Source organism: Streptomyces sp. NPDC046727 (genome assembly GCF_040645635.1).
Classification (GTDB): Bacteria; Actinomycetota; Actinomycetes; order Streptomycetales; family Streptomycetaceae; genus Streptomyces.
In genome coordinates, this window is the sequence record NZ_JBEYYR010000017.1 from 111847 (window position 1) to 167928 (window position 56082).

The 56082-nt window shown below is 71.2% G+C and carries 49 protein-coding genes, 1 tRNA gene and 5 pseudogenes; 22 read left to right on the forward strand and 33 right to left on the reverse strand.

Annotation, left to right across the window (positions count from 1 at the left end; genetic code table 11):
• Window positions 1-323 precede the first annotated feature (323 nt).
• The 5 genes from ABZ937_RS22220 to bldG form a co-directional block, all read right to left on the reverse strand.
• Window positions 324-1844 carry a class I SAM-dependent methyltransferase gene (locus ABZ937_RS22220; protein WP_361694393.1) on the reverse strand — a complete coding sequence of 507 codons (1521 nt, stop codon included), beginning with the start codon at window positions 1842-1844 and terminating at the stop codon, window positions 324-326.
• A 197-nt stretch (window positions 1845-2041) separates the two neighbouring features.
• Entirely contained in the window at window positions 2042-2656 is a 615-nt protein-coding gene (locus ABZ937_RS22225) for a small secreted protein (RefSeq protein WP_361694395.1), read from the reverse strand.
• A 211-nt stretch (window positions 2657-2867) separates the two neighbouring features.
• Window positions 2868-5273, reverse strand: a complete 2406-nt coding sequence (locus ABZ937_RS22230; protein WP_361694397.1) for a sodium-translocating pyrophosphatase — start codon at window positions 5271-5273, stop codon at window positions 2868-2870.
• Between the two features lie 351 nt (window positions 5274-5624).
• Complete coding sequence (locus ABZ937_RS22235) at window positions 5625-6056, reverse strand: ATP-binding protein (protein WP_361694399.1); 432 nt, start codon at window positions 6054-6056, stop codon at window positions 5625-5627.
• 233 nt (window positions 6057-6289) lie between these two features.
• Window positions 6290-6631: an anti-sigma factor antagonist BldG gene (gene bldG, locus ABZ937_RS22240; RefSeq protein WP_361694401.1), complete on the reverse strand. Its 342-nt coding sequence runs from the start codon at window positions 6629-6631 to the stop codon at window positions 6290-6292.
• Window positions 6632-6712: 81 nt separating this feature from the next.
• On the opposite strand from bldG, the gene ABZ937_RS22245 reads away from it, so the two are divergent.
• The gene (locus ABZ937_RS22245) at window positions 6713-9253 is read left to right on the forward strand and encodes a DEAD/DEAH box helicase (RefSeq protein WP_361694403.1); all 2541 of its coding nucleotides are present in this window, start codon (window positions 6713-6715) and stop codon (window positions 9251-9253) included.
• Between the two features lie 40 nt (window positions 9254-9293).
• Here ABZ937_RS22245 and ABZ937_RS22250 read toward each other — a convergent pair.
• The 7 genes and pseudogenes from ABZ937_RS22250 to ssd all read right to left on the reverse strand — a co-directional run.
• Window positions 9294-9671, reverse strand: a pseudogene (locus ABZ937_RS22250) (Rv3654c family TadE-like protein); the annotation flags it as partial.
• Window positions 9668-10018 (reverse strand): TadE family type IV pilus minor pilin, encoded by a 351-nt coding sequence (locus ABZ937_RS22255; RefSeq protein WP_361694405.1) that lies wholly within the window; start codon window positions 10016-10018, stop codon window positions 9668-9670. The pseudogene ABZ937_RS22250 and the gene ABZ937_RS22255, both read right to left, overlap by 4 nt.
• 22 nt (window positions 10019-10040) lie before the next feature.
• Entirely contained in the window at window positions 10041-10241 is a 201-nt protein-coding gene (locus tag ABZ937_RS22260) for a DUF4244 domain-containing protein (RefSeq protein ID WP_361694407.1), read from the reverse strand.
• A 79-nt stretch (window positions 10242-10320) separates the two neighbouring features.
• Window positions 10321-11100, reverse strand: coding sequence for a type II secretion system F family protein (locus ABZ937_RS22265; protein ID WP_361694409.1), 780 nt, complete (start codon window positions 11098-11100; stop codon window positions 10321-10323).
• A 193-nt stretch (window positions 11101-11293) separates the two neighbouring features.
• A complete protein-coding gene (locus tag ABZ937_RS22270) occupies window positions 11294-12157 on the reverse strand; it encodes a type II secretion system F family protein (RefSeq protein ID WP_361694411.1) in 864 nt (287 codons plus the stop codon).
• 5 nt (window positions 12158-12162) lie between these two features.
• Window positions 12163-13362, reverse strand: coding sequence for a TadA family conjugal transfer-associated ATPase (locus tag ABZ937_RS22275; RefSeq protein ID WP_361694413.1), 1200 nt, complete (start codon window positions 13360-13362; stop codon window positions 12163-12165).
• Window positions 13359-14465 carry a septum site-determining protein Ssd gene (gene ssd, locus ABZ937_RS22280; RefSeq protein ID WP_361694415.1) on the reverse strand — a complete coding sequence of 369 codons (1107 nt, stop codon included), beginning with the start codon at window positions 14463-14465 and terminating at the stop codon, window positions 13359-13361. Before ssd ends, ABZ937_RS22275 begins: the two co-directional genes overlap by 4 nt.
• Before the next feature lie 593 nt (window positions 14466-15058).
• Here ssd and ABZ937_RS22285 point away from each other — a divergent pair.
• Window positions 15059-15889, forward strand: a complete 831-nt coding sequence (locus tag ABZ937_RS22285) for an HAD-IB family hydrolase (RefSeq protein ID WP_361694417.1) — start codon at window positions 15059-15061, stop codon at window positions 15887-15889.
• A gap of 341 nt (window positions 15890-16230) precedes the next feature.
• On the opposite strand, the gene ABZ937_RS22290 is transcribed toward ABZ937_RS22285, so the two are convergent.
• Window positions 16231-17055 carry an oxidoreductase gene (locus ABZ937_RS22290; RefSeq protein WP_361694419.1) on the reverse strand — a complete coding sequence of 275 codons (825 nt, stop codon included), beginning with the start codon at window positions 17053-17055 and terminating at the stop codon, window positions 16231-16233.
• A gap of 100 nt (window positions 17056-17155) precedes the next feature.
• On the opposite strand from ABZ937_RS22290, the gene ABZ937_RS22295 reads away from it, so the two are divergent.
• Complete coding sequence (locus ABZ937_RS22295) at window positions 17156-18136, forward strand: ATP-binding protein (RefSeq protein ID WP_361694421.1); 981 nt, start codon at window positions 17156-17158, stop codon at window positions 18134-18136.
• Window positions 18137-18139: 3 nt separating this feature from the next.
• Here ABZ937_RS22295 and ABZ937_RS22300 read toward each other — a convergent pair whose 3' ends face one another.
• Window positions 18140-19405 (reverse strand): hypothetical protein, encoded by a 1266-nt coding sequence (locus ABZ937_RS22300; RefSeq protein WP_361694423.1) that lies wholly within the window; start codon window positions 19403-19405, stop codon window positions 18140-18142.
• 336 nt (window positions 19406-19741) lie between these two features.
• Between ABZ937_RS22300 and ABZ937_RS22305 the strand changes: the two genes are divergently transcribed.
• The 6 genes from ABZ937_RS22305 to ABZ937_RS22330 all read left to right on the forward strand — a co-directional run bounded on the left by ABZ937_RS22305 (window position 19742) and on the right by ABZ937_RS22330 (window position 27655).
• Window positions 19742-22093 carry a SulP family inorganic anion transporter gene (locus ABZ937_RS22305; RefSeq protein WP_361694425.1) on the forward strand — a complete coding sequence of 784 codons (2352 nt, stop codon included), beginning with the start codon at window positions 19742-19744 and terminating at the stop codon, window positions 22091-22093.
• A gap of 92 nt (window positions 22094-22185) precedes the next feature.
• Window positions 22186-24141 (forward strand): acetate--CoA ligase, encoded by a 1956-nt coding sequence (gene acs / locus ABZ937_RS22310; RefSeq protein ID WP_361694427.1) that lies wholly within the window; start codon window positions 22186-22188, stop codon window positions 24139-24141.
• 205 nt (window positions 24142-24346) lie between these two features.
• Window positions 24347-25792 (forward strand): Na+/H+ antiporter NhaA, encoded by a 1446-nt coding sequence (gene nhaA / locus ABZ937_RS22315; protein ID WP_361694429.1) that lies wholly within the window; start codon window positions 24347-24349, stop codon window positions 25790-25792.
• Window positions 25793-25915: 123 nt separating this feature from the next.
• Entirely contained in the window at window positions 25916-26404 is a 489-nt protein-coding gene (locus tag ABZ937_RS22320; RefSeq protein WP_361694431.1) for a phage holin family protein, read from the forward strand.
• A complete protein-coding gene (locus ABZ937_RS22325) occupies window positions 26401-27336 on the forward strand; it encodes an alpha/beta hydrolase (protein WP_361694433.1) in 936 nt (311 codons plus the stop codon). The genes ABZ937_RS22320 and ABZ937_RS22325 overlap by 4 nt, the downstream gene beginning before the upstream one ends.
• 139 nt (window positions 27337-27475) lie before the next feature.
• Window positions 27476-27655 carry a hypothetical protein gene (locus ABZ937_RS22330; RefSeq protein WP_361694435.1) on the forward strand — a complete coding sequence of 60 codons (180 nt, stop codon included), beginning with the start codon at window positions 27476-27478 and terminating at the stop codon, window positions 27653-27655.
• Between the two features lie 16 nt (window positions 27656-27671).
• Here ABZ937_RS22330 and ABZ937_RS22335 read toward each other — a convergent pair whose 3' ends face one another.
• From ABZ937_RS22335 to nth, 3 genes are all read right to left on the reverse strand, one after another.
• Complete coding sequence (locus ABZ937_RS22335; protein WP_361694437.1) at window positions 27672-28871, reverse strand: MarP family serine protease; 1200 nt, start codon at window positions 28869-28871, stop codon at window positions 27672-27674.
• A 116-nt stretch (window positions 28872-28987) separates the two neighbouring features.
• On the reverse strand, window positions 28988-29683 hold the full coding sequence (locus ABZ937_RS22340) for a CoA pyrophosphatase (protein WP_361694439.1): 696 nt from the start codon (window positions 29681-29683) through the stop codon (window positions 28988-28990).
• A gap of 55 nt (window positions 29684-29738) precedes the next feature.
• On the reverse strand, window positions 29739-30785 hold the full coding sequence (nth, locus tag ABZ937_RS22345; protein WP_361694498.1) for an endonuclease III: 1047 nt from the start codon (window positions 30783-30785) through the stop codon (window positions 29739-29741).
• A 345-nt stretch (window positions 30786-31130) separates the two neighbouring features.
• Here nth and ABZ937_RS22350 point away from each other — a divergent pair, with 345 nt between their 5' ends.
• Both ABZ937_RS22350 and ABZ937_RS22355 read left to right on the forward strand, forming a co-directional pair.
• Window positions 31131-31805, forward strand: a complete 675-nt coding sequence (locus ABZ937_RS22350; RefSeq protein WP_018547939.1) for a Crp/Fnr family transcriptional regulator — start codon at window positions 31131-31133, stop codon at window positions 31803-31805.
• 89 nt (window positions 31806-31894) lie between these two features.
• On the forward strand, window positions 31895-32716 hold the full coding sequence (locus tag ABZ937_RS22355; RefSeq protein WP_361694441.1) for a nucleotidyltransferase domain-containing protein: 822 nt from the start codon (window positions 31895-31897) through the stop codon (window positions 32714-32716).
• On the opposite strand, the gene ABZ937_RS22360 is transcribed toward ABZ937_RS22355, so the two are convergent.
• The 4 genes from ABZ937_RS22360 to ABZ937_RS22375 form a co-directional block, all read right to left on the reverse strand.
• Window positions 32713-33543, reverse strand: coding sequence for an MBL fold metallo-hydrolase (locus ABZ937_RS22360; RefSeq protein ID WP_361694443.1), 831 nt, complete (start codon window positions 33541-33543; stop codon window positions 32713-32715). The two genes, ABZ937_RS22355 and ABZ937_RS22360, sit on opposite strands and share 4 nt — an antisense overlap.
• Window positions 33540-34433, reverse strand: coding sequence for an NUDIX hydrolase (locus ABZ937_RS22365; RefSeq protein WP_361694445.1), 894 nt, complete (start codon window positions 34431-34433; stop codon window positions 33540-33542). Before ABZ937_RS22365 ends, ABZ937_RS22360 begins: the two co-directional genes overlap by 4 nt.
• A gap of 67 nt (window positions 34434-34500) precedes the next feature.
• Window positions 34501-34965, reverse strand: coding sequence for a RidA family protein (locus ABZ937_RS22370; protein ID WP_361694447.1), 465 nt, complete (start codon window positions 34963-34965; stop codon window positions 34501-34503).
• Window positions 34962-35132: a hypothetical protein gene (locus ABZ937_RS22375; protein WP_361694449.1), complete on the reverse strand. Its 171-nt coding sequence runs from the start codon at window positions 35130-35132 to the stop codon at window positions 34962-34964. Before ABZ937_RS22375 ends, ABZ937_RS22370 begins: the two co-directional genes overlap by 4 nt.
• A 106-nt stretch (window positions 35133-35238) precedes the next feature.
• Between ABZ937_RS22375 and ABZ937_RS22380 the strand changes: the two genes are divergently transcribed.
• Together ABZ937_RS22380 and ABZ937_RS22385 are read left to right on the forward strand one after the other, a co-directional pair.
• Entirely contained in the window at window positions 35239-36216 is a 978-nt protein-coding gene (locus tag ABZ937_RS22380) for an ArsA-related P-loop ATPase (protein ID WP_361694451.1), read from the forward strand.
• Window positions 36213-37613, forward strand: coding sequence for an ArsA-related P-loop ATPase (locus ABZ937_RS22385; protein ID WP_361694453.1), 1401 nt, complete (start codon window positions 36213-36215; stop codon window positions 37611-37613). The genes ABZ937_RS22380 and ABZ937_RS22385 overlap by 4 nt, the downstream gene beginning before the upstream one ends.
• A gap of 167 nt (window positions 37614-37780) precedes the next feature.
• Here the strand turns inward: ABZ937_RS22385 and wblA are convergent, their stop codons facing one another.
• On the reverse strand, window positions 37781-38119 hold the full coding sequence (gene wblA / locus ABZ937_RS22390; RefSeq protein ID WP_067116510.1) for a transcriptional regulator WblA: 339 nt from the start codon (window positions 38117-38119) through the stop codon (window positions 37781-37783).
• Window positions 38120-38690: 571 nt separating this feature from the next.
• Between wblA and ABZ937_RS22395 the strand changes: the two genes are divergently transcribed.
• Complete coding sequence (locus tag ABZ937_RS22395) at window positions 38691-41036, forward strand: transglycosylase domain-containing protein (RefSeq protein ID WP_361694455.1); 2346 nt, start codon at window positions 38691-38693, stop codon at window positions 41034-41036.
• A 151-nt stretch (window positions 41037-41187) separates the two neighbouring features.
• On the opposite strand, the gene ABZ937_RS22400 is transcribed toward ABZ937_RS22395, so the two are convergent.
• A complete protein-coding gene (locus ABZ937_RS22400) occupies window positions 41188-41655 on the reverse strand; it encodes a GatB/YqeY domain-containing protein (protein WP_361694457.1) in 468 nt (155 codons plus the stop codon).
• A 94-nt stretch (window positions 41656-41749) separates the two neighbouring features.
• Between ABZ937_RS22400 and ABZ937_RS22405 the strand changes: the two genes are divergently transcribed.
• The 6 genes from ABZ937_RS22405 (at window position 41750) to ABZ937_RS22430 (ending at window position 45763) form a co-directional block, all read left to right on the forward strand.
• A complete protein-coding gene (locus ABZ937_RS22405; RefSeq protein WP_361694459.1) occupies window positions 41750-42676 on the forward strand; it encodes a metallophosphoesterase in 927 nt (308 codons plus the stop codon).
• Between the two features lie 113 nt (window positions 42677-42789).
• Window positions 42790-43548 (forward strand): Pr6Pr family membrane protein, encoded by a 759-nt coding sequence (locus ABZ937_RS22410; RefSeq protein WP_361694461.1) that lies wholly within the window; start codon window positions 42790-42792, stop codon window positions 43546-43548.
• A gap of 66 nt (window positions 43549-43614) precedes the next feature.
• Window positions 43615-43688 (forward strand) — tRNA-Pro (locus ABZ937_RS22415).
• A gap of 629 nt (window positions 43689-44317) precedes the next feature.
• Window positions 44318-44680: an RNHCP domain-containing protein gene (locus tag ABZ937_RS22420; protein ID WP_361694463.1), complete on the forward strand. Its 363-nt coding sequence runs from the start codon at window positions 44318-44320 to the stop codon at window positions 44678-44680.
• Between the two features lie 27 nt (window positions 44681-44707).
• On the forward strand, window positions 44708-45136 hold the full coding sequence (locus tag ABZ937_RS22425) for an RNHCP domain-containing protein (protein ID WP_361694465.1): 429 nt from the start codon (window positions 44708-44710) through the stop codon (window positions 45134-45136).
• A 105-nt stretch (window positions 45137-45241) separates the two neighbouring features.
• Entirely contained in the window at window positions 45242-45763 is a 522-nt protein-coding gene (locus ABZ937_RS22430) for an N-acetyltransferase (protein WP_361694467.1), read from the forward strand.
• 128 nt (window positions 45764-45891) lie between these two features.
• On the opposite strand, the pseudogene ABZ937_RS22435 reads toward ABZ937_RS22430, so the two are convergent.
• From ABZ937_RS22435 to ABZ937_RS22445, 3 pseudogenes are all read right to left on the reverse strand, one after another.
• A pseudogene (locus tag ABZ937_RS22435) lies at window positions 45892-46346 on the reverse strand (IS5 family transposase); the annotation flags it as partial.
• A gap of 32 nt (window positions 46347-46378) precedes the next feature.
• Window positions 46379-46522 (reverse strand): annotated as a pseudogene (locus tag ABZ937_RS22440) (DDE endonuclease); the annotation flags it as partial.
• Window positions 46519-46770: pseudogene (locus tag ABZ937_RS22445) on the reverse strand (winged helix-turn-helix domain-containing protein); the annotation flags it as partial. The pseudogenes ABZ937_RS22440 and ABZ937_RS22445, both read right to left, overlap by 4 nt.
• A 383-nt stretch (window positions 46771-47153) precedes the next feature.
• Between ABZ937_RS22445 and ABZ937_RS22450 the strand changes: the two are divergent.
• Window positions 47154-47528 (forward strand): hypothetical protein, encoded by a 375-nt coding sequence (locus ABZ937_RS22450; protein ID WP_361694500.1) that lies wholly within the window; start codon window positions 47154-47156, stop codon window positions 47526-47528.
• Between the two features lie 270 nt (window positions 47529-47798).
• Here ABZ937_RS22450 and ABZ937_RS22455 read toward each other — a convergent pair.
• Window positions 47799-48001 (reverse strand): annotated as a pseudogene (locus tag ABZ937_RS22455) (IS5/IS1182 family transposase); the annotation flags it as partial.
• 146 nt (window positions 48002-48147) lie between these two features.
• On the opposite strand from ABZ937_RS22455, the gene ABZ937_RS22460 reads away from it, so the two are divergent.
• Window positions 48148-48441, forward strand: a complete 294-nt coding sequence (locus ABZ937_RS22460; RefSeq protein WP_361694469.1) for a hypothetical protein — start codon at window positions 48148-48150, stop codon at window positions 48439-48441.
• A 61-nt stretch (window positions 48442-48502) separates the two neighbouring features.
• Here the strand turns inward: ABZ937_RS22460 and ABZ937_RS22465 are convergent, their stop codons facing one another.
• From ABZ937_RS22465 to ABZ937_RS22490, 6 genes are all read right to left on the reverse strand, one after another.
• On the reverse strand, window positions 48503-49186 hold the full coding sequence (locus ABZ937_RS22465) for a response regulator transcription factor (RefSeq protein WP_361694471.1): 684 nt from the start codon (window positions 49184-49186) through the stop codon (window positions 48503-48505).
• 134 nt (window positions 49187-49320) lie between these two features.
• Entirely contained in the window at window positions 49321-49989 is a 669-nt protein-coding gene (locus ABZ937_RS22470; RefSeq protein WP_361694473.1) for a potassium-transporting ATPase subunit C, read from the reverse strand.
• Between the two features lie 5 nt (window positions 49990-49994).
• On the reverse strand, window positions 49995-52124 hold the full coding sequence (gene kdpB, locus ABZ937_RS22475; RefSeq protein ID WP_361694475.1) for a potassium-transporting ATPase subunit KdpB: 2130 nt from the start codon (window positions 52122-52124) through the stop codon (window positions 49995-49997).
• The gene (gene kdpA, locus ABZ937_RS22480; protein ID WP_361694477.1) at window positions 52124-53785 is read right to left on the reverse strand and encodes a potassium-transporting ATPase subunit KdpA; all 1662 of its coding nucleotides are present in this window, start codon (window positions 53783-53785) and stop codon (window positions 52124-52126) included. The genes kdpB and kdpA overlap by 1 nt, the downstream gene beginning before the upstream one ends.
• An 8-nt stretch (window positions 53786-53793) precedes the next feature.
• Entirely contained in the window at window positions 53794-53883 is a 90-nt protein-coding gene (kdpF, locus tag ABZ937_RS22485) for a K(+)-transporting ATPase subunit F (RefSeq protein ID WP_037672136.1), read from the reverse strand.
• Window positions 53884-54128: 245 nt separating this feature from the next.
• A complete protein-coding gene (locus tag ABZ937_RS22490) occupies window positions 54129-55970 on the reverse strand; it encodes an APC family permease (RefSeq protein WP_361694479.1) in 1842 nt (613 codons plus the stop codon).
• Window positions 55971-56082: the final 112 nt, after the last annotated feature.

Below are 56082 nucleotides of genomic sequence, written 5' to 3' on the forward strand. Positions count from 1 at the left end.
GCCGCGCATATTTTCCGGCCGTTTTCCGAAAACGGGTCCGCGCCCCGCCCCCACGGCATGCTCTTCCGGCCAGTGCCCCCGGCATACGACGATGCCCCGCGCCGGGGTCGGAGGATGATCCGACCGCGGCTACGACGGCACGGGCGCCGGGGCGGCGCCTGCCCGGCACCGCCCCTCCGCCCCGGGATTCCCGCCCGGGCGCGCGCCAGCGCATCCCGCGCCCCGGCAGGCACTTTCGCGCTACGTGCGCCGGCGCGTTCCCCGCCCCCTGGCGCTCCCCAGCGTGCGCCAGGTCGGTCCCCCGGCGCGGGCGTGCGCCCGCCTCAGCCGGCCGGCTCCAGGAAGCCCTGCTCCACCAGCAGCCGGATCTGCGCGGGGGTGCGGTCGCGGAGCAGCACCGGGTCCTCGCCGACGAGCTGCGCGATGGCGTCCAGGATGCGGCCCGCGCTCAGCGTGCCGTCGCACACGCCGGCGAACCCCGCGCCGACCGTGTCCACCTTCGTCGCCCGGCGCATCCCGCGGTGCTGACGCAGCACCACATGCTCCGGGTCCTCGGCGCCGGGCAGCCCGACCTGCTCCTGGACCACTTCGGCGGCGAGCTTGAAGTGGCTGTCCAGCAGCGCCGCGTCGTCGTGCTCGCGGAGGTAGTCGATGCGGTCGAAGTGCGCCCGGATCGTCTCCCCGAGCGGCTGCTCGACCGGGTGCGCCCACTCCTCCACGGTGACGACGGGCTCGGCGGACCCGGTCCTGCGCAGGGTGATCCAGCCGAAGCCGATCGACTTGACCTTGCGCGCCTCGAACTCGTCGAGCCAGGCGTCGTACCGCGCCTGGTACTCCGCCGGGTCCCCGCGGTGGTCGCCGGCGTCCCTCAGCCACAGCTCGACGTACTGCGTGATGTCCTGCACCTCGCGCTGCACGATCCAGGCATCGCACCCGCGCGGCACCCATGACCTGAGTCTGTCCTGCCAGTCCTCCCCCGCCACGTGCTGCCAGTTCGCGAGGAACTGCGCGAACCCGCCCTCGTTCAGCCGTTCCCCCGCCTGCTGAACGATCGAGCGGCACAGATCGTCCCCGCCCATGCCACCGTCCCGGTACGTCAGCCGGGCGCGCGGGGAGATCACGAACGGGGGGTTGGACACGATCAGGTCGAACGTCTCGTCGTCCCGGACCGGCTCGAACAGGGAGCCCTCGCGCAGCTCGGCGGCGGGCGCCCCGGAGAGTGCCAGCGTGAGCGCCGTGATGTGCAGCGCGCGCGGGTTGAGATCGGTCGCCGTCACGCGCGTGGTGTGCTGGGCGGCGTGCAGCGCCTGGATACCGGAGCCGGTGCCGACGTCCAGGGCGGAGGCGACGGGGGTGCGGACGGTGATGCCGGCGAGGGTCGTGGAGGCCCCGCCGACGCCCAGGACGACACCTTGGTCGCGCTGCCCGATGCCCCCCGCGCCGCCGACCGCGCAGCCCAGGTCCGAGACGATGTACCAGTCCTCGCCGCCGGGACCGCCGTACGGCCGCACGTCCACGGTCGCGGCCACCTCGCCGTCGCCCACGCGCGTGAGCCACCCGGCCTCCAGCGCCTCCTCGACCGGCAGAACGGCCGCCACGCGCGCGCGGGACACCGGTTGCTGGAGCAGGAAGAGCCGTACGAGCGTCTCCAGCGGCGTGTCGCCGCGGGTCGCCCGCAGCGCGGGCACCGTCTCGCTGCGGGCCAGCGCCGCGTACGCGGCGGCGCCGAGCAGTTCGAGCAGCCCGTCGGCGGTGAAGGAGGCGGCCAGCAGCGCGTCCCTCAGGCGCGCGGCGATGTCGGGCCGGTCGGAAACGGGCAGGGGAGCGAGTCCGGAGTCAGTCACGCCCCCATTGTGGCCCGCGACGGCTGCCCGGGGCCGACCACGCGCGGACCGCGACGGCCACCTGGGCCCCACTCCACGCGGACCGAGACGGCCACCTGGGCCCCACTCCACGCGGACCGCGACGGCCACCTGGCCCCGGCTCCGCGCGGACGCGACGGCCGCCCGGGGCCGGCCTCCTCGCGGACCGCCCGCCGGTGTCAGCCGGCCGTCGCCGACCCCGCCGGCTGGGCCGTCGCGGACGCGGCGACCTTGCAGCTGGGCTGCTTGGCCATCGCCTTCTTGACGTCGTCCTGCTCCAGCCGCTTCAGCGCCTGCGTGCCGCTCTCGCCCTGCTTGCCGACCTCCTTCGACTGGCTGGCGACCTCCTTGAGACCCCGAGCGAACTTGCCCTGGTCCTTGGTGTCGAGCCCGTCGACCTTCTTCTTCAGCTCGGCGTACGACGTGGAGAGGCCGGCGAGGTTCTTGGAGGCGTCCTGCTGGAGCTTGGCGCCACCGTCGATGCCGGGGGGCGCTCCGGCGCCGTCGAGGGCGTCCGCGAGCGCCTTGTAGCCGTCGGCCATGTCCTGGAAGGCCTGCGCGTACGTCTTCTGTGCGCTCTTGGGCGGGAGGTTGGTGTCCGTGGCTATCGCCGCGATCGAGGCGTTCGCCGACCTGATCTTCGCGTCCTGCGGGGGCACCGCGTCGCACACCGACTTGGCCCAGGACACCAGCTTGGGGTCGGGCTCCTTCTCACCGCTTCCGCTGGTGCACCCGGACATCGCCACCACCAGTACCGCACCGCCGGACAGTGCGGCCGCGAGCTTCTTGTTCACCGGATCGGTCCCTTCCATGGCTCTCGGCCCCCGGAATCTACACGGCGGACGCACCACCACCCCTAACCGAACGGCCTATAAGTCAGCTTTTGTGAGCATTCGCACCATGGGAGAGAAGGCTCACCACGTGGGCGAGCACACACGGAAGCGGGCGGCCGGCGCGTCAGCACGCGCCGGCCGCCCGCCCGTTGACCAGGCCTGACGACCTTTCCTACGAAACCACCGCGGCGTCGGGCGAGTTGGCGACCCGCTCGGCACCCTCGTCGTCCCCCACGGCGATCCCGCGCCGCTTGGAGACGTACACGGCGACGACGATCACCAGCAGCGCGAGGATCGCGATCCCGATCCGCACACCGAGGTTCTTGTCCTCACCGTAGGAGAACTTGATCACCGCGGGCGCGATGAGCAGCGAGACCAGGTTCATGACCTTCAGCAGCGGGTTGATCGCCGGTCCGGCGGTGTCCTTGAAGGGGTCGCCGACCGTGTCACCGATCACCGTGGCGGCGTGGGCCTCGCTGCCCTTGCCGCCGTGGTGGCCGTCCTCCACCAGCTTCTTGGCGTTGTCCCAGGCGCCACCGGAGTTGGCGAGGAACACCGCCATCAGCGTGCCCGCGCCGATGGCGCCGGCGAGGTAGGAGCCGAGCGCGCCGACGCCGAGGGTGAAGCCGATGAAGATCGGCGCCATCACCGCGAGCAGACCGGGCGTGGCCAGCTCCCGCAGGGCGTCCTTGGTGCAGATGTCGACGACCTTGCCGTACTCGGGCTTCTCGCTGAAGTCCATGATCCCGGGCTTCTCGCGGAACTGCCGCCGCACCTCGAACACCACCGAACCCGCCGACCGCGACACCGCGTTGATGGCCAGTCCGGAGAAGAGGAACACGACCGCGGCGCCCGCGATGAGGCCGACGAGGTTGTTGGGCTGCGAGATGTCCAGGGACAGGCTGAGCGGCGAGCCCGGCCCGGTCAGCTTCGCTCCGACGTCGTGCACGTTGGTGGTGATCGCGTCGCGGTACGACCCGAACAGCGCCGACGCGGCGAGGACGGCGGTGGCGATGGCGATGCCCTTGGTGATGGCCTTGGTGGTGTTGCCGACCGCGTCCAGGTTGGTGAGCACCTGGGCGCCCGCGCCCTCGACGTCGCCGGACATCTCGGCGATGCCCTGCGCGTTGTCGGAGACGGGACCGAAGGTGTCCATGGCGACGATCACGCCGACCGTGGTGAGCAGACCGGTGCCGGCCAGCGCGACCGCGAACAGCGCCAGCATGATCGACGTACCGCCGAGCAGGAACGCGCCGTACACGCCGAGCCCGATCAGCAGCGCGGTGTAGACGGCCGACTCCAGGCCCACCGAGATGCCGGAGAGGACGACGGTGGCCGGGCCCGTGAGGGAGGTCTTGCCGATGTCCCGGACCGGGCGGCGGTTGGTCTCGGTGAAGTAGCCGGTCAGCTGCTGGATCACGGCGGCGAGCAGGATGCCGATGGCCACCGCGACCAGCGCGAGGAGGCGCGGGTCGCCGTCCTTGCCCCTGATCGCCGCGTCGGTGACGCCGTCGAGGTCGGCGTACTTCGACGGCAGGTAGACGAAGACCGCGACCGCGACCAGCGCCAGCGAGATCACCGCGGAGATGAAGAAGCCGCGGTTGATCGCGGTCATGCCGCTGCGGTCGGCGCGCCGCGGGGCCACCGCGAAGATGCCGATCATCGCCGTGAGCACGCCGATGGCGGGCACCAGCAGCGGGAAGGCCAGTCCGGAGTCGCCGAAGGCGGCCTTGCCGAGGATCAGCGCGGCCACGAGGGTGACGGCGTACGACTCGAAGAGGTCGGCCGCCATGCCCGCACAGTCGCCGACGTTGTCGCCCACGTTGTCGGCGATGGTCGCGGCATTGCGCGGGTCGTCCTCCGGAATGCCCTGTTCGACCTTGCCGACCAGGTCGGCGCCGACGTCGGCGGCCTTGGTGAAGATGCCGCCGCCCACGCGCATGAACATGGCGATCAGGGCGGCGCCGAGGCCGAAGCCCTCCAGCACCTTCGGCGCATCGGCCGCGTACACCAGCACCACACAGGAAGCGCCCAGCAGGCCGAGGCCCACCGTGAACATGCCGACGACGCCGCCCGTGCGAAATGCGATCTTCATCGCGGTGTGTGAGACGGTAGTGAGATCTTTTGCCGGTTCACCCGGACCGGGAGTGGCTTCACGGGCCGCCGCGGCGACCCGCACGTTGCTGCGTACGGCGAGCCACATGCCGATATAGCCGGTGGCCGCCGAGAATGCCGCTCCGATCAGGAAGAACACCGAGCGGCCGGCCCGCTGATTCCAGTCGTCCGCCGGCAGCAGCATGAGCAGGAAGAAGACGACGACGGCGAATACGCCGAGCGTGCGCAACTGCCGGGCGAGATACGCCTTGGCACCTTCCTGGACCGCCTCGGCGATCTCTTTCATGCTGTCGGTACCCTCGCCCGCCGCCAGCACCTGACGCACCAGGATCCCCGCGACCACCAGCGCGGCCAGGGCGACCGCCGCGATGACGGCCACGATGATCCGGTTGTCGTCTGTCAGGACCGCGGCTGCGAGGGATGTGGGGTGACCCAACTGCTGTGGGGTAGAAAGCCCCGCCATTCGTCCTCCTTGACGCTTGGGCTGAGCTCAAGATGTGGACGGATTGTAGGTACCCGCGAGTGATCTAAACAGGGGACGGTAAACGGAATCAGCCTTCTCGTGCTCTTCAGCAAATGATCGAGACAGCACCATGGAACCCGAAAGAGGTAATGCCCCAAAGGCATTGACGGCCGCATTGGCTCTTGATCGAATTATCGGGCTATCGATCGTGAATTCTTTCACGAATTCCGGGATGTGCCGGAGGCATGTCGAAGATGTGACCGGGGCCTGCCGGAAAATACGAAAAAGGCCCTGCTGAGCAGGGCCCTCGGGGGTGTGTACGACGGCTCGACGGCGGGTCGGCCGGACGGGTCAGGGAAGCACCGTGGCCGGCGGTGTGGTCGGCCAGGTCATGCGGATCAGGCCGCCGTTCTGCCCGGTGGTGACCTCCACGTCGTCGACGAGGCCGCTGATGACCGCGAGGCCCATCTCGTCCTCCTCGACCTCCGCGTCTCCGTCCTGCCCGCCGCCGGGCGTGTCGCCGGGGGTGGCATGCGGGGCCTCGTCGCCGACCTCGATGGAGAACTGTTTCTCCTCCTCGATCAGCGCCACCTTCACCGGCGCCGTGACACCGCTGCTCTGGTGCAGTCCGACGGCACGGGAGCAGGCCTCGCCCACGGCGAGCCGGACCTCGTCCAGGACGGCCTCGTCCACTCCGGCCCTGCGCGCCACCGCTGCCGCCACCAGCCGGGCGGTCCGGACGTGCTCGGGCAGCGCGCTGAAGCGGAGTTCGACGGTGGCCATGCATCCCCCTCGCGACTACGGGCGTGCGGTCGGGAACGGGGCCGCCGAGCGCCCGCACCCCTGGTGTACTTCTGCGCTCCGGACCGCTACGGCAGCCCGGAGCCGGACCGTTCACCGGCCCGGCACGGGACGGTGAACGGCCCGGACAGGACCGGCCGGCGGCCGGGCCCCGACAGGTGCCCGACGCCGGTGACCGGTCCAGGGTCGGTCGGTGATCAGCGGGTGGCCGCTGATCAGTCGTTGGCCGCCACCGCTTCCTCGACCGAGGTGTGGATCGGGAACACCTTGGTGAGGCCGGTGATGCGGAAGATCTTGAGAATGCGCTCCTGGTTGCAGACCAGGCGCAGCGAGCCCTCGTGGGCACGCACCCGCTTCAGGCCGCCGACCAGCACGCCGAGCCCGGTGGAGTCGAGGAAGTCCACGCCCTCCATGTCGACGACGAGGTGGAAATTCCCGTCGTTCACCAGCTCGACCAGCTGCTCGCGCAGCTTGGGCGCGGTATATACGTCGATTTCGCCACCGACCCTGACGATCGTGCGATCGCCCATGGTCTCGGTCGACAGGGACAGGTCCACGGATCCTCCAGCACCTTGCTATCGAGCGGTCGCCCCTCGGACACCTCGGCTTGAAGCCCCCGGGACGCATCGCCAGCCGCGATGGCATTCAATCACTTACCGGCAGGCGTGCACGACGCCTTGACTCCATTGTCCGTCACGCCAGTGACACACTCGGTGCCGATGGCCAAGAATCACCGATCCGATCGAACCCCGGCGGACCCGGCGTCCCGCCCGTCTCCGGGCGTGGTCCTGGGCCGGCTCGCCTCCGGGCCGAGCCGGGCTGCGCGCATCACTCATACGGAGCACTTGCCCCCGCGCGCGGGCCGCCATGCCGTCTGGCCTGACCGGATTCGGTCCGAGGTGATCGCGGCCGTGCAGGCGTGCGGCATCGAGCACCCCTGGGCGCACCAGGCGCTGGCCGCCGAGCACGCTCTGGACGGCGACTCGGTGGTCGTCGCCACCGGCACCGCCTCCGGCAAGTCCCTCGCGTACCTGGTGCCCGTCCTGTCCACCCTCCTGGGTGGCGCCGAGGCCCCGAACGGCCGCGGCGCCACGGCCCTCTACCTGGCCCCCACCAAGGCCCTCGCGGCGGACCAGTGCAGGTCGGTGAAAGAACTTTCACATCCTCTCGGCACGTCGGTGCGCCCGGCCGTGTACGACGGCGACACCCCGTTCGAGGAGCGCGAGTGGATCCGCCAGTACGCCAACTACGTCCTCACGAACCCGGACATGCTGCACCGCGGGATACTTCCCTCACACCCGCGCTGGTCCTCCTTCCTGAAGTCGCTCAGATACGTCGTCATCGACGAGTGCCACACCTACCGGGGCGTCTTCGGCTCGCACGTCGCCCAGGTGCTGCGCAGGCTGCGCCGCCTGTGCGCCCGCTACGGCTCCTCCCCCGTGTTCCTGCTGGCCTCGGCGACCGCCGCCGAGCCCGCGGTCGCCGCCCGCCGGCTGACCGGCCTGCCGGTCGTGGAGGTCGCCGACGACGCCTCCCCGCGCGGCGAGCTGGTCTTCGCCCTCTGGGAGCCCCCGCTCACCGACCTGCAGGGTGAGAAGGGCGCACCCGTACGGCGTACCGCCACCGCCGAGACCGCCGACCTGCTGACCGACCTCACCGTGCAGGGCGTACGTTCGGTCGCCTTCGTACGTTCCCGGCGCGGCGCCGAGCTGATCTCGGTGATCGCCCAGGAGCGGCTCGCCGAGGTCGACCGCTCCCTGGTCCGGCGTGTCGCGGCCTACCGCGGCGGCTACCTCCCCGAGGAGCGCCGCGCCCTGGAACGCGCTCTGCACTCCGGCGAACTCCTCGGCCTCGCCGCCACGACGGCCCTGGAGCTGGGCGTGGACGTCTCGGGGCTGGACGCGGTGGTGATCGCCGGCTACCCGGGCACGCGCGCGTCCCTGTGGCAGCAGGCGGGCCGGGCGGGCCGCTCCGGCCAGGGCGCCCTCGCGGTCCTCGTCGCCCGCGACGACCCGCTGGACACCTTCCTCGTCCACCATCCCGAGGCCCTGTTCGACCAACCGGTGGAATCGACGGTCCTCGACCCCGACAACCCCTACGTCCTCGCCCCGCACCTGTGCGCCGCCGCCGCGGAACTGCCGCTGACCGAGGAGGACCTGGAGCTCTTCGGCCCCGCCTGCGCGGACGTGCTGCCGCAGCTGGAGGCCGCGAAGCTGCTCCGCCGCCGCACGAAGGCCTGGCACTGGACGCGCCGGGAGCGGGCCGCCGACCTCACCGACATCCGCGGCGCGGGCGGCCGTCCGGTGCAGGTCGTCGAGTCCGGCACGGGCCGGCTGCTCGGCACGGTCGACGCGGGCGCCGCGCACTCCACGGTCCACGACGGCGCGGTCCACCTGCACCAGGGCCGCACCTACCTGGTGCGCTCCCTGGACCTGGAGGACTCGGTCGCCCTGGTCGAGCAGGCCGACCCGCCGTACTCGACCGTCGCCCGCGACACCACGTCGATCTCCATCCTGGAGACGGACACCGAGATCCCGTGGGGCGCCGGCCGGCTGTGCTACGGCTCCGTCGAGGTCACCAACCAGGTGGTCTCCTTCCTGCGCCGGCGTCTCATCACCGGCGAAGTGCTGGGCGAGACGAAACTCGACCTCCCTCCCCGTACGCTGCGCACGCGCGCGGTGTGGTGGACGGTCACCGAGGACCAGCTGGACGAGGCCCGGATCATCCCGGAGATCCTCGGCGGCTCCCTGCACGCCGCCGAGCACGCCTCCATCGGCATGCTGCCCCTCTTCGCGACCTGCGACCGCTGGGACATCGGCGGCGTCTCGGTCCCGCTGCACCCCGACACGCTGCTCCCGACGGTCTTCGTGTACGACGGCCACCCCGGCGGCGCGGGCTTCGCGGAGCGCGCCTTCCACACCGCCCGCGCCTGGCTCGCCGCCACCCGCGAGGCCATCGCCTCCTGCGAGTGCGAGGCCGGCTGCCCGTCCTGCATCCAGTCCCCCAAGTGCGGCAACGGCAACGACCCACTGCACAAGCGGGGGGCGGTACGGCTCCTCACGGTGCTGTTGCGGGGAGCGCCGGAGGAGAAGCCCGCGGAGGGGCGGGAGGCCGAGCAGGGGACGCCCTGCCCGGGACGTCGGGCGGCACCGGGCCCGCCGGGCCCGCTCTCGCCCTGACCTCCGCCGCGAACGGCTCTCTCCCCGAGGCCGCCGTCACGTCCGAGGTGTCGCCCACGATCGCGCACCGCACCAGTCGCACGCCCTGGGCCTCCGCCAGCCGCTCGGCCCGGGCGCAGGCCGCCGCGCCGCCCTCGGCCCAGTGGTCCGCCGCCGCGAGCGCGGCGAGGTCCGCGCCGCCCGCCGCCCGGTGCCGTACGACGACCGCCTGCCCGAGGGCGAGCACGGCGCCGAACACCAGGCACAGCACGGCGATCGCCCCCAGACTCCAGACGGTGGCCGACCCGCGGTCGGAGTCCCGCGACCGGCCGAGGCACCGGCTCCCCCGTCCCCAGGCCCTCACACGCTTCTCCCGGCCGGCCCGCCGCCCGCCGTCGGCACGCCCCCGCTCGCTGTCCGGCTCACCCCCTCGCTTCACGGCCCCGCCTCCCCCGCTGCCGCCGGCGCCCCCACGGTGTCCTCCGCGAGGGCCACGGCCTCCTCCCGTACCTCGAACGGCAGCCCGCTCAGTACCGGTGGCTCGGCCACGACCGTCACCCGGACCCGGTCGCCCTCGCGGGCGACGGTCACCCGCGCTCCGCGCGGGGCCGCCTCCCGGGTCACCGACACCACCGCGTCGGCCGGGTCCTGCCGGGCGGCGGCCCGGGCGCCCGCGCGGGCCGCGTCCACGCACTCGATCTGCGCCGCCACCATGAGCAGCGCCCAGACCAGCGCCATCGTGAACGCCACCAGCACGGACAGCACCACGGCCGCCTCCGCGGTCACGAACCCGCGGTCCCCGCCTCGCTCACATCCGCGCACTGAGGGCCTTCTTCACGATGGCCTGCAGCTCCGCTTGTACCTGGCCGCTGGTGACGACCTCGTAGAGCAGCACCGCGAACCCGACGGCCGCGATGATCCCCATGGCGTACTCGGACGTCACCATTCCGGCGTCCTGACGGCACGCCCCACGCAACCGGACCGCCACTTTCCTGATCTTTCCGAACATCTCAACCCCCGTAAGGTTCTGTCTGTTGTCGTTCTCCGCGCGTACCTGACGTCTGTGCGCGCGTCCGCTCCCGTGCGCCTCACCCCCCTCCCATCACCCCGCCCGCCAGTCCGATCACGACGGGCAGCACCCCGACCGCGATGAACGCGGGCAGGAAGCACAGGCCGACCGGCGCGGAGATCAGTACGGCCGCCCGGCGTGCCCGGGCCGTCGCCGTGCGGGCCCAGTCCGCGCGCGCGTCCGACGCGAGCCGGGCGACCGGGCCGGCCGCGGGGAGCCCGGACTCGTCGGCCCGCTCCAGCAACCGGGCCAGGACACCGGCGCCGGGCAGCAGGGCCAGGTTCCGCCAGGCGTCCGCCGGTGCGCCGCCGAGCCGCACCTCCGCCGCGCCCCGCGCCAGCGCCTGCCCGACGGGCCCGCCGAGGGCCTCCCCCACCGCCTGGGCGGCGATCACCGGACCGGCACCGGCCGCGATGCAGGCGGCCAGCAGGTCGGCCGCGAGCGGAAGTTGGCGTGCGGCCCCGGCGGTGTCGGTCACCGCCTCCTGGCCGGCCGCGGTCTGCCGGTCCCGCCACCGCAGGAGCGCAACGCCGGCCCCCAGCCCCAGCACGACACCCACGGCCCCGCCGACCAGCACCCACGCGCCGCACGCCGCGCCGGCCGGCGGCAGCCACCGCCGTACGGCGCCCGGGATCACGAACGGCTCTCTGGTCAAGGGCACTTCGAGGCCCAGCAGCTCCGCCACCCGGCGCCGCGCCCGACGCCGTCGCCGCGCCAGCTCCAGCCGCCGGGCACCCCAGCCGAGGACCAGCACCACGACCCCGGCCGTCCCCAGCCTGTGGACGACTTCCCCGCTCATACCGCCTGCCCTCCCCGCACATTCCGGACCGCCCGGCGCGCCCGCGCATCCCGGCCCCGTCGCCTTTCCCGCACACGCGGGGCCGCTCGCCCCGTCTCGACCACCTCGAACGCCATGACGAGCGCGGCCCCCTCACGCCACCTCCACCTCTCGCGACCGGCACCCCGCGCCCCGGACGCCACACCGAGCCCCCTCACACCGCCTCCGCTCTCCGCACGATCCGCATGGCCCACCACGTCCCGGCGGCCTCGAACACCGCCCCGGCCGTCAGACAGCCGAGGCCGGCTCCGCTGTGGAGCAGTACGCGCAGCGGGTCCGCGCCCATGGCCGCGCCGAGGAGCAGGCCCAGGGCGGGCAGTGCGGCGAGCAGCACGGCGGTGGCCCGGGCGCCCGCCAACTGGGCGCGCAGGTCGGCTCGCTGGTCCCGCTCGGCGCGCAGGGCTCCGTCCAGCCGGTCCAGGCCGGCGGCGAGTCCGGCGCCCTGGTCCACGGCGACCCGCCAGCACGCGGCGAGTCCGAGCAGGCCCTCGGCGCCCGGCTGCCGTGCCGCCACGGCGAGCGCTCCGGGCACGTCCCCGCCGAACCGTGCCGCCGCCACCACGGCGGCCTGTGCGTCGCCGAGTCCGCCGGAGTCCCGCGCGGCCCGCAGCAGCGCCTCTCCCGGCTGCCGTCCGGCCCGCACCTCCCCGGCGAGCGCCCCGCACAGGGCGATCACCGCGTCGGCCCGCCGCTCCCGGATGCGCCGGGCCTGCCGGGCCAGCCGCACCCTGCGCAGCACCGGCACCCCGGCCGCCCCCGCGACGACCGGAATCACCGAGGCGCCCAGCAGGGAGAGCACGAGACCGGCCACGAGCGCCCAGCACTCGGCACCCCACCGGCCGTGCAGCCGCCGCAGTTCCGCGAGGGCCTGCTCCCGGACGGGCGGCCCGGCCGCCACCACTCCGCCGCCGGCCAGCAGCAGCCGGGCCCGGCGCATCCCGTAGTGCCGCCCGCCCAGCAGCCAGACCAACGCGCCGAGACAGACCAGCGCGGCCTCCATCGGCATCTGACCGGCCATGTCGGTCACCTCTCCCCCTCGTCTGCGAGCTCACCCGACGCCCCCAGCAGGTGCCGCAGGCGCTCCCACCCCCGCTCCCGCGCGAACGCCCGCTCGCCCCAGCGCAGCGCCGGTACCGTCCGCACCAGCCCCGTGGCGTCCCGCTCCAGCACATGCACCTCGGCGATCCGACGCCGCCCGGACCGGTCCCGTACGAGGTGCACCACCACCGAGAGGGCCGCCGCCAACTGGCTGTGCAGCGCGGCCCGGTCCAGCCCGGCGGCCGTGGCCAGCGCCTCCAGCCGAGCCGGCACATCCGCCGCAGCATTAGCATGGACCGTGCAACAGCCGCCTTCATGGCCGGTGTTGAGGGCCGCGAGCAGATGCACCACCTCAGGCCCGCGCACCTCGCCGACGACCAGCCGGTCCGGCCGCATCCGCAGCGCCTGCCGCACGAGGTCCTCCAGGGTGACCAGGCCGGCGCCCTCCTGGTTGGCGGGCCGGGTCTCCAGCCGGACGACGTGCGGGTGGTCCGGCCGCAGCTCGGCCGAGTCCTCGGCGAGCACGATCCGTTCACCCGGTCCGACGAGCCCGAGCAGGGTGCTCAGCAGGGTTGTCTTGCCGCATCCGGTTCCGCCGCTCACGAGGAAGCTCAGCCGGGCCGCGAGCAGTGCTCTCAGGATCCGGTCGCCGCCGGGCGGCACCGTGCCGGCCGCGACGAGTTCCTCGACGGTGAAGGCCCGGGGCCGTACCACCCGCAGGGCCAGGCAGGTGCAGCCGACGGCGACCGGGGGCAGCACCGCGTGGAGCCGGGTGCCGTCGGGCAGCCGGGCGTCCGCCCAGGGCCGGGCGTCGTCCAGCCGGCGTCCGGCCACGGCGGCCAGCCGCTGCGCGAGGCGTCGTACGGCCGCCGCGTCGGGGAAGGCGACCGGGGTCAGCTCCAGGCCCCGGCCGCGGTCCACCCACACCCGGTCCGGGGCGGAGACCAGGACGTCGGTGACGTCCGGGTCGGCGAGCAGCGGTTCCAGGGGGCCGGTGCCGACGAGTTCGGACCGGAGGTGTTCGGCCGCGCCGAGGACCTCGGCGTCGCCGAGCACCCGGCCCTGTTCGCGCAGGGCCTGGGCGACGCGCGCGGGGGTGGGTTCGGCGCCGCTCTCCGCGAGCCAGCGGCGGACGCCGTCGAGCAGGGCCGCGCCGTCGGCCCGGTCCAGTCCGGGCAGGGTCATCGGGTGCCTCCCGCCTCGACCAGCGCGCGCTCCCAGAAGTGCGTGCAGAACCGGGCGAGAGGGCCGCGTCCGGTCGCGCCGGGGGGCTTCGCGCCGCCCTGCGGGCGAAGCAGCGCCGGTTCGACGGGCACTTCGCCTGCCAGCCGAAGGCCGAGCAGCTGGGCCACCTCCTGGTCGTCCAGGCCGGGTGCGTACGGTCCGCGGACCGCCACGCGCAGATCGCGCACGACCATGCCGACGGCGGAGGCGACCCGGCCGGCGGCTGCGACCGCCCGCAGTTCGGCCGGGACGACGAGCAGGGCGAGGTCGAGCTGGGCGAGGGCCTCGGCGACCCCGTCGTCGAGACGGCGGGGCAGGTCGACCACGACGGTGCCGCCGCGCCGCCGGGCGGCGGCCAGCACCGCGCGCACCGCGGGAGGCGGGACGGCGACGCAGTCACCGCGGTCCCAGCTGAGGACGCGCAAGGAGTGCAGTTCGGGCAGCGACTCCTCCAGGGCGCCGCCGCCGACCCGGCCGCGGGAGGCGGCGAAGGCGGGCCAGCGCAGCCCTTCGGCGCTCTCGCCGCCGAGGAGTACGTCGAGTCCGCCGCCGAGCGGATCGGCGTCCACCAGGAGGGTGCGGAGTCCCTCGCGCGCGGAGGTGACGGCGAGCGCGCACGCGAGCGTGGACGCCCCGGCCCCGCCCCGGCCGCCGATCACCCCGACGGTGAGGGCCGGACGGCCGATGCCCTCGGCGACGTCGGCGATGCGGTCGACCAGCCACGGCTCGCCGTCGGGGAGCATCAGGACGTGGTCGGCACCGATCAGGACGGCTCGTTTCCACACCCCCGGGTCGTCCTGGTCACGGCCGACCAGCACCACTCCGGGCCGGCGCGCGGCCCCGCTCACCCGGCCGGCGGCATCGTCGCCGACGAGCACGAGCGGGGCCGTCGCCCAGCCGTCGCCGGATTCCGGTACGCCGTGGTGGACCTCGGGTGTGGCGCCCGCCGCCGCGCACAGGCGCAGCAGATCGTCCAGGAGAGCGGCGTCCTCGGTGACGATGAGCGGCCGTCCGGGCCGGTCTGCGGAGCCGGGCGGCGGGTCGTGGGTGACGGTTCCGGTCACGGGTGTTCCCCCTTCGCTGCACGGGCCGCGCAGCCCCTGCGGCCACGCGATTCCCAAAGGTGTGAAGAACCGGCAAGCGGCCTCCATATGAACGGCCGATAGGAACCGGCCATACGCGCTCCGACAATCGGAACCGGCCATGAACTCGCCGCGGCCGGAGTGCGCTGGAATCACGGTGCAGCGATCCGCGAAATGATGTGGATCATGGTCGAAAACTGTGGACAACCGCGATCCTGTGAATATCTCCGTCACCCATACCGGTGACCCCTGTACTCACCGGTGTGCGACTTCCACAGAGCAGCGTGACGATTACCCTCGGTGACCGATCATGGGCATGCCGAAGGACGCCGCCGGGGCGACGCAGGGCAGACCGTACGGCCGTGTGATGAAAGGGAAGAAGGGAGAAAACCCGCCCGGACATGCGACGACCCCCGCCGGGGGGGAGAGCGGGGGTCGTCCCCACGGCCGACTCGGGGGGGGAGGAGTCGGGCCGGGTTAGCACGGTCGCGAACGATCCGTGACTTCCATGGTGTACCCGAGAGCCCTCTCAGGCAAACCCACACGCCCCACCTTACGCCGAATGGTGGGCGCCTATGCTCATGGGCGTGGAAAACCACTCCTTGCCTCGCGCGGCGGCCTTCTTTGATCTGGACAAGACGGTCATTGCGAAGTCGAGCACGCTCACCTTCAGCAAGTCCTTCTACCAAGGCGGGCTGATCAACCGCAGGGCCGCGCTGCGTACCGCATACGCCCAGTTCGTCTTCCTGGCCGGCGGCCTGGACCACGACCAGATGGAGCGCATGCGCGAGTACATGGCCGCGCTGTGCCGCGGCTGGAACGTCCAGCAGGTGAAGGAGATCGTCGCCGAGACCCTGCACGACCTGATCGACCCGATCATCTACGACGAGGCCGCCTCGCTCATCGAGGAGCACCACACGGCCGGCCGGGACGTGGTGATCGTGTCCACCTCGGGCGCCGAGGTGGTGGAGCCGATCGGCGAGCTGCTGGGCGCGGATCGGGTGGTCGCCACCCGCATGGTCGTCGGCGAGGACGGCTGTTTCACCGGAGAGGTGGAGTACTACGCCTACGGCCCGACCAAGGCCGAGGCCATCAGGGAGCTGGCCGCGTCCGAGGGCTACGACCTCGACCGCTGCTACGCCTACAGCGACTCGGCGACCGACCTGCCCATGCTCCAGACCGTCGGGCATCCGCACGCCGTGAACCCGGACCGCACGCTGCGCCGCGAGGCACTCGCGCGCGGGTGGCCCGTTCTGGCGTTCCGCCGGCCGGTCCCGCTGAAGAAGCGGCTGCCCACGTTCTCCGTCCCGCCCCGCCCGGCGCTGGTCGCGGCGGCGGCCATAGGCGCGGCGGCGGCGACCGCCGGCCTCGTCTGGTACACCAGCCGGCGCCGCAGCACCGCCTGACGGCGCCCGCTTCACCCCTTTTGGACCTGAAAGTAAAGAAGTGCAGGTAGGGGTTCCGCTTCACCTCGGCTCGCGGTACAAAGAACGTAGGCCCGCGAGACCAAAGGACATCCGAGAGGATCCCCTACCACTACGCAGTTGGCCCACGGACCCAGCATGAACATCGGGCACCCACGCGACGTCGACCCGTCGATTACGGGCCAGCCGCACCAGGTCACGGGCAAAGCATCCCGACCTGATGGGCAATACATCGAGGACGCTTGGTAACCCGGTGAACATGCCAGCGGCGGTACGAGAACTCGTACCGCCGCAACTATGCCCGGGGAGCTTCCCGGGTTCCCTCAGGCCGCGCCGCGCTGCAGCGCCTCGCACACCGCGGTCGACTCCCGTACGCCCAGCTCGATCGCCCGGCCGCAGTGGGCGATCCAGGCCGCCATGCCCTCGGGGGTGCCGGAGACATACCCGTCCAGGGCGGCCAGATAGGCGGCGCGGCCCAGTTCGGCGTGGCCGACCTCGGCCGGGCAGATCGCCTTCGGGTCCAGGCCGCTGCCGATCAGCACGATCCGCTCGGCCGCGCGCGCGACCAGGCCGTTGTGGGACACGAAGGGACGCAGCGCGAGCAGCTCGCCATGCACCACGGCGGCCGTGACCAGCGCGGGCGCGGAGGTGCCGGCGATGATCAGGTCCGACAGCCCCTCCAGCCGGCCCGAGACCTCCTCGGCGTCCGGCAGGGGCAGCTCGACCAGCGGCTCGTCCACCTGCTCGCCGGCCTGGCGCGGCCTGCCGACCCGGTCGTCACCGCTCGCCGCGGCCACCAGATGCAGCCGGGCCAGCACCCGCAGGGGCGACTGACGCCAGATGGACAGCAGCTGTCCCGCCTCGGCGGTGAGCCGCAGGGCCGCCCCCATGACGCGCGCCTCGGGGTCGACACCGAAGTCGGTGCGCCGTCGCACCTCCTCCAGGGCCCAGTCCGCGCCGGACAGCGCCGCCGAGCCACGGGCGGCGCGCAGGGCCGCCTCGGAGGTGATCTCGTTGCTGCGGCGCCGCATGACCCGGTGCCCGTAGACCCGGTCCACGGCCTTGCGCACGGACTCCACGGAATCGGCCACACCGGGCAGCGAGCCCAGGGCCGCGAGCGGATCGGCGGTCGCGCCTGTCGTACTCATGAGTACGACACTACGCACCTCACCGCCCCACCCCACGAAGGAGTGGTCTTCTTCACTTCACGTGACACCTACAGCTATCGCCCGACTACGCTTGGTGAACATGAAAATTGCTTTCGTCGGGAAGGGCGGCAGCGGCAAGACCACGCTCTCCTCCCTCTTCATCCGCCATCTCGTCGCCTCCGGGGCCCCGGTGGTCGCCATCGACGCGGACATCAACCAGCACCTCGGCCCCGCGCTCGGCCTCGGCGAGGAGGAGGCGGCGGCGCTGCCCGCCATGGGCGAGCGGCTGTCGCTGATCAAGGACTACCTGCGCGGCAACAACCCGCGCATCGCCTCGGCCGCGACGATGATCAAGACGACCCCGCCCGGTGAGGGCTCACGGCTGGTCCGGGTGCGGGAGCCCAACCCGGTCTACGACGCCTGCGCGCGCCCGGTGGAACTCGACGGCGGCGCCGTCCGTTTGATGGTCACGGGCCCCTTCACGGACGCCGACCTGGGGGTCGCCTGCTACCACTCCAAGACGGGAGCGGTGGAGCTGTTCCTGAACCACCTCGTCGACGGCCCCGACGAGTACGTCGTGGTCGACATGACGGCCGGTTCGGACTCCTTCGCCTCCGGCATGTTCACCCGCTTCGACATGACGTTCCTCATCGCCGAGCCGACCCGGAAGGGGGTCTCCGTCTACCGCCAGTACAAGGAGTACGCCCGTGACTTCGGGGTCGCTCTGAAGGTCGTCGGCAACAAGATCCAGGAGCCGGACGACATCGACTTCCTGCGCGCGGAGGTCGGGGACGACCTGCTCGTGACCGTCGGGCGCTCGGACTGGGTGCGCGCCATGGAGAAGGGCCGTCCGCCCCGGTTCGATCTCCTGGAGGAGGCCAACGCCCGCGCCCTGGACACGCTTCGGGCCACCGTCGACGCCGCCTACGAGCGGCGCGACTGGGAGCGCTACACCCGTCAGATGGTGCACTTCCACCTGAAGAACGCCGAGTCCTGGGGCAACGAGCGCACCGGGGCCGACCTGGCGGCGCAGGTCGACCCCCATTTCGTGCTCGGCGAGAGCGTGGCGGCGCCGGTCTGACGCCTAGCCCTTGACCGCCGGCGCCCCGGGCACGCCCTTGGGCGCCGGGGCCGGGCGGCCGGACAGGAAGGACGCCCAGCCCTGCCGGGGCGCCTCACCCACCTCCAGGGTGCGCAGCCTCGCCAGGGTCTTCGGGTCCTGGGCGTCCAGCCAGTCGACCAGCTGATGGAAGGAGACACAGCGCACCTCGGGCTTGGTGCACACCTCCTTGACCACCTCTTCGACGGCACGCATGTAGGTGCCGCCGTTCCAGGACTCGAAGTGGTTGCCGATGATCAGGGGCGCGCGGTTGCCGTCGTAGGCGCGGTAGAAGCCCTTGAGGAGGCCGTCGCGCATCTGGTCGCCCCAGTAGTCGAACTTGTCGGGGTCGCCCTGGGTCTCGGTGCCGGACTGGTTGACCATGAAGTTGTAGTCCATGGTCAGCTGCTCGTAGGTGTGGCCCGGGAAGGGCACCAGCTGCATCGACAGGTCCCACAGGCCCTGCTTCCTCTTGGGCCACACCTGGTCGTTGACTCCGCTGGAGTCATAGCGGAAGCCCAGCTGGCGGGCGGCCTTCATGAAGTTCTGCTGCCCTTCCAGGCAGGGGGTGCGGGCGCCGATCAGCTCCTTGTCGTAGTCGAAGGGCAGCGGATCCGCCCGGTTCATGCCGGTGTTGGTCCTCCAGGACTTCACGAACTTCTTGGCCTGGGCGATCTCGCTCTTCCACTCCTCCACCGACCAGGTGCCGACCCCGCCGTCGGGCCCGCAGAAGTGGCCGTTGAAATGGGTGCCGATCTCATTGCCCTCCAGCCAGGCCAGTCGTACCTGCTCCAGGGTGTCGGCGATGCCCTGCTCGTCGTTGAAGCCGATGTCGGAGCTGCCCGGCGGGTGCTGCGGCGGCTCGTAGAGGTCACGCTTCTCCTCGGGCAGCATGTACACACCGCTGAGGAAGTACGTCATGGTCGCGTTGTTCTCCTTGGAGACCTTGCGGAAGTGCGAGAACAGCTTCTGGCTGTCCTCGCCCGCGCCGTCCCAGGAGAACACCACGAACTGCGGGGGCTTCTGACCGGGGCGCAGCCGCTCGGGTCTGGGCAGATGCGGCTGGGATCCGGTGTACGCGGTGGATCCGTCGCCGATGAGCCGGAGCATGCTGTTCGGTGCCGGCGCCCCCTGCTCCGGGCCTGACGCGCCTTCCTTCTTGCCGTCGGAGTCGTGCGCACAACCGGCGAGCGACGCCGCACAGGCCGCGGCGACCATGGCGCCGACAGCGATCCTCTGGGTGGCGGTCATGATCCGTCCACCTTCTTCCTTCTCTCAGGCAAACGCTGATGTGGGCCATTTCTGGTGATGTGCCGGGCTTGCCCCGACAGCGCGGCCAAGGTCTCACGGGACCGAGAAGGAATTAGTACGACAAGCCGATCAAATGATTAGTTCACTCTGGCGAGCGATCTTCTGCACCATTTGCCCCGAAAAAGTATGCTTCGCCTTTACCTGGCATTACGGTTCTTTTACTGCGAGTTACTCCATCCCGCCGCTGTACGCCGTGACTCACGGCCGCGACCGAGCCCGCCCATCGCCGCGGGTCCCACCCAGTCCGCGACCGCGCCACCCCGGAGGAGACGGGACATGTCAGCCTGCGCACCGCCTCACGCCCAGCATCGCCAACCACCACACGGCCGCGCACCGTTGCGCCGCCGGCTCCCCGTCGCGGGCGCCGATCTGTCCGCGGCCGTAGCGGTCTTCCTGATCGCCCTGCCGCTCTCTCTCGGCATCGCCCTGGCCACCGGCGCCCCGCTCCAGGCCGGCCTCGTCGCCGCCGCGGTCGGCGGAGTCGTCGCCGGCCGGCTGGGCGGCTGCCCCCTCCAGGTCAGCGGGCCCGCCGCCGGACTCACCGTGGTCACCGCCGACCTGATCGACCGTTACGGCTGGCGGATGACCTGCGGCATCACCGTCCTGGCCGGCCTCGCCCAGCTCGGCCTCGGCTGTCTGCGGGTGGCGCGCGGTGCGCTCGCGGTCAGCCCGGCCGTGGTGCACGGCATGCTCGCCGGCATCGGCATCACCATCGCCGTCGCCCAGCTGCACATCGTCCTCGGCGGCAGCCCGGACAGCTCCGTCCTCGCCAACCTGCGGGATCTGCCCGCCCAGTTGGCCGACCTGCACCCGGGCGCGGTGTCGATGAGCGCGCTGACCCTGGCCCTGCTGTTCGCCTGGCCGCGCCTGCCCGGCCGCGCCGGACGGCTGCTGCGCAGGGTGCCGGCCGCCCTCGTCGCCGTCACCGGAGCCACCGCGACCGCCGCCCTCGCCGGCCTGGCCCTGCCCCGGGTCGATCTGCCGTCCTGGCACAGCCACGCCCTGGCCGGACTGCCCGAGGGACCGGCGCTCGGTCTCGCGGCCGCGGTGCTCACCACCACCCTGGTGTGCAGCGTGCAGTCGCTGCTCGGTGCGGTGGCCGTGGACAAGCTGGTCGCCGCCCGCACCGGCCCGCAGTCCCGGGTCGGCCGCTCCGATCTGGACCGGGAGCTGCTGGGCCAGGGCGCCGCCAACATCGTCTCGGGGGCGCTCGGCGGGCTGCCGATCGCGGGCGTGGCGGTGCGCAGTACGGCGAATGTGAACTCAGGTGCGGTCAGCCGGAACTCCGCGATGCTGCACGGCGTTCTCGTAGTAGTCGCCGCGCTGCTGATGGTCCCGATCCTGGAGGAGATCCCGCTCGCCTCCCTCGCCGCCCTGGTGATGGCCGTCGGCATCCAGATGGTGTCCCTGCACCACATCCGCACGGTGACGCGCCACCGCGAAGTGCCGGTCTACGCCGTGACCGCGCTCGGTGTGGTCCTCCTCGGCGTCCTGCAGGGCGTGTTCCTCGGGATCGCCGTGGCGGTCGCCGTCGCCCTGCGCCGCCTCGCCCGCACCCGCATCACCCACGAAGAGCAGAAAGGAGTCCATCACGTACGTGTCCGAGGCCAGCTGACCTTCCTCGCGGTGCCCCGGCTCAGCAGAGCCCTGCATCTCGTACCCCATGGCGCCCACGCCGTAGTGGAGTTGGACGGTTCGTTCATGGACCACGCGGCGTACGAGTCGCTGCAGGACTGGCGCAGTGCCCACACCGCGCGGGGAGGGACGGCCGAGTTGTCGGGCCGGCGCGGCGGAATCCGGACCGCCGAGCGGGCCCCGGCCGCCGAGTGCCGGTGCCGCCCCTGGACCCCCTGGCGCAACCATCAGTCCTGCTTCGCCTTCGCCGGAGCCCCCGCCGCCCCGGCAGGGCAGGAGGCCGGCCGGGAACTGGCCCGTGGCATCAGCTCGTTCCAGCGGAACACCGCACCGCTGGTGCGCGAGGAGCTGGCGCGGCTCGCCCGGGAGGGCCAGCGTCCCGCGCAGCTCTTCCTCACCTGCGCCGACTCCCGGCTCGTCACGTCGATGATCACCGCCAGTGGTCCCGGCGATCTGTTCGTCGTCCGCAACGTCGGCAACCTGGTGCCGCCGCCGGGCGAGGAGCGCGGCGACGACTCGGTGGCCGCCGCCATCGAGTACGCGGTGGAGGTGCTCGGGGTGCGCTCCATCACGGTGTGCGGGCACTCCGGGTGCGGGGCGATGCAGGCGCTGCTGACCGCCGGGGCCGGTCAGGGGGACACCCCGCTGGGGCGGTGGCTGCGGCACGGGCTGCCGAGTCTGGCGCGGATGGCCGGCGACCGGCGCGGCCGGCCCCGGCTGGCCGGGCGGGCGCCCGCGGACGCGGTGGAGCTGCTGTGCCTGAGCAATGTGGTCCAGCAGCTGGCGCACCTGCAGGCGCACCCGCCGGTCGCCCGGGCGCTGGACCGGGGCGAACTGGAACTGCACGGCATGTATTTCCACGTGGGCGAGGCACAGGCGTACCTGCTCGCGGGGACGGAAGGAGGAAGCGTGTTCGAGGACGTCACGGAAGGCGTCGCGGGAGGTGGGGAGACAGGCGGGCCGGTGCGGTCGACGAGCTTCAGACAGGTCTAAACCAATTTTCCGGTCGACCCTTGTCATCGGACCCCCGCGTCTGATGAGCTGTGGCCTGGGACACAACGGACACCCTTGGAAAGGGAGATGTCGTGAGCAACGAGAGCCTGGCCAACCTGCTCAAGGAAGAACGCAGGTTCGCGCCGCCCGCCGACCTGGCCGCGCACGCCAACGTCACCGCGGAGGCGTATGAACAGGCCAAGGCTGACAGGCTCGGCTTCTGGGCCGAGCAGGCCCGCCGGCTGACCTGGGCCAAGGAACCGACCGAGACGCTGGACTGGTCGAACCCGCCGTTCGCGAAGTGGTTCAAGGACGGCGAGCTGAACGTCGCGTACAACTGCGTGGACCGGCATGTGGAGGCCGGGCACGGGGACCGTGTCGCCATCCACTTCGAGGGTGAGCCCGGCGACAGCCGCGCGATCACCTACGCGGAGCTGAAGGACGAGGTCTCCAAGGCCGCCAACGCCCTGCTGGAGCTGGGCGTGCAGAAGGGCGACCGGGTCGCCATCTACATGCCGATGATCCCGGAGACCGCGATCGCGATGCTGGCCTCGGCCCGGATCGGCGCGGCGCACTCGGTCGTCTTCGGCGGCTTCTCGGCGGACGCGCTCGCGACCCGGATCCAGGACGCGGACGCCAAGGTCGTCATCACCTCCGACGGCGGCTACCGACGCGGCAAGCCGTCGGCGCTCAAGCCGGCGGTGGACGAGGCGATCGGCAAGGTCGACAACGTCGAGCACGTGCTCGTGGTGCGCCGTACCGGCCAGGACGTGGCCTGGACCGAGGGCCGGGACGTGTGGTGGGACGACATCGTCGCCCGTCAGTCGACCGAGCACACCCCGGAGGCGTTCGAGGCGGAGCACCCGCTGTTCATCCTCTACACCTCCGGTACGACGGGTAAGCCCAAGGGCATCCTGCACACCGCCGGTGGCTACCTCACGCAGGCGGCCTACACCCACTGGGCGGTCTTCGACCTCAAGCCGGAGACGGACGTGTACTGGTGCACGGCCGACGTCGGCTGGGTGACCGGGCACTCGTACATCGTGTACGGCCCGCTGGCCAACGGCGCGACGCAGGTGATGTACGAGGGCACGCCGGACACCCCGCACCAGGGCCGGTTCTGGGAGATCGTGCAGAAGTACAAGGTCACGATCCTCTACACCGCGCCGACCGCGATCCGGACGTTCATGAAGTGGGGCGACGACATCCCCGCCAAGTTCGATCTGAGCAGCCTGCGCGTCCTGGGCTCGGTCGGCGAGCCCATCAACCCCGAGGCCTGGGTCTGGTACCGCAAGCACATCGGCGCCGACCGGACGCCCATCGTGGACACCTGGTGGCAGACCGAGACCGGCGCCATGATGATCTCGCCACTGCCCGGCGTCACCGAGACCAAGCCCGGTTCCGCGCAGCGCCCGCTGCCCGGCATCAGCGCGACCGTCGTCGACGACGAGGCGAACGAGGTGCCCAACGGCGGCGGTGGCTACCTGGTGCTGACCGAGCCGTGGCCGTCGATGCTGCGCACCATCTGGGGCGACGACCAGCGGTTCATCGACACCTACTGGTCCCGCTTCGAGGGCAGGTACTTCGCCGGCGACGGGGCGAAGAGGGACGACGACGGTGACATCTGGCTGCTGGGCCGGGTGGACGACGTGATGCTCGTCTCCGGGCACAACATCTCCACCACCGAGGTGGAGTCGGCGCTGGTCTCGCACCCGTCGGTCGCCGAGGCCGCCGTCGTGGGCGCCGCGGACGAGACCACCGGCCAGGCCATCGTCGCGTTCGTCATCCTGCGCGGCACGGCCTCGGAGGACGAGGCGCTCGTCGACGAGCTGCGGGGCCACGTCGGCGCCACGCTCGGCCCGATCGCCAAGCCCAAGCGGATCCTGCCGGTGGCGGAACTGCCCAAGACCCGCTCCGGCAAGATCATGCGCCGCCTGCTGCGGGACGTCGCCGAGAACCGTCAGCTCGGGGATGTCACCACGCTGACCGACTCCACGGTCATGGACTTCATCCAGGCCAAGCTGCCCGCGGCGCCCAGCGAGGACTGAGCGAGGCGAGGGGACTGAGCGCAGCCCCACGGGGCACCCGGCCGGTGAACGTGCCGGGTGCCCGTGAGGCGTCTACGGTGAAGATCACCGGACCCGGCACGCGCCACCTTAGGTAAACTAAGCAAAGTGTCGTACGACGCGACACGTCAGGTGCGCCGGGAAGTCTGGTCGGCATGTGAGTTCCGCCTTCCTCCGGAGGTCTCCCGTGACCGCGCCCACCCGTACCCGCACCACCGCCCGCAAGGCCCTCGGCCGTCTGTCCCTGCCGGAGCGGACCTTCATCACGGACGCGCTGCGCACCGAGACCGTCGGCGGCGTCCTGCTGCTCCTCGCCGCCGTGGCCGCGCTGATCTGGGCGAACGTCCCCGCCCTGGGTCACAGCTACGCGAGCGTCAGCCACTTCCACCTCGGCCCCGACGCCCTCGGCCTGCATCTCTCCGTCGCCCACTGGGCCGCCGACGGCCTGCTCGCCGTGTTCTTCTTCGTCGCCGGCATCGAACTCAAGCGCGAGCTGGTGGCGGGCGACCTGCGCGACCCGAAGGCGGCCGTGCTGCCGGTGGTGGCGGCGCTGTGCGGAATGGCCGTACCGGCGCTCGTCTATACGCTCACCAACCTCACGGGGGGCGGCTCCACGCAGGGCTGGGCGGTACCCACCGCCACCGACATCGCCTTCGCACTCGCCGTCCTCGCAGTCATCGGCACCTCGCTGCCCAGCGGCCTGCGCGCCTTCCTGCTCACCCTCGCGGTCGTCGACGACCTGTTCGCGATCCTGATCATCGCGATCTTCTTCACCGACCGGCTGAACTTCGCCGCCCTCGGCGGGGCCGTCGCCGGCCTCGCCGTCTTCTGGCTGCTGCTGCGCCGGGGCGTGCGCGGCTGGTATGTGTACGTGCCGCTGGCGGTCGCCGTCTGGGCGCTGATGTACAACAGCGGCGTACATGCCACCATCGCCGGCGTGGCGATGGGCCTGATGCTGCGCTGCACCACCCGGGAGGGTGAGGAGCACGCGCCGGGCGAGCACATCGAGCATCTGCTGCGGCCCCTGTCGGCCGGGCTGGCCGTACCGCTGTTCGCGCTGTTCAGCGCCGGTGTGTCGGTATCCGGCGGGGTGATCGGGGACGTGTTCACCAAGCCCGAGACGCTCGGTGTCGTGCTCGGCCTGGTCGTGGGCAAGACGGTCGGCATATTCGGCGGCACCTGGCTGACCGTCCGCTTCACCCGCGCCCGGCTCAGCGAGGAGCTGGCGTGGGCCGACGTCTTCGCGGTGGCGTCGCTCGCCGGGATCGGCTTCACCGTCTCGCTGCTCATCGGCGAGCTGGCCTTCGACGGCGACGCCGTGCTCACGGACGAGGTGAAGGCGGCCGTCCTCGCCGGATCGCTGATCGCGGCGGTGTGCGCGACGGTCCTCCTGAAGCTGCGCAACGCCCGGTACCGCAGGCTGTGCGCGGACGAGGAGCGCGACGAGGACCTCGACGGCATCCCGGACATCTACGAGCAGGACGACCCGGCGTACCACCTCCGCATGGCCGAGATCCACGAGCGGAAGGCCGCCGAACACCGGCGGCTGGCCGCCGAGCGGGCGGCCGAAGCGCGCGACGGGCTTGCGGAAGTGCCGGGCGGGGCAGGCGAGGAGAGCGACCGTCCGGCATGATCTGACGAGACGGTACAAACAAGACGGCCGCACGCGCACGGCGGCCACCCCGGACGGCCGTACGAGCGACGGTCGTCCGACACGGCACACGTGCGGCACAAGAGAACTCTGAGGGAGAACGCGATGAGCGCACCCGACGGCAGCCCGGTCGGCGCCGAACGCAGCATCGGCCAGCTGTTCGCCTCGGCGACGACCGAATTGTCGGCGCTGGTGCACGACGAGATCGCACTGGCCAAGGCCCAGCTGAAGCAGGACGTGAAGCGCGGCGCGGCGAGCGGCGGCGCCTTCTCGCTGGCAGGTGCGGTACTGGTGTTCTCCCTGCCGATGCTCAACTTCGCCCTGGCGTACGGCATCCGCACCTGGAGCCACTGGAACCTGGCGATCTGCTTCGTGCTCTCCTTCGCGGCCAATGTGCTGGTCGCCGGCCTCCTCGCGCTCATCGGGGTGATGTTCGCGAAGAAGGCCAAGAAGGGCCAGGGCCCGCAGAAGGTGGCCGCCTCGATGAAGCAGACGGCGGGCGTCCTGCAGAACGCCAAGCCGCACCCGCGCCCGGAGCTGCCCGAGGACCGGGCTGCCGAGGCCATCGAGGCTGTGGCACGCTCGTCGTCATGACGGACCCTGCCGCCTCCTCGCCCGTGCGGATCGACCTCCCGGACGGGAGGCAGGTCACGCACCGGGATGTCGCCGCCAACGGCGCCCGCTTCCACATCGCCGAGCTGGGCGACGGGCCCCTGGTGCTGCTCCTGCACGGCTTCCCGCAGTTCTGGTGGACGTGGCGGCACCAGCTGGCCGCGCTCGCGGACGCGGGCTACCGGGCGGTGGCGATGGACCTGCGGGGCGTCGGCGGCAGCGACCGCACGCCCCGCGGGTACGACCCCGCCAACCTGGCCCTGGACGTCACCGGCGTCATCCGCTCGCTCGGCGAGCCGGACGCCGCGCTGGTCGGCCACGACCTCGGCGGCTATCTGGCGTGGACGGCGGCGGCCATGCGGCCCAAACTCGTCCGGCGCCTCGCCGTGGTGTCCATGCCGCACCCGCGGCGCTGGCGCGCGGCGATGCTCCGGGACGCCCGGCAGACGGCCGCCAACTCCTACATCTGGGGGTTCCAGCGGCCGTGGCTGCCGGAGCGTCAACTGACCGCCGACGACGGCGAGCTGGTGGGCCGGCTGATCCGGGACTGGTCCGGGCCGCAGCTGCCGGAGGACGCGGCCGTGGAGACGTACCGGCGGGCCATGTGCATCCCCTCCACCGCGCACTGCTCGATCGAGCCGTACCGCTGGCTGGTGCGTTCGCTGGCCCGCCCGGACGGCGTGCAGTTCTACCGGCGGATGAAGCGGCCGGTACGGGTGCCGACGCTGCATCTGCACGGCTCGCTGGACCCGGTCACCCGGACGCGCAGCGCGGCCGGTTCGGGCGAGTACGTCGAAGCGCCGTACCGCTGGCGGCTGTTCGACGGTCTGGGGCACTTCCCGCACGAGGAGGACCCGGCGGCGTTCTCCACGGAACTGATCAGCTGGCTCAAGGACCCGGAGCCCGACCGGTGACCGTTCTGTGAGCATTGGGGTGCACGGAGTATCCGAATCGTGAACAGTTGTCCCTCGAACGGCCACATGCCTGCCGCATAGGCCAATTGGGGGGCGCGCGGGCGGTTATCGACCTTGGGGCGGGGGCACACGTCGGGGTATGGGCTGGACGCACGACTACAGTGACGCACCCCGCAACCGCCGCTCGGCCACGGGCCTGAGCACGCCTCAGCGAGGCGCCCCGCAACTGGGGGAGGGAGATCTGCGGGTGGGGATTCCGCACATCCTGCGCCGCCGGGCCCGCTGGGTCTCGGTGCGCCTGCGTCACCCGCGGGGCTGACCGCCGCCGCGCCGTCCTACAGGGCGCAGCTGTCCGTGCCCACCTGCTCGTTCGCCGTACGGCCCCGCTCGATGTCGGGCTGGATCTCGTCCGCCGTCAGGGCGTAGCCGGTGTCCGCGTCGTCGAGGGACTTGGCGAACACCACGCCGTAGACCTTGCCGTCCGGGGTGAGCAGCGGGCCGCCGGAGTTGCCCTGGCGGACGGTGGCGTACAGGGAGTAGACGTCGCGGCGGACCGTGCCGCGGTGGTAGATGTCCGGGCCGTTGGCCGTGATGCGCCCGCGCACGCGCGCGGCGCGCACGTCGTACGAGCCGTTCTCCGGGAAGCCCGCGACGATCGCGCCGTCTCCGCCGTCCGCGTCCTGCGGGGTGAACCGCAGCGCGGTCGCCTTCAGGTCGGGTACGTCGAGCACGGCGATGTCGCGCTTCCAGTCGTACAGCACGACCTTCGCGTCGTGCTTGCGCCCCTCTCCGCCTATCTGCACCCGCGGCGCGTCGACCCCGCCGACCACGTGGGCGTTGGTCATCACGCGGCGGTCGGCGAAGACGAAGCCGGTGCCCTCCAGGACCTTGCCGCAGCTCTGGGCGGTGCCGGTGACCTTGACGATGGAACGCTGGGCGCGCACGGCTGCGGGGCTCTTCGCGAGGGCCGGGTCGGGCGGCCGGACGTCCTTGATCGGCTCGTTCGCGAAGGGGCTGAAGACCTGCGGGAAGCCGTTCTGCGCGAGCACGGAGGAGAAGTCCGCGAACCAGGTGTCGGCCTGCGCGGGCAGCGCCCGGGAGACGCCGAGGAGCACCTTGGAGCCGCGGACCTCCTTGCCGAGCGTCGGCAGGGTCGTCCCGGCGAGGGCGGAGCCGATCAGCCAGGCGACCAGGAGCATCGCGACGACGTTGACCAGCGCACCCCCGGTGGCGTCCAGGGCGCGGGCCGGGGACCAGGTGATGTGCCGGCGGAGCTTGTTGCCCAGGTGGGTGGTCAGGGCCTGGCCCACCGAGGCGCAGACGATGACGACGACCACGGCCACGACGGCGGCAGTGGTGCCGACCTCCGCGTTGTCGGTCACGGCGTCCCAGATGACGGGCAGCGTGTACACGGCGACGAGGCCGCCGCCGAGGAACCCGATCACCGACAGGATGCCGACGACGAAGCCCTGGCGGTACCCCACCACCGCGAACCAGACGGCCGCGACGAGCAACAGGATGTCCAGCACGTTCACTGCTTCAGGCCTCGCCTACTCACTCCGGTCCCCGCGGCCCGGCCGGGGGTCCGGGGGCCCACGGCGCAGCCGCCGACGTCACAGCCCCCGGAAAACACAGCACGGGGATCACCCTGTCATGCGTGCCAGTCGAGCGGGACCCGCTTCTGCCGGTCCCAGGGGCGCTCCCAACCCGCGTAGTGCAGCAGGCGGTCGATCACTCCGGCCGTGAATCCCCACACCAGGGCCGATTCGACCAGGAATGCCGGACCTGTGTGGCCTCGGGGGTGGACGGCGGTGGCACGGTTGTCGGGGTCCGTGAGATCCGCCACGGGCACGGTGAAGACCCGCGCGGTCTCGTTCGCGTCGACGACGCCCACCGGGCTCGGCTCGCGCCACCAGCCGAGCACCGGGGTGACGACGAAGCCGCTGACCGGGATGTACAGCCGCGGCAGCACGCCGAAGAGCTGCACGCCGGAGGGGTCGAGTCCGGTCTCCTCCTCGGCCTCGCGCAGCGCGGCCCGCAGGGGGCCCTCGCCCTGCGGATCACCGTCCTCCGGGTCCAGCGCGCCGCCCGGGAAGGACGGCTGGCCGGCATGCGAGCGCAGCGAGCCCGCGCGCTCCATGAGCAGCAGCTCGGGGCCCTGCTCGCCCTCGCCGAAGAGGATCAGCACGGCCGACTGCCGCCCCGAGCCGTTCTCCGGCGGCAGGAAGCGGCTCAGCTGGAGCGGCTGGACCGTCTCGGCGGCGTGCACCACGGGCTCCAGCCAGTCCGGCAGTCCTTCCCTGCTGAGCGCCACCGGACCGCCCTGTGTGTCGCTTGCCCTCGTCATCGCCACCCCTGTCGCTCTGCCCTCTCCAACGCCCGAGGGCTCCGAGATCGTTCCGTCACGCGGCCTCCAGCGGCGGCGCCGGTTTGCCGCCCGCGTCCAGGTAGGCCTGCGGGGGCTTGAGCCGCTGGCCCGGGAAGCCGCCCTTCTCGTACTTCAGGAGCTTTTGCGCCTTCTCGGGGTCGGTCTCGCCCTCGCCGTAGGCCGGGCAGAGCGGGGCGATGGGGCAGGCACCGCAGGCGGGCTTGCGGGCGTGGCAGATGCGACGGCCGTGCCAGACCACGTGGTGGGACAGGTCGGTCCAGTCGCTCTTCGGGAAGAGCGCGCCGACGGCGGCCTCGATCTTGTCGGGCTCGGTCTCGGCGGTCCACTGCCAGCGCCGGACCAGCCGCTGGAAGTGGGTGTCCACGGTGATGCCGGGCCGGCCGAAGGCGTTGCCGAGGACGACGAAGGCGGTCTTGCGGCCCACGCCCGGCAGCTTGACCAGGTCCTCCAGCCGGCCGGGCACCTCGCCGCCGAAGTCCTCGACGAGGGCCTTGGAGAGCCCGATCACCGACTTGGTCTTGGCCCGGAAGAAGCCGCAGGGGCGCAGGATCTCCTCGACCTCCTCCGGGTCGGCGGCGGCGAGGTCCTCGGGGGTGGGGTACTTGGCGAAGAGCGCCGGGGTGGTCTGGTTGACGCGCAGGTCGGTGGTCTGGGCCGACAGCACGGTGGCGACCAGCAGCTGGAAGGGGTTCTCGAAGTCCAGCTCGGGGTGGGCGTACGGGTACACCTCGGCCAGCTCGCGATCGATGCGGCGCGCGCGGCGGACCAGGGCGGTGCGGGACTCGTCCGCCGGAGGCCGCACGGCGATCGTCTTGACGGGCGCGGCCTTCCCGGCGGGTTTCTTGACGGTCCCGCCCGTCGTCACCACGTCCTTGGCAGGCGCGATCTTCTTCGCGGCCTTCTTCACGGCCTTCTCGGCGGTCTTCTCGGCAGCCTTCTTGGCGGGCGCCGTCTTCTTGGCAGACGCCGTCTTCTTGGCAGACGCCGTCTTCTTGGCCGGAGCCGCCTTTTTGGCCGGAGCGGCCTTCTTCGCCGTCACGGCCTTCCTGACAGGCGTAATCTTCTCAGCAGAACCCGATTTATCTGTTTTGCCTGTTTTCTTACTACCGCTGGAGCCCTGTTCGCCCACAGCGGAATCACGACGTACAACCACCCGCCCAGCCCCCTTTGCCTGCGCTCTCACCGGCGATTTGGACACCCGGCCAGCCTAGAGCCCGGTACCGACATCCGCCCCGGACCCGGAAGATCGGCCCCCGATTGGACCCCTGCCGCTTACCTCGGGACACCTGTGCGGCATCCTTGTGACAGATCACACTGTTTGGACCGTCCGGCAAAATGGGGAGCACGGTCCCCTGGTACCAAGGGGAAGCAAGATCCCCTGAGCAGGTCGACAAGGAGAGAACTCGTGGACGACGTTCTGCGGCGCAACCCGCTCTTCGCGGCTCTCGACGACGAGCAGTCCGCGGAGCTTCGCGCCTCCATGAGTGAGGTGACCCTCGCACGTGGCGACTCCCTGTTCCACGAGGGCGACCCGGGCGACCGGCTCTACGTCGTCACCGAGGGCAAGGTCAAGCTGCACCGCACCTCGCCGGACGGCCGCGAGAACATGCTCGCCGTCGTCGGCCCCGGGGAGCTGATCGGCGAGCTGTCGCTGTTCGACCCGGGCCCGCGCACGGCGACCGCGACCGCGCTGACCGAGGTCAAGCTGCTCGGTCTCGGCCACGGCGACCTCCAGCCCTGGCTGAACGCCCGCCCCGAGGTGGCCACCGCGCTGCTGCGCGCCGTCGCCCGCCGGCTGCGCAAGACCAACGACGCCATGTCCGACCTGGTCTTCTCGGACGTCCCCGGCCGCGTGGCGCGCGCCCTGCTGGACCTGTCCCGTCGCTTCGGCGTGCAGTCCGAGGAGGGCATCCACGTCGTCCACGACCTCACCCAGGAAGAGCTGGCCCAGCTGGTCGGCGCCTCCCGCGAGACCGTGAACAAGGCCCTCGCGGACTTCGCCCAGCGCGGCTGGCTCCGCCTGGAGGCGCGGGCGGTCATCCTGCTGGACGTCGAGCGGCTGGCGAAGCGCTCGCGCTGAGGTCACCGGGGGCGGTCGCCCCCGCCCCCCGCTGGTCCGCGCCGGAAATTGCGGCGCACGGCCGCGCCCCCGCACGGCACAGTGAGCGCATGCCCGAACCCGTTCGCCGTCCCGGACTCGACGCCGAGGGGTACCTCGTCCGCGAGGGCTCCCTCGCGCACGTGCCGCCCGCCTTCCGCGCGGTCGTGGCCGCCGCCCGCGACCGGCTGCCGGCCGTCTTCGGCGCGCGCCTGCACAGCGCCTACCTCTACGGGTCGATCCCGCGCGGCACCGCGCGCGTGGGACGCAGCGACCTGGACCTCCTGATCGCCCTGCGCGAGGAACCGGCCGACGCCGACCGGGCCGCCGTACACGCCCTCGGGGAGGCGCTCGACGAGGAGTTCCCGCAGATCGACGGCGTCGGCACGCTGCTGTACAGCCGGGCGAGGCTGCTGAGCGACCTGGAGCGGTACGACCTGGCCTGGTTCGTCGCCTGCCTGTGCACCCCGCTGCTCGGCGACGACCTCGCCGCACACCTGCCCCGCTACCGCCCCGACTCCCTGCTGGCCCGCGAGACCAACGGCGACCTCGCCCGGTGGCTGCCGCGCTGGCGGGAGCGGATCGCGGGTACGGAGGACACCGAGGAGGCCCGCCGGCCGCTGGTGCGCTTCATGTCCCGGCACCTCGTCCGCACCGGCTTCACCCTGGTCATGCCCCGCTGGCAGGGCTGGACCAGCGATCTGCGGGAGATGGCCGAGGCGTTCGGCGCGTACTACCCCGAGCGGGCCGCACAGCTGCGTACGGCGGCCGAGTACGGCTACGAGCCCGTCGGCGACCCGGTCGTCCTGCGGTCGTACGTGGACGACCTCGGGCCCTGGCTCGCCGACGAGTACACGCGCGTGCACGGCACCAAGGCGCCGCGCCCCGACTAGATCAGGCCGTGCTCGCTGAGGTAGTCCAGCTGGGCCCGGACCGACAGTTCCGCCGCCGGCCACAGCGAGCGGTCCACGTCGGCGTACACGTGCGCGACGACCTCGGACGGGGAGCGGTGGCCGTTCTCGACCGCGGTCTCCACCTGGGCGAGCCGGTGGGCGCGGTGGGCGAGGTAGAACTCGACGGCGCCCTGGGCGTCCTCCAGGACCGGCCCGTGGCCCGGCAGGACGGTGTGCACGCCGTCGTCCACCGTCAGGGACCTCAGCCGCCGCAGGGAGTCCAGGTAGTCGCCGAGCCGGCCGTCGGGGTGCGCCACGACCGTCGTACCGCGCCCGAGGATGGTGTCGCCGGTCAGCACCGCCCGGTCGGCCGGGAGATGGAAGGACAGCGAGTCCGCGGTGTGCCCGGGGGTCGGTACGACCCTCAGCTCCAGGCCGCCGACCGTGATCACGTCCCCGGCCGCCAGGCCCTCGTCGCCGAGCCGCAGCGCCGGGTCGAGGGCACGCACGCGCGTGGCGGTCAGTTCGGCGAAGCGGGTGGCGCCCTCGGCGTGGTCGGGGTGGCCGTGGGTGAGCAGGGTCAGGGCTATGCGCTTGCCGGCCTTCTCCGCCGTGTCCACGACGTTGCGCAGATGACCGTCGTCCAGCGGGCCCGGGTCGATCACCACGGCCAGGTCGGAGTCGGGCTCGGCGACGATCCAGGTGTTGGTGCCGTCCAGGGTCATCGCGGAGGCGTTGGGCGCGAGGACGTTGACCGCCCGGTCGGTGGCCGGACCCGAGAGGACCTGGCCTCGGGGCTGGCCCGGCAGGGCTGCTGCTTCGGTCATGCGGGGCCTCCACCGGGCGTCTCGGCGGTCGTGGGAGCGGTCGGGACGTGCTTGGTGAACTCGTCGTGCCCGGGCCAGGACAGGACGATCTCGCCGTCCCTCAGGCGGGCGCGCGCCAGCACCGGCGTCATGTCGCGCGCGGGCGCGGCGGCCAGGGTGTCGGCGGCGGTGCCGTACGGGAGCAGCTGGCGCAGGGTGGCGATGGTGGGCGGCATCATCAGCAGCTCGCCCTTGTCGTACCCGGCCGCGGCCTCCTCGGGGCGGATCCACACCGTCCGGTCGGCCTCCGTGGAGGCGTTCCGGGTGCGCTGCCCCTCGGGGAGGGCGGCCACGAAGAACCAGGTGTCGTAGCGGCGGGTCTCGAACTCCGGGGTGATCCAGCGGGTCCAGGCGCCCAGCAGGTCCGAGCGCAGCACCAGGCCGCGCCGGTCGAGGAACTCGGCGAAGGACAGCTCGCGCGCGACCAGGGCGGCGCGGTCGGCCTCCCAGTCGTCGCCGGTGGTGTCGCCGACGACCGAGTCCGGGTCGGGCCCGGCGAGCAGCACGCCGGCCTCCTCGTAGGTCTCCCGTACGGCCGCGCAGACGATCGCCTGGGCGCCCGGCGCGTCGACGCCGAGGCGCTCGGCCCACCACGCGCGCGCGGGGCCCGCCCAGCGGATCTGACGGTCGTCGTCCCGCGGGTCGACACCGCCCCCGGGATACGCGTACGCGCCTCCGGCGAAGGCCATGGAGGCGCGTCTGCGCAGCATGTGGACGGCCGGGCCGTCCGGGGTGTCCTTCAGGAGGAGCACGGTGGCCGCACGCCGGGGGGACACCGGGGTGAGCGTGCCGTCCGCGAGCGCGCGGATGCGGTCGGGCCACTCCGGGGGGTACCACTGACCGTTCGCCATGGCCGGAGGCTATCCCGTATAGGGCGAATGTTCGAGAGGTGCCCGAGGTCAGCGGGGCCGTGGGGGACTACTGGGCGAGTTCCACCTGGATCTCGACCTCGACCGGCGCGTCCAGCGGCAGCACCGCGACGCCGACCGCGCTGCGGGCGTGCACGCCCTTCTCGCCGAGCACCTCACCGAGCAGCTCGCTGGCGCCGTTGACGACACCGGGCTGCCCGGTGAAGTCGGACGCCGAGGCGACGAAGCCGACGACCTTCACCACGCGCGCGATGCGGTCCAGGTCGCCGACGACGGACTTGACGGCCGCGAGCGCGTTCAGCGCGCAGGTGCGGGCCAGCTCCTTGGCCTCCTCCGGGGTGACCTCGGCGCCCACCTTGCCGGTGATCGGCAGCTTGCCCTCCACCATCGGCAGCTGGCCGGCGGTGAAGACGTACGCGCCGGACCGCACGGCCGGCTGGTACGCGGCCAGCGGCGGGACGACGTCCGGCAGGGTCAGGCCCAGTTCGGCCAGCCTGGCCTCGACCGCGCTCACGCCTGGTGCTCCGGCTTCTCGCGCTTCAGGTAGGCCACGAGCGACTCCGGGTTGGGCCCGGGCACGACCTGGACCAGCTCATAGCCCTGGTCGCCCCAGCTGTCCAGAATCTGCTTCGTGGCGTGGATGAGCAGGGGCACGGTCTGGTATTCCCACTTCTTGGTCATGGGGCGACTGTAGCCGCTGTGACCCACGGGACAGGCGGACGCCCGGGAGCGCCGTTATCCACAGCCTCTCGCGTGACTGTCGGCCGGACTGGTTAGTCTCGAAGACGTGAGCAGGCTCCAGGTCGTCAGCGGCAAGGGCGGGACCGGAAAGACGACGGTCGCCGCCGCACTCGCGCTGGCCCTCGCGACCGAGGGGAAGCGGACGCTTCTCGTGGAGGTCGAGGGCCGGCAGGGCATCGCGCAGCTCTTCGAGACAGAAGCGCTGCCCTATGAGGAGCGGAAGATCGCGGTCGCTCCGGGCGGCGGCGAGGTGTACGCCCTCGCCATCGATCCCGAACTGGCCCTTCTGGACTATCTCCAGATGTTCTACAAACTCGGCGGCGCGGGCCGGGCCCTGAAGAAGCTCGGCGCGATCGACTTCGCCACCACCGTCGCGCCCGGCCTCAGGGACGTCCTGCTGACCGGCAAGGCGTGCGAGGCCGTGCGCCGCAAGGACAAGTCCGGCAGGTTCGCGTACGACTACGTCGTCATGGACGCCCCGCCGACCGGCCGCATCACCCGCTTCCTGAACGTCAACGACGAGGTGGCGGGCCTCGCGAAGATCGGCCCGATACACAATCAGGCGCAGGCCGTCATGCGGGTGCTGAAGTCGCCGGAGACGGCGGTGCACCTGGTGACGCTGCTGGAGGAGATGCCGGTCCAGGAGACCGCCGACGGCATCGCCGAACTCCACGCGGCACGGCTGCCGGTGGGCCGGGTCATCGTGAACATGGTCCGTCCGGAGGTGTTGGACGCGACCGACCTGGAACTCGTACGGGCCGTGGAGCGTTCATCGGTTGCACAGGCGCTCTCGGCGGCCGGTCTGGGCGGGGCCCGGCGGGGCGGGAACGCCGAGAAGCTGGTGGACCCGCTGCTGGAGCAGGCCGCGGAGTACGCCGAGCGGTACGCGCTGGAGCAGGAGCAGCGCGCGGTCCTCGGCGAGCTGGGCCTGCCGCTGCACGAACTGCCGCTGCTCGCCGAGGGCATGGACCTCGCGGGCCTGTACGAACTCGCCACCGAGCTGCGGAAGCAGGGGTTGTCATGAGTCCGGACCGGGCAGAGGCGCGGGAGGCCCCCGCGGGGCACAGGACGGCCGAGGCGCAGGAGTCGGCCCGGCACCTGTCCCCCGCGCGCGTGCTCGACATCGATCCCCTGCTGGACGACCCGAAGACGCGGATCGTGGTGTGCTGCGGCTCGGGCGGGGTCGGCAAGACGACGACCGCGGCGGCCCTCGGGCTCCGGGCGGCCGAGCGGGGCCGCAAGGTGGTCGTGCTGACCATCGACCCGGCCAAGCGGCTGGCCCAGTCGATGGGCATCGACTCCCTCGACAACGTGCCGCGCAAGGTGAAGGGCGTCGAGGACCAAGCGGGTGCGGCGGGCCCCGACGCGCCCGCGGACGGGCGGCGGGCGGGCGGCGAGCTGCACGCCATGATGCTCGACATGAAGCGCACCTTCGACGAGGTCGTGGAGGCGCACGCGGACCCCGAGCGGGCCGCCGCGATCCTGGCGAACCCCTTCTACCAGTCGCTCTCGGCGGGCTTCGCGGGCACGCAGGAGTACATGGCGATGGAGAAGCTGGGCCAGCTGCGGGCGAGGGACGAGTGGGACCTGATCGTGGTCGACACCCCGCCGTCCCGTTCGGCGCTGGACTTCCTGGACGCGCCCAAGCGGCTCGGCTCCTTCCTGGACGGCCGGCTCATCCGCCTGCTGACCGCTCCGGCGAAGCTCGGCGGCCGCGCGGGCATGGCCTTCCTGAACGTCGGCATGTCGATGATGACCGGCACGCTGGGCAAGCTGCTGGGCGGTCAGCTGCTGAAGGACGTGCAGACGTTCGTGGCCGCGATGGACACCACCTTCGGTGGTTTCCGTACGCGCGCGGACGCCACCTACAAGCTGCTCCAGGCGCCCGGTACGGCGTTCCTGGTGGTGGCGGCCCCCGAGCGGGACGCCCTGCGCGAGGCCGCGTACTTCGTGGAGCGGCTGGCCGCGGAGGACATGCCGCTGGTGGGCCTGGTGCTGAACCGGGTCCACGGCAGCGGTGCCGGCCGGCTGTCGGCCGAGCGGGCGCTCGCCGCCGCGGAAAATCTTGAGGACCCCCGCATTGTGGATCAGGCGGACGGGAAAGCTGGACTTCGTAACTCTCCCGACACGTACGGCAGTTCACGACCTCCCGCATCCGAGGCCGCAGCCACTGCTCCCGAAGAAGGCTCCCCCGCCGACGAGGAGCGCTCCGTCGACCGGCTCACCGCGGGTCTGCTGAGGCTGCACGCCGACCGCATGCAGCTGCTCTCGCGCGAGCAGCGCACGCGCGACCGCTTCACCGCCCGCCACCCCGAGGTGGCGGTGGTCGAAGTACCCGCACTGCCCGGCGATGTCCATGACCTCGCGGGCCTGCGCGACATCGGGGACCGGCTGGCGGCCGGGCACCCCGAGCGCACATAGGCACACACACGACGCGCAAAGGTACATATACGACACACAGAGGCAGGTGCAGGGCGCACCCGGGCACGCACACGGCGGGCGTCAGCCAGGAGTGATGAGGCCAGACCATGACGAGACGGGCCAAGCCGGGGCGATGTGCCCCCGGTATGTGCCGGAGGGCGATGCCCTCAGCTCACCGCCGCGTAGTTCTCGTACACCTCGTCGCTGTCGAGGGGCACGATTCCCGCGCCGCGCTCGTACTCCGAGCGGGCGGTTTCCAGCAGTCTGCGCCACGAGGTCACGGTGGGCCGCCGGCGCAGCAGTGCGCGGCGCTCCCGCTCCGTCATGCCTCCCCACACGCCGAATTCGACGCGGTTGTCCAGCGCGTCCGCCAAGCACTCCGTGCGTACCGGACATCCGGTGCACACCGCCTTGGCCCTGTTCTGCGCTGCTCCCTGAACGAACAGTTCATCCGGATCGGTAGTGCGGCAGGCAGCCTGCGCACTCCAGTCGGTTACCCAGCCCATACCGGCGCCGTCCTCTCCCGAATCGAGGCTCCCCCACGGCGGCAGCGGCATATTCACCGCCGCCAGTTGAGGACGTTACGGAAGGTGGGGACAGCGCAACACCCCCTTCGGGCCCAATCTTGAATGGCCCGAACGGACTATGGGTAAGCGGCAGATCACCCGCGGGAGTGAGCTGACGACATGCGTGATCAGCCCGGCAAAGCGGGACAGTCGTGGTACGACACACCGGGCGCCGCGTGACACACGCGGCGGATTCGGGCTCGCCCCCCTCAGGAAACGGGGCACGTTCCCGGAGAATTTCGGACTGCGTCCGGAACGTTTCGGGGTCGCCGGACGTATTGATACGTGGCCGCACAGCTGTGACAGTTGAGAGCAGCTTAGGCCAATGCCTGCGCGCGTGTCCGGCGAATGGGAACGTAGGCATCCCGCTTTGCCGTGCCGTGACGCGGACCCGCCCGCTCCGGTGGGCTCCCATGGTTCCTCAGGCGGTACGTCACGATCCGGTACTCGGAACATCCCGAGAAGCGGTCGCTCCCTCGGAACGCTCAACAGTACGGATTAGGCTGCCCCCATGCCAAAGAAGCGCTCGGGCGGCGGTCTGTCGCCCATGCAGCAGGCCGCCAAGTTCCTCGGTGTCAGTGTGCTCGCCGGAGCTGTGATGGCGGGCATCGCGCTGCCCGCGGCCGGCGCGCTGGGCCTCGCGGCCAAGGGCTCGGTCCAGGGCTTCGACGAGATCCCGGCCAATCTGAAGAGTCCCCGGCTGAGCCAGCGCACCACGATCCTGGACAACCGGGGCAACCAGATCGCGACCGTCTACTCCCGCGACCGTACGGTGGTCGACCTCAAGGACATCTCGCCGTACATGCAGAAGGCGATCGTCGCGATCGAGGACTCGCGCTTCTACAAGCACGGTGCCGTCGACCTCAAGGGCGTGCTGCGCGCCCTGAACAAGAACGCGCAGGAGGGCGGGGTCGCCCAGGGCGCCTCCACGCTCACCCAGCAGCTGGTGAAGAACTACTTCATCGAGGAGGCCGGCGACGACCCGACGAAGGTCGCCGAGGCCACCCAGCAGACCCTGGGCCGCAAGATCCGCGAGCTGAAGTACGCGATCCAGATCGAGGACAAGCTCGGCAAGAAGAAGATCCTTGAGAACTACCTGAACATCACCTTCTTCGGCGAGCAGGCCTACGGCGTCGAGGCCGCCTCCCAGCGGTACTTCTCCAAGCACGCCAAGGACCTGAACGTGCAGGAAGCGGCGCTGCTGGCGGGCATCGTGCAGTCCCCGAGCCGCTACGACCCGGTCAACGACGAGGCGGAGGCCACCAAGCGGCGCAACACCGTCCTGCAGCGCATGGCGGAGGTCGGCGACATCTCCCAGAAGGAGGCCGACCAGGCCAAGGAGAAGCCGCTCGGCCTGCACACCAGCCGTCCCAAGAACGGCTGCATCACCGCGGTGAAGGGCGCCGGCTTCTTCTGCGACTACGTCCGCCAGGTCGTCCTCACCGACCCGGTCTTCGGCAAGTCGAAGGAGCAGCGGGCCAAGCTCTGGAACCAGGGCGGCCTGACGATCCGTACGACGCTCGACCCGCAGGCCCAGGAGTCCGCGCAGGCGTCCATCAAGGACCACGTCTACAAGAGCGACGCCGTGGCGACCGCCGCGACCATCGTCGAGCCGGGCACCGGCAAGATCCTGGCCATGGGCCAGTCCCGCCCGTACGGCGTCAACATCAAGAACGACGAGACGACGATCAACCTGTCCGTCAACTCGGACATGGGCGGCGGCGCCGGCTACCAGCCCGGTTCCACGTTCAAGCCGATCGTCGCCGCGGCGGCCGTCGAGGGCGGCAAGCAGCCGACGCAGGAGTACTCGTCGCCGTACGAGATGGCGTACCCCAGCCCGGTGAACGCCTGCGACGGCAAGGTGTGGCGCAACGACCGGTACCGGCCGGCCAAGCTGAAGAACGAGAACGAGTCGGAGCACGGCCCGTACGGCATGGAGGAGGCGACCGCGAAGTCGGTCAACACCTACTACGTGCAGCTGATCAGCGACATCGGCATCTGCCCGGTCATCGACATGGCCAAGAAGATGGGCGTGGCGCGCGCCGACGGCCGCAAGATCGACCAGGCGCCCTCCATCGCGCTCGGCACCCAGGAGATGTCCCCGCTGACGATGGCGAGCGCGTACGCCACCTTCGCCTCGCGCGGGATGTACTGCACGCCGGTCGCCATCGAGTCGGTCACGCAGAAGGTCGGCAGCGAGCAGAAGTCCCTGCAGGTGCCGAAGTCGACCTGCTCGCGGGCGATGTCGGAGAACACCGCCGACACGATCAGCACGCTCCTCAAGGGCGTGGTCGAGGACGGCACCGGCCAGGAGGCCGGCCTCGGCAGCCGTCCGAGCGCGGGCAAGACGGGTACGACGGACGAGCGCTACGCGGCCTGGTTCGTCGGCTACACGCCGAACATGGCGGGCGCGGTCTGGGTCGGCGACCCGCAGCACAAGCGCAAGATGACCAACATCACCATCGGCGGCGTCCCGCACGCCAAGGTCTACGGCGGTGAGGTCCCGGGCCCGATCTGGCGCGACATGATGAGCGGTGCGCTGGAGGACAAACCCGTGGAGGACTTCCACCTGATCGACATCCCCGACGTCACCCACGAGGACGATGATCAGGGAAAAGGCCACCGGGGGGAGGACGGGAACAACGGGGACACGACGGGGCAGGTGATCGGGGGACTGATCGGCGGCCCGACGGACGGGGGAGCGACCGGCGGCACCACGGGTGACACCGGCGGCGACATCGGCGGCGACATCGGGGGCGCCTTCCCGACGCCGACGTTCTCCGTCCCCGAGAACTTCATCCAGGGCCAGGGGAACGGCGGGAACAACGGCAACGGTATCGGGGGCGGCCGGGGCTAGCGCGTTCGCGGTACGACGGCGGGGCCGCACCTCCGGGAGGGGGTGCGGCCCCGCGGTCGTGTCGGCGGTGTTGCCGTGCCAGCCAGCTGCGGCATGAGGGCTGCCAGCCCTGTTGCAGCGGGGGTTGTCAGCCCTGGAGCAGTGGGGGTTGTCAGCCCTGGAGCAGCTTCTTCACCGCGGCGGCGACCCGGCCGCCCTCGGCCTGGCCGGCCACCTTCGGGTTCACGATCTTCATGACGGCGCCCATGGCGCGCGGCCCCTCGGCCCCGGCGGCCTTCGCCTCCTCCACGGCCTGGGCGACGATCGCGTCCAGCTCCTCGTCGGACAGCTGCTTGGGCAGGTACTCGGCGAGCACCTCGCCCTCCGCCTTCTCCCGCTCGGCCGACTCGGCACGACCACCCTGCTCGAACGCCTCCGCGGCCTCCCGGCGCTTCTTCGCCTCGCGGGTGATCACCTTGAGGATCTCGTCGTCGGACAGCTGCCGCTTCTCCTTGCCCGCGACCTCCTCCTTGGTGATCGCGGCGAGCGTCATCCGGAGCGTCGAGGAGCGCAGCTCGTCGCGCCCCTTGATCGCGGCGTTGAGGTCGTCCTGCAGCTTCGACTTGAGCGTGGTGGTCATGACCACGATTGTCGCAGGTGCACCGCCGGCTACGCCCGCTCATTTATCCGGCGGCCGGTCTCGTCGCCGTCAACCGGTCTGACACGATGGGCGTATGCGCGCGCGATACGGAATTCCCCTGGGGATCGTGGCGGCCGGCGCCGCCGGCCTGGTGTATGCGGCGGGCTTCGAGGCCCGCTCCTTCCGCCTCCGACGGGTCACCGTCCCCGTCCTGCCCCCGGGCATGCGCCCGCTGCGTGTGCTGCAGGTCTCCGACATCCACATGGTGAGCGGACAGCGCAAGAAGCAGCGCTGGCTGCAGTCGCTGGCAGGGCTGCGCCCCGACTTCGTGATCAACACGGGCGACAACCTCTCGGACCCCGAGGGCGTCCCCGAGGTCCTCGACGCACTCGGCCCCCTGATGGAGTTCCCGGGCGCGTACGTCTTCGGCTCCAACGACTACTACGGCCCCAAGCCCCGCAACCCCGCCCGCTACCTGCTGGAGAAGGCGAGCGGACGCCACGGTCTGAACGGCAACCCGCCGGTGGTGGGCGCGATCCACAACCCGTGGGAGGACCTGCGGGACGGGTTCGACGCGGCGGGCTGGCTGAACCTGACGAACACGCGGGGCGCCCTGAAGGTCGAGGGCATCTCGATCGAGCTGACCGGCCTGGACGACCCGCACATCAAGCGCGACCGCTACGCCCAGGTGGCCGGGGGCCCCTCGGAGCCGCACGACTTCTCCCTCGCCGTCGTCCACGCTCCGTACCTGCGGGTACTGGACGCGTTCACGGCGGACGCCTACCCCTTGATCCTGGCCGGCCACACGCACGGCGGCCAGCTGTGCATCCCCTTCTACGGCGCCCTGGTCACCAACTGCGACCTGGACGCGGACCGAGTGAAGGGCCTGTCCACGCACACGGCGGAGGGCCGTACGTCCTACCTCCACGTCTCGGCGGGCTGCGGCACCAACCGCTACACCCCGGTCCGCTTCGCCTGCCCACCGGAGGCGACGCTGCTGACGCTGGTGGCGCGGGACTAGACCGACTGGGCGACTGGGCCGACCAGGCGGGGCCAGGCGGGTTGGGCCGGGGGGTAACCCACCCGGCCCAACCCACCTGGCCGCCCCCCTCCCCCACTCCTAGCGTGAGGGGCATGACCGCCCCGATACCCAGGGAGATCCCGGACCTGCCCGCGGTCCCGGGCCCGCCCCTGCTGCTGCCCGCCCCGGTCCCGGCCACGGCAGTGGTGGCCCCCCTCCGCCGCCCTCTGGCCGCGTTGCTCCGTCTCCTGATCGCCGTGGCGGCGGCCGGCGGCGTCGCGCTGGAGCTGCTGCTGGGTACCCCGGCCCGCACCCTGAGCTACTTCAGCGTCCAGACCAACATCCTGGTGACCGTGGTCATGCTCCTGTCGGCGGCGAGGGCCTGGCGGGCCCGCCGCGCACTCCCGTCCGCCGTGACAGGCGCCACACTCCTCTACGCCGTGATCGCGGCGCTGGTCTACCACCTGCTCCTGGACCACACGACGCCCCCGTTCTCCATGACCGGCGCGACGACGGCCCCGGAGCGCTGGCACGCCCAGTGGGCGGCCCTCCAAGTCCTCCACGTGCTGGTCCCGGCGGCGGTCGTCCTGGACTGGCTCCTCCTCACCCCCGCGGCCCGCCTGCACCTCCGCCAGACCGCCGCCTGGCTCCTCTACCCCCTGGCCTACCTGGCCTTCTCCCTCATCCGGGCCGCTTTCCTCGCACCCTCGAACCCGGCCCGCTACCTCTACCCCTTCCTGGACGTGACGGCCCACGGCTACCGCAGCACCCTGGCCAACGCCCTCCTCCTGGGCCTCGCGATCTACACCCTTGCGGTCCTCCTGGTGGGCCTGGACCACACCCGCCCGACCCCGACCCGCCACCGCGCCTAAACCGGATTTCGTCTACAGCCAGCAGTGGGCTAAAGTAAACGACGTCGCCGCGACAAGCAGCGACATCGGGGTGTAGCGCAGCTTGGCAGCGCGCTTCGTTCGGGACGAAGAGGTCGTGGGTTCAAATCCCGCCACCCCGACAGCCGCAAGACCAGGTCAAGGGCCTGATCCTCTCAGAGGGTCAGGCCCTTCCTGCACCTGCGGTGATCGTTTGGGGAAATTCGGGAGAAGGATCATCCGCGCCTGACCGCTACGCCGTGCCGGCGGAGCGGCCGAATGGTGAGCTCCCGCCGCCTTGGGGTCCATGTCAGCCCGCGCCGCTCCTGTCTTCGTTCATGACCGCCTTACTGATCGTTTCAGAATGATGTTCGCCAGCTGCCCTTCCATGCAGGCGTCCGGCTGGGGTCAGGCTCTCCAGGACAGGTGCGGTTGGACCGTGCCTCTGGGGGCGGGGTGAGTCGAATAATGCTTTGACAGCCCCGGAAGGCGTCCTGTTAGCTTCCAGGCAGTCGTTCTGATTCGTTCTGGGCCTGTGTGCCCTGGAAAAGGGTGTTTGATGACCCGGCCCGCGCCGAGTGCGCCTCGCCACACCGCGTAACCGTCCGTAGTCTTCCGCTGCCCGTTTCTCCGGGCCGCTGCCGGACGTGTCTTCCGGTGTTCTGACCTGCCTGCCCGCCGCCGTCCTGGCGGCGTCATCGGGCTGCCCTCTGACGAGGCCACTCGGCCTGCTCTTGCTGCTTTTGACCACTTCCCAGCAAGGAGCATCCGGGTGTCCAGCCACACCACCAACAACAACGCCCTCAGCACCTTCGCCTGCGCGTGGTGCGGTCTGACCGTGTCCGCGTACGCCGCCGACGGCTCGCCGCGCAACCACTGCCCGTCGTGCCTGCACTCCCGGCACATCCTCGACCACGCCGAGGGCGGCACCAGCGACTGCGAGGGCCGGATGTCCCCGATCGCCATCGCCGTGCTCCGCACCGGTGACTGGATGGTGATCCACCGCTGCGTGCGCTGCGACGAGCTCACCTCCAACCCGGTCTGCACGGACGACAACCAGCTCATCCTGATGCGCATGGCAGTCCGCCCTCTGGCCCAACCGCCTTTCCCGCTCGAAGCGTTCGGAACCCTCTGACCGCCGGACGGGACAAGGAGCACCACCGTGTCACGTAACAACCGCAGCAACCGCAGCAACCGTGGGCTGCGCCGTCCGCAGCGGCACAAGGACGTCCTGCACACTCAGGGCGGTCACCGGGCCAACGACTTCCGGTGCGCCTCTTGCCGACTGGACGTGTCCCTGGACGCGCCCGGGACCGCGCACCGCAACCACTGCCCGAACTGCCTGGCCAGCCTGCACGTCGACCGGAAGATCCCGGGCGACCGCGACGCGGACTGCCGGGGCCGGATGGAGGCGCTGGGCATGTCCGTCCGTACCGACGGCGAGTGGATGATCATCCATCAGTGCGCTACGTGCGGTGAGCTCAGTGCCAACCGCATCGCGGGGGACGACAACCCGCTCGCCCTGGTCCGCCTGGCCCTCAGACCCCTCGCCGATCCCAAGGCCGTCGGCCGTGCCCTGCTCACCCTGTGACCAGGGCACGGCGGCCCCGGGCGGGGCGCGCCCGCAGCCGTGCCCCGCCCCGCGGCTCCACCTCGACCACGACTTCGACCACCACAGAAACGGAACATTCCCACAGTGAAGATCAGGACCGGGACCCTCCACGACACGGACCGCGTACGCGAGGTGATCACCGCCGCCTTCGGCTCGCCAGAGGACGCCGACCTTGTCGACGCCCTGCGCGCCGACGCGTGCTGGATCCCCGAACTCTCCCTTGTTGCCGAGGACGAGAACGGCACCGTCATCGCGCACATCCTGTTCACCCGCGCCGGAATCGGCGACGCCCCGGCGCTGACCTTGGCCCCGGTCTCCGTCGACCCCGCCTACCAGGGCACCGGCATCGGCAGCACACTCATCCGCGGCGGCCTCGACACCGCCCGCGCCCTGGGCGAGCACACCGTCACCGTCCTCGGACACCCCAGCTACTACCCGCGGTTCGGCTTCGAACGCGCCGACGCCCACGGGGTCACCTGCACCCTGAGCGCCGGCCCCGACGAGGCCAAGATGGTCCTCTCCCTGGACGGCGACCCCATCCCGTCCGGTGACATGACCTTCGGCAAGCCCCTGGCCGACGCCATCAGTGCCTACCAGCCGGAATAGCCGCAACAGCGAAGCCCCGGGTCTCTGATCTGGCGCTTCGCCATGAAGCGCATGACGGGAATCGAACCCACCCCATCAGGCCGTGACCCACCGGCACCTGGCAATGTTCAGGTGCCTTACCGATCATTTCAGAACGCGGTCCGGAGTCGTCGGAGGCAGATGATGCTGCAGGCGAGACCGAGGAGACCCTGGTGGAGGTCAGCGCGTCGCTCGTAGCGGATGCGCAGTCGCTTGAACTGGTGCAGCCAGGCGAAGGCGCGCTCCACGACCCAACGCACCTTGCCCAGTCCGGACCCGTGGGCGACGCCGCGTCGGGCGATCAGCGGCTTGATTCCGCGCTTCCACAGCAAACGACGGTACTTGTCGAAGTCGTAGCCACGGTCGGCGTACAGGCGCCGGGGCCTGTGCCGGGGGCGTCCCCGCAGGCCCCGGATCGACGGGATCGCGTCCAGCAGCGGCAGGAGCTGGTGGCGTCGTGGTGGTTGCCGCCGGTGAGCGTGACGGCCAGCGGGATTCCGTGGCGGTCGACGATCAGATGGTGCTTGGAGCCAGGGCGGGCGCGGTCGACGGGCGAGGGGCCAACATGGTCCCCCCTTTGAGGGCCCGGACATGACAGGGCCTGTAGATCAGCCGGGAGGGTTCGCCGGGTCTGTAGCAGGCCAGGGCGGCCACTGATGAGCGGCGGCGGGAGCGGCCCCGCACGCGGACCACAGGGGTGTGGCCGCGGCGGGACCGGGTGCGGGTGGTCGGCGGCGTCATCGAGAATCCGGCCTCGTCCTCGAAGACGAGCCAGGCTCCGAGCGCCGCCACGGTCCTTCCACCTGGGGTCAGGTCTCCTTCACCCAGCCGGCCACCAGGGTCTCGTCTCGCTCGATCGCACGCCGGGCGGGGACCTGGCAGCTCCAGCCATGCCGCTTGAGCAGGGCGGCCACCCCTTGCACGGCGTAGCTCTTGTGGAAGCGGCGCCCGATCAGCGTCCTGATCCGCGACAGGGTCTTAGGCGGCCACTTCGGCGCGAGCCTCGAAGATCACGGCCCCAACCTCGTGCTTTACCGGGCAAGGTCCACAGACTGCCCGACGCGCCGGAAGCTTACGGGGCCATGATCACTCGCGCCGAAGCAGCTCCGGCCCAAAGCCGTTCCGCCGACCTGGCGTCGCTGCTGAGGCAAGCGATACGCCGGACGTGACAGCACAGCGCCTGCCATAGCCAGCATGGCGTAACCCCTCGTGCATCGGCGCTGGATGCATGGTGACGTTGGGACTGCATTGGTGGCAGCAAGTCACTGATTCACAGCTCAGCGTGAGAGAGGGAATCCTGCCCATGCCTCCGATCCCACTGAAACCTGGCGTCTACAAGCTTCACGCCCACATCGTTGGTCCGAGCTCCTTGGTGACTGCCACCGAGTACGCCGTGAAGTACGGCGCCCCCGTCATCACCGACCGCCTCAATCCCCTCCCGATCGAACAGGAGTGGGTCATCGAGCCCGTCGAGCCGGAGCCGGGAGCGCCCTACATGATTCACCTCGCCGCCCACGAGACCGCGGGGCTGGTGATCGCCGAGGACAAACTCTGGGTCAACAGCGTCCCCAGCAGCGAGTGGGCGAGGTTCACCTTCGAGCCGGTTCTCGGCGGCGTCAAGATCCTCTCGGAGAAGGGCCTCGCCTGGTCCGCTAGCCACCGCGGCGCGCAGATCGAACTCACCACACCCAAGCCCGAGTTCCAGCAGACGTGGACCCTGGAATTCGTGCGCCCGATCGACGAGTAGCAAGGGAAGGCCTGGTGCGACCGGCGTTGGTGCCAGCCGACCCTGGGCCATCTCTGGGCCGTCCGGTTCCACGGTGAGAGACACATCAGCCCAAGGTCGAACGCTGGGTGAATTGCTTCGGGACGAAGAGGTCGTGGGTTCGAATCCCGCCACCCCGACGCCGTAGTACCAGGTCAGGGGCCTGATCCGCTTAGCGGGTCGGGCCCCTGAGTGGTTCGGGGGCGTTTGGGGGCCGTTTGGGAGCCGGGTTCGGAATCCGGCTTCCGGCAGTGCGGGCAGGTCGTGGGCACGGCCCGCCGGCGCAGGTGAGAGGCGCAGCAGCCGACCCTTCGGGGCGGTGACCTCCTGCGCGTCACCCCATGCCGACGGTGCTTGTGGGGATAGTCCGCGCGCGAGTCACCGACCCGGTCGCACTCGGCGAAGGTGCCGTGTTCACGCAGGCACACCAGTGCCACCATCGCGCGCCGAGACGGACACGAGCACATGAGGAGGTCGAGTGCGGCAGGATGGATGGCCAACGAGGCCCGCGGACAGCGTGATTGAGTCTTCGGACGTCTCCACCACCGGCCCGGGGACCTCGCTCGTCAATCAATGAAGAACTGCACGAATCGGGGGCAAGATGAGTAATCTCGGGGCGTATCAGGTCATCACGACCGCGGCGAAGGAAGCTGGTGGCGTCGACAAGCTCATCAGCGCCATCAAGAAGGCCGCCGTGGATGGCGCGGCTCTGAGGCTGCGCGTGCAAGGTGTGGGAATCGGAGTGACGGGCACGCTGGTGGTCGGTGGAGCAGTCGCCGCGGCCAGTCGCCTCAGAGGTGCGAAGAAGGCGCGTCAAGAACGAGCCGAAGAGGCTGAGAAGCTGCTGAAGGCGAAGCTTCAGGAACCGGGGGATGCGGAGCGGAACGGTTCCTGAAGCGAAGCGATCCGGGGCGACCGTGCACGGGAGTGGATCCGGAGCTTGCCCCGTGCCATGGTCACCCTTCGAAGCGGTAGCCCATGCCCGGCTCGGTGATGAAATAGCGAGGGTGGGACGGGTCCGTCTCCAGTTTGCGCCGTAGCTGGGCCATGTAGACGCGCAGGTAGTTGGTCTTGGTGCTCTGCGGAACACCCCAGACCTCCTGGAGCAGGTGCTTCTGTGTGATCAGGCGGCCGGGGTGGGTGACCAGGATCTCCAGCAGGTGCCATTCGGTCGGGGTGAGGCGGACGTCCTTCCCGTTCCGTACGGCCTTCTTCGCGAGCAGGTCGAGGGTGAAGCCCTCCGTCTCGACCAGCGTCGTCTCGGGGGCCGTCGGCGCGGCCTCCGTGCGGCGGACGGCGGCCCGCAGCCGGGCGAGCAGTTCGTCCATGCTGAACGGCTTGGTGACGTAGTCGTCGGCGCCCGCGTCGAGCGCGGCGACCTTCTCGCCGGACGCCTGACGGGCCGACAGGACCATGATCGGGACGCGGGTCCAGCCGCGCAGGGCCTTGATGACGTCGACGCCGTCCATGTCGGGCAGGCCGAGGTCGAGCAGGACCACGTCCGGCTGACGGGCCGCCGCCAGCCGTAGCGCGGTGGCGCCGTCGGGGGCCGCGTCCACGCCGTACCGGCGGGCCCGCAGGTTGATCACGAGGGCCCGTACGAGCTGCGGGTCGTCCTCCACCACGAGCACCCGGGTCATGGGTGTGTGCCCTTCCTCTCGTACGTCGGGCCGAGGGGGCGCCGGATGCGAGGCAACCGACGTAGCGGTGGCGGGAGTTGACCAGCCTGGAGTGACTGCCGGCCGCCAACTCCCGCGCGTGTCGCGTAATCCCATCAGCGCTTTGCCGCGAGGTCCTTGAGCGCGATGTTGAGTTCCAGGACGTTCACCCGGGGCTCGCCCATGAAGCCCAGGGTGCGGCCTTCGGTGTGGTCCCTGACCAGCTTCTCCACCGCGGCGACGGACAGGCCGTTCTTCGCGGCGACCCGGTGGACCTGGAGCTCGGCGTACCGCGGGGAGATGGCCGGGTCCAGGCCGGAGCCGGAGGAGGTCACCGCGTCTGCGGGGACGTCGGACGGCTTGACCCTGTAGCCGGGCACCGAGTTGTCCCTCACCACGGCGGCCTTGGCGTCCTCGACCTGCTTGATCAGGTCCTTGTTGTCGGCGGCGAGGTTGGTGGCGCCCGAGAGGATCAGCTTGTACCGGGTGTTGACGCTGTTGCTGCCGAGGCCGTTGGCCGGGCGGCCCTGGAACCACTTGAGGTCGGGCTCCGGGGTCTCCTGCCCCTTCTTCAGCGGCAGGTTGTACGACTGCCCGATCAGGGACGAGCCGACGACCTTGCCGTCCGCCTTGATCTCGGAGCCGTTCGCCTTGTCGTGGAAAGCCGCCTGGGCGATGCCGGTGATGATCAGCGGGTAGGCGACGCCCGTCATCAGGGTCAGCACCAGCAGGGCGCGCAGGCCCGCGCCGAGCAACTTGGCCGTGTTCACAAAGGAGTTGTTCATGGCGATCAGCCGATCCCGGGGATGAGGGAGATGAGCAGGTCGATGATCTTGATGCCGATGAAGGGCGCGATCAGGCCGCCGAGGCCGTAGATCCCGAGGTTGCGGCGGAGCATCCTGTCCGCGCTCATCGGCCGGTACCGCACGCCCTTCAGGGACAGCGGCACCAGCGCGATGATGATCAGCGCGTTGAAGACGACCGCGGACAGGATCGCGGAGTCGGGCGAGGACAGCTGCATGATGTTCAGCTTGTCCAGGCCCGGGTAGACCGCCGCGAACAGCGCCGGGATGATCGCGAAGTACTTCGCGACGTCGTTGGCGATGGAGAACGTCGTCAGCGCACCGCGCGTGATCAGCAACTGCTTGCCGATCTCCACGATCTCGATCAGCTTGGTCGGGTTGGAGTCGAGGTCCACCATGTTGCCGGCCTCCTTGGCGGCCGACGTACCGGTGTTCATCGCCACGCCGACGTCCGCCTGCGCGAGGGCCGGGGCGTCGTTGGTGCCGTCACCGGTCATCGCGACGAGCTTGCCGCCCGCCTGCTCCCGCTTGATGAGGGCCATCTTGTCCTCGGGGGTGGCCTCGGCGAGGAAGTCGTCGACGCCCGCCTCCTCGGCGATCGCCTTCGCGGTCAGCGGGTTGTCACCCGTGATCATGACCGTCTTGATGCCCATGCGGCGCAGTTCCTCGAAGCGCTCCCGCATGCCGTCCTTGACGACGTCCTTGAGGTGGATGACGCCCAGGACGCGGGCACCCTGGTCGTCCTGGATCGCTACCAGCAGGGGCGTGCCGCCCGCTTCCGAGATGCGGCCGGCGATGGCGTCCGCGTCCTTGGCGACCATGCCGCCCTGCTCCTCGACCCAGGCGATGACCGAGGCGGTGGCGCCCTTGCGGATCCTGCGGCCGTCGACGTCCACACCTGACATCCGGGTCTGGGCGGTGAACTCGATCCACTCGGCGCCGGCCAGCTCGCCCTGGTGGCGTGCGCGCAGGCCGTACTTCTCCTTCGCCAGTACGACGACGGAACGGCCCTCGGGCGTCTCGTCCGCGAGGGAGGAGAGCTGGGCGGCGTCGGCGACCTCCGCCTCCGTCGTCCCGCGCACCGGGACGAACTCGGATGCCTGGCGGTTGCCGAGGGTGATGGTGCCGGTCTTGTCGAGCAGCAGCGTGGAGACGTCACCGGCGGCCTCGACCGCACGGCCGGACATCGCGAGGACGTTGCGCTGGACCAGGCGGTCCATACCGGCGATGCCGATCGCGGAGAGCAGGGCGCCGATGGTGGTCGGGATGAGGCAGACCAGCAGGGCGACCAGCACGATCATCGTCAGGTGCGTGCCCGCGTAGTCTGCGAACGGCGGCAGGGTGGCCACCGCCAGCAGGAAGACGATCGTCAGCGACGCCAGCAGGATGTTCAGCGCGATCTCGTTCGGCGTCTTCTGCCGGGCGGCGCCCTCGACCAGGTTGATCATCCGGTCGATGAAGGTCTCGCCGGGCTTCGTCGTGATCTTGATGACGATCCGGTCGGAGAGGACCTTCGTACCGCCGGTGACGGCCGAACGGTCGCCGCCGGACTCACGGATGACCGGGGCCGACTCGCCGGTGATCGCCGACTCGTCCACGGACGCGACTCCCTCGATGACGTCGCCGTCACCGGGGATGATGTCGCCGGCCTCGCAGACCACCAGGTCACCGATGGTCAGGGCCGTGCCCGGCGCCTGCTCCTCGGTGCCGTCCTTGAGCAGCCGGCGCGCCACCGTGTCGGTCTTGGCCTTGCGCAGGGTGTCGGCCTGCGCCTTGCCCCGGCCCTCGGCGACCGCCTCCGCCAGGTTCGCGAAGATCACGGTGAGCCACAGCCACGCGCTGATCGTCCAGCCGAACCAGTCGCCCGGGTCCTTGAAGGAGAAGACGGTGGTCAGGACCGACCCGATCCACACCACGAACATCACGGGGGACTTGACCATCACCCGCGGATCGAGCTTGCGGAACGCGTCCGGCAGCGACTTGACCAGCGCCTTGGGATCGAAGAGGCCTGCGCCGACACGGCCCTCGGCGGGCCGGTGCCCGGTCGGTGCGTCCCGATGGGGCGCGAGAGTGGGTGTGGACATCGAGTCCTCGTGCTTCTGTACGTCGGTGCTCATCACGCCAGCCCTTCGGCGAGCGGGCCCAGCGCCAGGGCCGGGAAGTACGTGAGACCGGTGATGATCAGGATCGCGCCCACCAGCAGGCCGGTGAACAGCGGTTTCTCGGTGCGCAGGGTGCCCGCCGTGACCGGCACCGGCGTCTGCCCGGCGAGCGAGCCGGCCAGCGCCAGGACGAACACCATCGGCAGGAAACGGCCCAGCAGCATCGCGAGTCCGGTCATGGTGTTGAACCAGTCGGTGTTCGCGTTCAGGCCGGCGAAGGCCGAGCCGTTGTTGTTCGACGCGGACGTGAACGCGTACAGGACCTCCGAGAAGCCGTGCGCGCCGGAGTTGAGCATCGAGTGCGGCGGGGTCGGCAGCGCCATGGAGGCGGCCGTGAAGACCAGGACCAGCGCCGGGGTGATCAGGATGTAGCAGGCGGCGAGCTTCATCTCGCGGGCGCCGATCTTCTTGCCCAGGTACTCGGGTGTACGGCCGACCATCAGACCGGCGATGAACACGGCGATGACCGCCATGATCAGCATGCCGTAGAGGCCGGAGCCGGTACCGCCGGGCGCGATCTCGCCCAGCATCATGCCGAGCATGGTGATGCCGCCGCCGAGGCCGGTGAAGGAGGAGTGGAAGGAGTCCACCGCACCCGTCGACGTCAAAGTCGTCGAGGTCGCGAAGATCGACGACGCGCCGACCCCGAAGCGGACCTCCTTGCCCTCCATCGCGCCGCCGGCCGCCTGGAGCGCCGGGCCGTGGTGCGCGAACTCGGTCCACATCATCAGCGCCGTGAAGCCCAGCCAGATCGTGAACATCGTGGCGAGGATGGCGTAACCCTGCTTCACCGAGCCCACCATCACCCCGAAGGTGCGGGTCAGCGAGAACGGGATCACCAGGATCAGGAAGATCTCCAGCAGGTTCGTGAACGGCGTCGGGTTCTCGAACGGGTGGGCGGAGTTGGCGTTGGCGAGACCGCCGCCGTTGGTGCCCAGCTCCTTGATGGCCTCCGTCGACGCGTACGCGCCCCCGCCCCACTGCTGCGAACCGCCCATGAACTGCCCGACCTCGTGAACGCCGGAGAAGTTCTGGATCGCGCCGCAGGCGACCAGGATCACCGCGGCGATCGCGGCACCCGGCAGCAGGATCCGGAACGTGCCCCGCACCAGGTCGGACCAGAAGTTGCCCAGCTCACCGGTGCGCGAGCGCGCGAAGCCGCGCACCAGCGCCACCGCGACGGCGATACCCACCGCGGCGGACACGAAGTTCTGCACGGCCAGCCCGGCGGTCTGCACGACGTGCCCCATGGTCTGCTCGCCGTAGTACGACTGCCAGTTGGTGTTGGTCACGAAGGACACGGCCGTGTTGAACGACTGCGCCGGGTTGACCGAGTCGAAGCCCATCGAACCGGGCAGGACGCCCTGGAGCCGCTGGAGCAGGTAGAGGAAGAGGACGCCGACCGCCGAGAAGGCCAGGACGCCGCGCAGGTAGGCGGGCCAGGTCATCTCCGTGTCGGGGTTGGCACCGATCCCCTTGTAGATCCACTTCTCCACCCGCAGGTGCTGCTTCGAGGAGTAGACCCGGGCCATGTAGGTGCCCAGTGGAATGTAGACGAGCGCCAGCGCGCCCATCAGGGCGAGCAGCTGGAGCACGCCGGCCGGTACGGGACCCATATCGTGTCTCAGAACCTCTCCGGGAAGATCAGGGCGAGGACGAGATAGCCCAGCAGGGAGACGGCCACGACCAGGCCGACGACGTTCTCGGCGGTCACAGCTTCGTCACCCCCTTGGCGACGAGAGCCACCAGCGCGAAAGCCGCGATCACGGTGACGACGAAGGCCAGATCGGCCATCGTGAACTCCTGAAGAGGTTCGGGGGTGGAACAAGGACGGTTCGAGGAAACCGCCTCCCTGGCCGGATCCGGACGTCGTTGACGGTCCTCTTACGGCCTCCCCCGCGGCTTTGACGGTCCTCTTACGGCTCCTGATCGATACCGGCCGGTAACTGAGCGTGCTCTTCAGGGGATCCGGAAGCGCAGCCGGCAGATCACCGCGTCCGTCTCCCGCCGTACGGCGTGCGCGACGACCGCGCCCCTCTGGTTCTGCAGCAGCCGCTGCCACAGCCGCTCCGGCTCCGTCTCCGGGATCAGCACGGTCACCCGCGTGGCCGGCTCGGCCGCGGCCACCTCACGGACGTACGCGGCGATGGGGCGGCCCAGGCTGCGCCGCTCGCACGGCAGCCGCACCAGCTCCACACCCGGGTCCCACTCGGCCCACGCCCGCTCCAGGGCGTGCAGCTGGGCCCGGTCCTCGGGGTCCGGGTAGCACACGGTCACCGCACGGACCTCGTCACCGAGGGAGGCGGCGGCGGTCAGGGCCTCCGAGGTGAGCCGGGACAGGGAGGCGACGGGGACGATCACCAGCGAGCGGTCCCGGTGCGGGGCCTCGGGGATCCGGCCCAGGGCGAGTCGGCCGCCGATCCGGTCGTAGGCACGGTGCACGGCGCCGAAGGCCGCGACCAGCAGCGGCAGCGCCACCACGATCAGCCAGGCGCCCTCCTCGAACTTGCTCGCGGTGACGACGACCGTCGAGACACCCGTGAGCAGCGCGCCGAAGCCGTTCAGCAGGGCCTTGCCCCGCCATCCCCTGCCGCGCTCCTGGCGCCAGTGCCGGACCATGCCCACCTGGGCGATGGTGAAGCCGACGAACACCCCGATGGCGAACAGCGGCACCAGGGTGTTGGTGTCGCCGCCCGAGAAGACCAGCAGCGCGGCGGAGACCAGGGCGAGGGCCAGCACGCCGTGCCGGTGGACCTGGCGATCGGCCTTCAAGGCGAAGACGTGCGGCGCGTAGTTGTCGCGGGCGAGCAGCTTCAGCAGCACCGGCAGCCCGCCGAACGACGTGTTCGCCGACAGGGCCAGCAGGATCATCGTCGCGAACTGGATGACGTAGAAGGCCCCGTTGTGGCCGAGGGAGGCGTCCGCGAGCTGCGCGAGGACGGTGACGCCCTCGACCGGCTGGAGGTGGAAGCGGCCGATCAGCACCGACAGTCCGATGAGCATCAGGCCGAGGACGGCGCCGAGCGCGACCTCCGCGCGCTGGGCCCGCCGTACGCGCGGGACGCGGAAGGAAGGGACGGCGTTGGCGATCGCCTCGACGCCGGTCAGGGCGCTGCACCCGGAGGCGAACGCTTTCAGCAACAGCAGCACTCCCACCGCCGAGGCGTTGCCCGCGACCACCGAGGCGTGCCCGGCAGTGGTCACCGTGCTGACCGGAGCCGACCGGAACAGACCGACCGCGATCAGCACGAAGATCGCCCCGACGAACACGACCGTCGGCACGATGAACACCTTCGCCGACTCCACGATGCCCCGCAGGTTGACGCCCGTGATCAGCACGAGCACCGCCAGGCACAGCCACAGCCGCTCGCCGTACAGGGACGGGAACGCGGAGGTCAGGGCGGCCACGCCCGCCGTGACCGCCACGGCCACGTTCAGGACGTAGTCCAGGATCAGCGAGGCCGCCGCCACCAGGCTCGTCCGCGCTCCCAGATGCCCCTTCGCGACGGCGTAGGAGCCGCCGCCGTCCGGGAAGGCCGCGATGACCTGCCGGTACGACGCCACCAGCACCGCCAGCAGTCCGGCGATGGCCAGAGTGACCGGCAGGGTGAAACCGAGGCCGCGGGCACCCGCGCCGGCCAGCACCAGCACGATCGCCTCCGGGCCGTACGCCACCGACGCCATGGCGTCCAGCGACAGCGCGGCCAGGCCGGTGACGGCGGTCAGCCGGTGTCGTTCGCCGGTATCAGGCGGTTCCTCGTCGGCGGGGGTGGCGCCGGACTCCGTGGTCAGGACGGTCATCAGTGCGTGCTCCTTCTTTCTGTGCGGATGCGGCAAGGTTGTGTCCGTTTCCGACCACGTCCGACGGATCCTTACGAGACCTTGGCGCCCAACCCCAGGACGATGACGGGAC

Excerpts from the sequence above, each read along its gene's own strand:
- ABZ937_RS22230 (WP_361694397.1), bottom strand. The coding sequence starts at position 5,273 with ATGGCGGGGCTTTCTACCCCACAGCAGTTGGGTCACCCCACATCCCTC.
- ABZ937_RS22235 (WP_361694399.1), bottom strand. The coding sequence starts at position 6,056 with ATGGCCACCGTCGAACTCCGCTTCAGCGCGCTGCCCGAGCACGTCCGG.
- ABZ937_RS22245 (WP_361694403.1), top strand. The coding sequence starts at position 6,713 with ATGGCATTCAATCACTTACCGGCAGGCGTGCACGACGCCTTGACTCCA.
- ABZ937_RS22260 (WP_361694407.1), bottom strand. The coding sequence starts at position 10,241 with ATGTTCGGAAAGATCAGGAAAGTGGCGGTCCGGTTGCGTGGGGCGTGC.
- ABZ937_RS22265 (WP_361694409.1), bottom strand. The coding sequence starts at position 11,100 with ATGAGCGGGGAAGTCGTCCACAGGCTGGGGACGGCCGGGGTCGTGGTG.
- ABZ937_RS22270 (WP_361694411.1), bottom strand. The coding sequence starts at position 12,157 with ATGGCCGGTCAGATGCCGATGGAGGCCGCGCTGGTCTGTCTCGGCGCG.
- ABZ937_RS22275 (WP_361694413.1), bottom strand. The coding sequence starts at position 13,362 with ATGACCCTGCCCGGACTGGACCGGGCCGACGGCGCGGCCCTGCTCGAC.
- ABZ937_RS22285 (WP_361694417.1), top strand. The coding sequence starts at position 15,059 with ATGCTCATGGGCGTGGAAAACCACTCCTTGCCTCGCGCGGCGGCCTTC.
- ABZ937_RS22290 (WP_361694419.1), bottom strand. The coding sequence starts at position 17,055 with ATGAGTACGACAGGCGCGACCGCCGATCCGCTCGCGGCCCTGGGCTCG.
- ABZ937_RS22295 (WP_361694421.1), top strand. The coding sequence starts at position 17,156 with ATGAAAATTGCTTTCGTCGGGAAGGGCGGCAGCGGCAAGACCACGCTC.
- ABZ937_RS22300 (WP_361694423.1), bottom strand. The coding sequence starts at position 19,405 with ATGACCGCCACCCAGAGGATCGCTGTCGGCGCCATGGTCGCCGCGGCC.
- ABZ937_RS22305 (WP_361694425.1), top strand. The coding sequence starts at position 19,742 with ATGTCAGCCTGCGCACCGCCTCACGCCCAGCATCGCCAACCACCACAC.
- ABZ937_RS22320 (WP_361694431.1), top strand. The coding sequence starts at position 25,916 with ATGAGCGCACCCGACGGCAGCCCGGTCGGCGCCGAACGCAGCATCGGC.
- ABZ937_RS22325 (WP_361694433.1), top strand. The coding sequence starts at position 26,401 with ATGACGGACCCTGCCGCCTCCTCGCCCGTGCGGATCGACCTCCCGGAC.
- ABZ937_RS22330 (WP_361694435.1), top strand. The coding sequence starts at position 27,476 with ATGGGCTGGACGCACGACTACAGTGACGCACCCCGCAACCGCCGCTCG.
- ABZ937_RS22340 (WP_361694439.1), bottom strand. The coding sequence starts at position 29,683 with ATGACGAGGGCAAGCGACACACAGGGCGGTCCGGTGGCGCTCAGCAGG.
- ABZ937_RS22355 (WP_361694441.1), top strand. The coding sequence starts at position 31,895 with ATGCCCGAACCCGTTCGCCGTCCCGGACTCGACGCCGAGGGGTACCTC.
- ABZ937_RS22360 (WP_361694443.1), bottom strand. The coding sequence starts at position 33,543 with ATGACCGAAGCAGCAGCCCTGCCGGGCCAGCCCCGAGGCCAGGTCCTC.
- ABZ937_RS22365 (WP_361694445.1), bottom strand. The coding sequence starts at position 34,433 with ATGGCGAACGGTCAGTGGTACCCCCCGGAGTGGCCCGACCGCATCCGC.
- ABZ937_RS22375 (WP_361694449.1), bottom strand. The coding sequence starts at position 35,132 with ATGACCAAGAAGTGGGAATACCAGACCGTGCCCCTGCTCATCCACGCC.
- ABZ937_RS22385 (WP_361694453.1), top strand. The coding sequence starts at position 36,213 with ATGAGTCCGGACCGGGCAGAGGCGCGGGAGGCCCCCGCGGGGCACAGG.
- wblA (WP_067116510.1), bottom strand. The coding sequence starts at position 38,119 with ATGGGCTGGGTAACCGACTGGAGTGCGCAGGCTGCCTGCCGCACTACC.
- ABZ937_RS22395 (WP_361694455.1), top strand. The coding sequence starts at position 38,691 with ATGCCAAAGAAGCGCTCGGGCGGCGGTCTGTCGCCCATGCAGCAGGCC.
- ABZ937_RS22400 (WP_361694457.1), bottom strand. The coding sequence starts at position 41,655 with ATGACCACCACGCTCAAGTCGAAGCTGCAGGACGACCTCAACGCCGCG.
- ABZ937_RS22405 (WP_361694459.1), top strand. The coding sequence starts at position 41,750 with ATGCGCGCGCGATACGGAATTCCCCTGGGGATCGTGGCGGCCGGCGCC.
- ABZ937_RS22410 (WP_361694461.1), top strand. The coding sequence starts at position 42,790 with ATGACCGCCCCGATACCCAGGGAGATCCCGGACCTGCCCGCGGTCCCG.
- ABZ937_RS22460 (WP_361694469.1), top strand. The coding sequence starts at position 48,148 with ATGAGTAATCTCGGGGCGTATCAGGTCATCACGACCGCGGCGAAGGAA.
- ABZ937_RS22465 (WP_361694471.1), bottom strand. The coding sequence starts at position 49,186 with ATGACCCGGGTGCTCGTGGTGGAGGACGACCCGCAGCTCGTACGGGCC.
- ABZ937_RS22470 (WP_361694473.1), bottom strand. The coding sequence starts at position 49,989 with ATGAACAACTCCTTTGTGAACACGGCCAAGTTGCTCGGCGCGGGCCTG.
- kdpB (WP_361694475.1), bottom strand. The coding sequence starts at position 52,124 with ATGAGCACCGACGTACAGAAGCACGAGGACTCGATGTCCACACCCACT.
- kdpA (WP_361694477.1), bottom strand. The coding sequence starts at position 53,785 with ATGGGTCCCGTACCGGCCGGCGTGCTCCAGCTGCTCGCCCTGATGGGC.
- ABZ937_RS22490 (WP_361694479.1), bottom strand. The coding sequence starts at position 55,970 with ATGACCGTCCTGACCACGGAGTCCGGCGCCACCCCCGCCGACGAGGAA.